Source organism: Pseudomonas sp. SR18 (assembly GCF_023701505.1).
Taxonomy (GTDB): Bacteria; Pseudomonadota; Gammaproteobacteria; order Pseudomonadales; family Pseudomonadaceae; genus Aquipseudomonas; species Aquipseudomonas cyclaminis.
In genome coordinates, this window is sequence record NZ_JAMQAU010000002.1 from 1 (window position 1) to 56,723 (window position 56,723).

51 protein-coding genes (1 of these 51 running past the window's edge) are annotated in these 56,723 nt (G+C 61.0%); 17 read left to right on the top strand and 34 right to left on the bottom strand.

The window, feature by feature from the left end:
- Positions 1–171: 171 nt before the first annotated feature.
- Positions 172–984, bottom strand: a complete 813-nt coding sequence (gene mutM / locus NDJ82_RS03825) for a bifunctional DNA-formamidopyrimidine glycosylase/DNA-(apurinic or apyrimidinic site) lyase (protein ID WP_099585865.1) — start codon at positions 982–984, stop codon at positions 172–174.
- Positions 985–1,005: 21 nt separating this feature from the next.
- On the bottom strand, positions 1,006–1,818 hold the full coding sequence (locus NDJ82_RS03830) for an HDOD domain-containing protein (RefSeq protein ID WP_250925091.1): 813 nt from the start codon (positions 1,816–1,818) through the stop codon (positions 1,006–1,008).
- A gap of 277 nt (positions 1,819–2,095) precedes the next feature.
- On the opposite strand from NDJ82_RS03830, the gene NDJ82_RS03835 reads away from it, so the two are divergent.
- A complete protein-coding gene (locus NDJ82_RS03835; RefSeq protein ID WP_053127951.1) occupies positions 2,096–3,292 on the top strand; it encodes a class I SAM-dependent rRNA methyltransferase in 1,197 nt (398 codons plus the stop codon).
- 240 nt (positions 3,293–3,532) lie between these two features.
- On the top strand, positions 3,533–4,696 hold the full coding sequence (locus NDJ82_RS03840) for an MFS transporter (protein ID WP_250924966.1): 1,164 nt from the start codon (positions 3,533–3,535) through the stop codon (positions 4,694–4,696).
- On the opposite strand, the gene NDJ82_RS03845 is transcribed toward NDJ82_RS03840, so the two are convergent.
- On the bottom strand, positions 4,693–6,426 hold the full coding sequence (locus NDJ82_RS03845) for a DUF4153 domain-containing protein (RefSeq protein ID WP_250924967.1): 1,734 nt from the start codon (positions 6,424–6,426) through the stop codon (positions 4,693–4,695). The genes NDJ82_RS03840 and NDJ82_RS03845 overlap by 4 nt on opposite strands.
- A gap of 296 nt (positions 6,427–6,722) precedes the next feature.
- On the opposite strand from NDJ82_RS03845, the gene ilvD reads away from it, so the two are divergent.
- The gene (gene ilvD / locus NDJ82_RS03850) at positions 6,723–8,564 is read left to right on the top strand and encodes a dihydroxy-acid dehydratase (protein WP_032884175.1); all 1,842 of its coding nucleotides are present in this window, start codon (positions 6,723–6,725) and stop codon (positions 8,562–8,564) included.
- 124 nt (positions 8,565–8,688) lie between these two features.
- Positions 8,689–10,125, top strand: coding sequence for a hypothetical protein (locus tag NDJ82_RS03855; RefSeq protein WP_158879164.1), 1,437 nt, complete (start codon positions 8,689–8,691; stop codon positions 10,123–10,125).
- Between the two features lie 154 nt (positions 10,126–10,279).
- On the opposite strand, the gene NDJ82_RS03860 is transcribed toward NDJ82_RS03855, so the two are convergent.
- The gene (locus tag NDJ82_RS03860) at positions 10,280–11,341 is read right to left on the bottom strand and encodes an HAD family hydrolase (RefSeq protein ID WP_099585873.1); all 1,062 of its coding nucleotides are present in this window, start codon (positions 11,339–11,341) and stop codon (positions 10,280–10,282) included.
- A 242-nt stretch (positions 11,342–11,583) separates the two neighbouring features.
- Between NDJ82_RS03860 and NDJ82_RS03865 the strand changes: the two genes are divergently transcribed.
- A complete protein-coding gene (locus NDJ82_RS03865; RefSeq protein WP_099585874.1) occupies positions 11,584–12,975 on the top strand; it encodes an L-cystine transporter in 1,392 nt (463 codons plus the stop codon).
- Positions 12,976–13,052: 77 nt separating this feature from the next.
- On the opposite strand, the gene NDJ82_RS03870 is transcribed toward NDJ82_RS03865, so the two are convergent.
- Positions 13,053–13,565 (bottom strand): dihydrofolate reductase, encoded by a 513-nt coding sequence (locus NDJ82_RS03870; protein ID WP_099585875.1) that lies wholly within the window; start codon positions 13,563–13,565, stop codon positions 13,053–13,055.
- 69 nt (positions 13,566–13,634) lie between these two features.
- Between NDJ82_RS03870 and NDJ82_RS03875 the strand changes: the two genes are divergently transcribed.
- Positions 13,635–15,005: a DUF2868 domain-containing protein gene (locus NDJ82_RS03875; RefSeq protein WP_250924968.1), complete on the top strand. Its 1,371-nt coding sequence runs from the start codon at positions 13,635–13,637 to the stop codon at positions 15,003–15,005.
- Positions 14,998–16,365, top strand: coding sequence for a DUF3482 domain-containing protein (locus tag NDJ82_RS03880; protein ID WP_112192688.1), 1,368 nt, complete (start codon positions 14,998–15,000; stop codon positions 16,363–16,365). Before NDJ82_RS03875 ends, NDJ82_RS03880 begins: the two co-directional genes overlap by 8 nt.
- Here the strand turns inward: NDJ82_RS03880 and NDJ82_RS03885 are convergent.
- From NDJ82_RS03885 to NDJ82_RS03915, 7 genes are all read right to left on the bottom strand, one after another.
- Positions 16,344–16,916: a phosphonate degradation HD-domain oxygenase gene (locus NDJ82_RS03885; protein ID WP_191958863.1), complete on the bottom strand. Its 573-nt coding sequence runs from the start codon at positions 16,914–16,916 to the stop codon at positions 16,344–16,346. The genes NDJ82_RS03880 and NDJ82_RS03885 overlap by 22 nt on opposite strands.
- Positions 16,916–18,040 (bottom strand): TIGR03364 family FAD-dependent oxidoreductase, encoded by a 1,125-nt coding sequence (locus NDJ82_RS03890; RefSeq protein ID WP_250924969.1) that lies wholly within the window; start codon positions 18,038–18,040, stop codon positions 16,916–16,918. The genes NDJ82_RS03885 and NDJ82_RS03890 overlap by 1 nt, the downstream gene beginning before the upstream one ends.
- Positions 18,041–18,163: 123 nt before the next feature.
- A complete protein-coding gene (locus NDJ82_RS03895; protein WP_099585879.1) occupies positions 18,164–19,186 on the bottom strand; it encodes a putative 2-aminoethylphosphonate ABC transporter substrate-binding protein in 1,023 nt (340 codons plus the stop codon).
- Between the two features lie 19 nt (positions 19,187–19,205).
- Positions 19,206–20,912 (bottom strand): putative 2-aminoethylphosphonate ABC transporter permease subunit, encoded by a 1,707-nt coding sequence (locus tag NDJ82_RS03900; RefSeq protein ID WP_158879170.1) that lies wholly within the window; start codon positions 20,910–20,912, stop codon positions 19,206–19,208.
- A 1-nt stretch (position 20,913) separates the two neighbouring features.
- On the bottom strand, positions 20,914–21,978 hold the full coding sequence (locus NDJ82_RS03905; protein ID WP_099585881.1) for a putative 2-aminoethylphosphonate ABC transporter ATP-binding protein: 1,065 nt from the start codon (positions 21,976–21,978) through the stop codon (positions 20,914–20,916).
- Positions 21,979–22,216: 238 nt separating this feature from the next.
- Entirely contained in the window at positions 22,217–23,080 is an 864-nt protein-coding gene (locus NDJ82_RS03910; RefSeq protein ID WP_032884193.1) for a LysR family transcriptional regulator, read from the bottom strand.
- 16 nt (positions 23,081–23,096) lie between these two features.
- Positions 23,097–25,343: a heavy metal translocating P-type ATPase gene (locus NDJ82_RS03915; RefSeq protein ID WP_250924970.1), complete on the bottom strand. Its 2,247-nt coding sequence runs from the start codon at positions 25,341–25,343 to the stop codon at positions 23,097–23,099.
- A gap of 85 nt (positions 25,344–25,428) precedes the next feature.
- On the opposite strand from NDJ82_RS03915, the gene cadR reads away from it, so the two are divergent.
- Positions 25,429–25,869 (top strand): Cd(II)/Pb(II)-responsive transcriptional regulator, encoded by a 441-nt coding sequence (cadR, locus tag NDJ82_RS03920; RefSeq protein ID WP_099585884.1) that lies wholly within the window; start codon positions 25,429–25,431, stop codon positions 25,867–25,869.
- A gap of 142 nt (positions 25,870–26,011) precedes the next feature.
- Here cadR and NDJ82_RS03925 read toward each other — a convergent pair whose 3' ends face one another.
- The 3 genes from NDJ82_RS03925 to NDJ82_RS03935 form a co-directional block, all read right to left on the bottom strand.
- A complete protein-coding gene (locus NDJ82_RS03925; protein WP_015886389.1) occupies positions 26,012–26,845 on the bottom strand; it encodes a thymidylate synthase in 834 nt (277 codons plus the stop codon).
- Between the two features lie 55 nt (positions 26,846–26,900).
- Entirely contained in the window at positions 26,901–27,713 is an 813-nt protein-coding gene (gene lgt, locus NDJ82_RS03930; protein WP_099585886.1) for a prolipoprotein diacylglyceryl transferase, read from the bottom strand.
- Positions 27,714–27,778: 65 nt separating this feature from the next.
- Complete coding sequence (locus tag NDJ82_RS03935; RefSeq protein WP_032884198.1) at positions 27,779–28,561, bottom strand: sulfite exporter TauE/SafE family protein; 783 nt, start codon at positions 28,559–28,561, stop codon at positions 27,779–27,781.
- Positions 28,562–28,683: 122 nt separating this feature from the next.
- Here NDJ82_RS03935 and NDJ82_RS03940 point away from each other — a divergent pair, with 122 nt between their 5' ends.
- Entirely contained in the window at positions 28,684–29,430 is a 747-nt protein-coding gene (locus NDJ82_RS03940; protein ID WP_250924971.1) for an NRDE family protein, read from the top strand.
- A gap of 99 nt (positions 29,431–29,529) precedes the next feature.
- On the opposite strand, the gene ptsP is transcribed toward NDJ82_RS03940, so the two are convergent.
- Positions 29,530–31,809 carry a phosphoenolpyruvate--protein phosphotransferase gene (ptsP, locus tag NDJ82_RS03945; RefSeq protein WP_032884201.1) on the bottom strand — a complete coding sequence of 760 codons (2,280 nt, stop codon included), beginning with the start codon at positions 31,807–31,809 and terminating at the stop codon, positions 29,530–29,532.
- A 22-nt stretch (positions 31,810–31,831) separates the two neighbouring features.
- On the bottom strand, positions 31,832–32,311 hold the full coding sequence (locus NDJ82_RS03950; RefSeq protein ID WP_049713461.1) for an RNA pyrophosphohydrolase: 480 nt from the start codon (positions 32,309–32,311) through the stop codon (positions 31,832–31,834).
- 143 nt (positions 32,312–32,454) lie between these two features.
- Between NDJ82_RS03950 and NDJ82_RS03955 the strand changes: the two genes are divergently transcribed.
- Positions 32,455–33,111, top strand: a complete 657-nt coding sequence (locus NDJ82_RS03955; protein ID WP_099585888.1) for a histidinol-phosphatase — start codon at positions 32,455–32,457, stop codon at positions 33,109–33,111.
- 91 nt (positions 33,112–33,202) lie between these two features.
- On the opposite strand, the gene NDJ82_RS03960 is transcribed toward NDJ82_RS03955, so the two are convergent.
- Positions 33,203–33,616 carry a DUF2269 family protein gene (locus NDJ82_RS03960; RefSeq protein ID WP_099585889.1) on the bottom strand — a complete coding sequence of 138 codons (414 nt, stop codon included), beginning with the start codon at positions 33,614–33,616 and terminating at the stop codon, positions 33,203–33,205.
- A gap of 42 nt (positions 33,617–33,658) precedes the next feature.
- A complete protein-coding gene (ilvA, locus tag NDJ82_RS03965; RefSeq protein WP_099585890.1) occupies positions 33,659–35,173 on the bottom strand; it encodes a threonine ammonia-lyase, biosynthetic in 1,515 nt (504 codons plus the stop codon).
- 136 nt (positions 35,174–35,309) lie between these two features.
- On the opposite strand from ilvA, the gene rpiA reads away from it, so the two are divergent.
- Entirely contained in the window at positions 35,310–35,981 is a 672-nt protein-coding gene (rpiA, locus tag NDJ82_RS03970; protein WP_158879175.1) for a ribose-5-phosphate isomerase RpiA, read from the top strand.
- Between the two features lie 27 nt (positions 35,982–36,008).
- Here the strand turns inward: rpiA and NDJ82_RS03975 are convergent, their stop codons facing one another.
- From NDJ82_RS03975 to NDJ82_RS03990, 4 genes are all read right to left on the bottom strand, one after another.
- Positions 36,009–36,923, bottom strand: a complete 915-nt coding sequence (locus NDJ82_RS03975; protein WP_250924972.1) for an SdiA-regulated domain-containing protein — start codon at positions 36,921–36,923, stop codon at positions 36,009–36,011.
- Between the two features lie 120 nt (positions 36,924–37,043).
- Positions 37,044–37,970, bottom strand: a complete 927-nt coding sequence (locus NDJ82_RS03980; protein WP_250924973.1) for an SdiA-regulated domain-containing protein — start codon at positions 37,968–37,970, stop codon at positions 37,044–37,046.
- A 155-nt stretch (positions 37,971–38,125) separates the two neighbouring features.
- Positions 38,126–38,791: a fumarylacetoacetate hydrolase family protein gene (locus tag NDJ82_RS03985; protein ID WP_158879177.1), complete on the bottom strand. Its 666-nt coding sequence runs from the start codon at positions 38,789–38,791 to the stop codon at positions 38,126–38,128.
- A gap of 11 nt (positions 38,792–38,802) precedes the next feature.
- Positions 38,803–40,197 (bottom strand): D-2-hydroxyglutarate dehydrogenase, encoded by a 1,395-nt coding sequence (locus tag NDJ82_RS03990; protein ID WP_250924974.1) that lies wholly within the window; start codon positions 40,195–40,197, stop codon positions 38,803–38,805.
- A 205-nt stretch (positions 40,198–40,402) separates the two neighbouring features.
- Here NDJ82_RS03990 and serA point away from each other — a divergent pair, with 205 nt between their 5' ends.
- Positions 40,403–41,632: a phosphoglycerate dehydrogenase gene (gene serA / locus NDJ82_RS03995; protein ID WP_003176761.1), complete on the top strand. Its 1,230-nt coding sequence runs from the start codon at positions 40,403–40,405 to the stop codon at positions 41,630–41,632.
- A 67-nt stretch (positions 41,633–41,699) separates the two neighbouring features.
- Here serA and NDJ82_RS04000 read toward each other — a convergent pair whose 3' ends face one another.
- Positions 41,700–42,140, bottom strand: a complete 441-nt coding sequence (locus NDJ82_RS04000) for a DUF4399 domain-containing protein (RefSeq protein WP_250924975.1) — start codon at positions 42,138–42,140, stop codon at positions 41,700–41,702.
- A gap of 134 nt (positions 42,141–42,274) precedes the next feature.
- Between NDJ82_RS04000 and NDJ82_RS04005 the strand changes: the two genes are divergently transcribed.
- Positions 42,275–42,799, top strand: coding sequence for a transporter substrate-binding domain-containing protein (locus tag NDJ82_RS04005; RefSeq protein ID WP_112192697.1), 525 nt, complete (start codon positions 42,275–42,277; stop codon positions 42,797–42,799).
- On the opposite strand, the gene NDJ82_RS04010 is transcribed toward NDJ82_RS04005, so the two are convergent.
- Both NDJ82_RS04010 and NDJ82_RS04015 read right to left on the bottom strand, forming a co-directional pair.
- Entirely contained in the window at positions 42,750–43,232 is a 483-nt protein-coding gene (locus tag NDJ82_RS04010) for a 2-thiouracil desulfurase family protein (protein WP_250924976.1), read from the bottom strand. The two genes, NDJ82_RS04005 and NDJ82_RS04010, sit on opposite strands and share 50 nt — an antisense overlap.
- Positions 43,233–43,234: 2 nt before the next feature.
- Positions 43,235–43,867: a 2OG-Fe(II) oxygenase gene (locus NDJ82_RS04015; protein ID WP_099585899.1), complete on the bottom strand. Its 633-nt coding sequence runs from the start codon at positions 43,865–43,867 to the stop codon at positions 43,235–43,237.
- A 131-nt stretch (positions 43,868–43,998) separates the two neighbouring features.
- Here NDJ82_RS04015 and NDJ82_RS04020 point away from each other — a divergent pair, with 131 nt between their 5' ends.
- A complete protein-coding gene (locus NDJ82_RS04020; protein WP_099585900.1) occupies positions 43,999–44,751 on the top strand; it encodes a DUF2059 domain-containing protein in 753 nt (250 codons plus the stop codon).
- Positions 44,752–44,794: 43 nt separating this feature from the next.
- On the opposite strand, the gene bipL is transcribed toward NDJ82_RS04020, so the two are convergent.
- A complete protein-coding gene (bipL, locus tag NDJ82_RS04025; protein WP_099585901.1) occupies positions 44,795–45,736 on the bottom strand; it encodes a phospholipase BipL in 942 nt (313 codons plus the stop codon).
- Between the two features lie 104 nt (positions 45,737–45,840).
- On the opposite strand from bipL, the gene NDJ82_RS04030 reads away from it, so the two are divergent.
- On the top strand, positions 45,841–46,416 hold the full coding sequence (locus tag NDJ82_RS04030) for a DUF6436 domain-containing protein (protein ID WP_158879181.1): 576 nt from the start codon (positions 45,841–45,843) through the stop codon (positions 46,414–46,416).
- A gap of 27 nt (positions 46,417–46,443) precedes the next feature.
- On the top strand, positions 46,444–48,798 hold the full coding sequence (locus NDJ82_RS04035; protein ID WP_250924977.1) for a penicillin acylase family protein: 2,355 nt from the start codon (positions 46,444–46,446) through the stop codon (positions 48,796–48,798).
- 15 nt (positions 48,799–48,813) lie between these two features.
- Here the strand turns inward: NDJ82_RS04035 and NDJ82_RS04040 are convergent, their stop codons facing one another.
- Positions 48,814–49,824 carry a GlxA family transcriptional regulator gene (locus tag NDJ82_RS04040; protein WP_250924978.1) on the bottom strand — a complete coding sequence of 337 codons (1,011 nt, stop codon included), beginning with the start codon at positions 49,822–49,824 and terminating at the stop codon, positions 48,814–48,816.
- Between the two features lie 240 nt (positions 49,825–50,064).
- On the opposite strand from NDJ82_RS04040, the gene NDJ82_RS04045 reads away from it, so the two are divergent.
- On the top strand, positions 50,065–50,703 hold the full coding sequence (locus tag NDJ82_RS04045) for an HD domain-containing protein (protein WP_099585905.1): 639 nt from the start codon (positions 50,065–50,067) through the stop codon (positions 50,701–50,703).
- Positions 50,704–50,824: 121 nt separating this feature from the next.
- On the opposite strand, the gene NDJ82_RS04050 is transcribed toward NDJ82_RS04045, so the two are convergent.
- From NDJ82_RS04050 to NDJ82_RS04075, 6 genes are all read right to left on the bottom strand, one after another.
- Positions 50,825–51,709: an ABC transporter permease subunit gene (locus NDJ82_RS04050; RefSeq protein ID WP_250924979.1), complete on the bottom strand. Its 885-nt coding sequence runs from the start codon at positions 51,707–51,709 to the stop codon at positions 50,825–50,827.
- Positions 51,706–52,626, bottom strand: coding sequence for an ABC transporter permease subunit (locus NDJ82_RS04055; RefSeq protein WP_099585907.1), 921 nt, complete (start codon positions 52,624–52,626; stop codon positions 51,706–51,708). The genes NDJ82_RS04050 and NDJ82_RS04055 overlap by 4 nt, the downstream gene beginning before the upstream one ends.
- Complete coding sequence (locus tag NDJ82_RS04060) at positions 52,623–53,765, bottom strand: ABC transporter ATP-binding protein (protein WP_003195240.1); 1,143 nt, start codon at positions 53,763–53,765, stop codon at positions 52,623–52,625. The genes NDJ82_RS04055 and NDJ82_RS04060 overlap by 4 nt, the downstream gene beginning before the upstream one ends.
- Positions 53,766–53,832: 67 nt before the next feature.
- A complete protein-coding gene (locus tag NDJ82_RS04065) occupies positions 53,833–54,927 on the bottom strand; it encodes a polyamine ABC transporter substrate-binding protein (protein ID WP_099585908.1) in 1,095 nt (364 codons plus the stop codon).
- A 148-nt stretch (positions 54,928–55,075) separates the two neighbouring features.
- Complete coding sequence (locus tag NDJ82_RS04070) at positions 55,076–56,170, bottom strand: polyamine ABC transporter substrate-binding protein (protein WP_099586239.1); 1,095 nt, start codon at positions 56,168–56,170, stop codon at positions 55,076–55,078.
- An 83-nt stretch (positions 56,171–56,253) separates the two neighbouring features.
- Positions 56,254–56,723 carry the end of an aspartate aminotransferase family protein gene (locus NDJ82_RS04075; RefSeq protein WP_099585909.1) on the bottom strand. 895 nt of this gene lie beyond the right edge of the window, so the window shows 470 of its 1,365 coding nt (coding positions 896–1,365); its start codon lies off the right edge, out of view — the gene reads right to left on this strand; it ends in the stop codon at positions 56,254–56,256.

Here is a 56,723-nt window from a genome sequence, read left to right on the forward strand (position 1 = left end):
ATTGGAAGAACGCAATGAATCAATTTGCGATTCTGTACGGAGATCGATTTATCAGGCCGACCTGGTAAAGATGGCCTGCCTGACGGCAGGCCGTAACCGGCCCGAACACAAAAAATCTGACACTCTCTCGGGGGCTTGCCCCCGATGGCTATATCAGCCTTCACACATCCATTAGCTCTGACACTTGGGGCAAAACACACTCGCCCGCTGCCCCAGCACCACATTGCGCAGCTCAGTCCCGCACACTTTGCACGCCTCGCCACCCCGGCCGTAGACGAACAACTCCTGCTGGAAATACCCCGGCTGCCCGTCGCCACCGATAAAGTCGCGCAACGTGGTGCCACCCCGTTCGATGGCGGCCGCCAGCACGCGCTTGATCTCAATCGCCAGCTTCAAATACCGCGCCCGCGAAATCCCCCCCGCCTCACGACGCGGATCAATCCCCGCGGCAAACAGCGCTTCTGTCGCGTAGATATTGCCCACGCCCACCACGACCGCGTTGTCCATGATGAACGGCTTGATCGCCATCGACCGCTTGCGGGACAGCTGGAACAGGCGCTCGCCGTCAAACAGGTCGGTCAACGGCTCCGGCCCCAGGCGGATCAACAGCTCATGGTTGTGCGGATCCTGGCTCCAGAGCATCGCGCCAAAGCGCCGTGGGTCGGTGTAACGCAGGGCCATGCCCGACTCCAGCTCGATATCCACATGCTCATGCTTGGCTGCCGGCATACCGACTTCCACCAGGCGCAAATTGCCCGACATGCCCAAGTGACTGATCAAAGTGCCCACCTCGGCATTGATCAACAGGTATTTGGCACGCCGCTCCACCAGTACGATGCGCTGCCCGGACAGGCGCACATCCAGATCTTCCGGGATCGGCCAGCGCAGGCGCCGCTCACGTACGACGACGCGGCTGACGCGCTGGCCTTCCAGGTGCGGCGCAATCCCGCGGCGGGTGGTTTCGACTTCGGGTAACTCGGGCATGCGTACCTCTTGAAGGAAGGGTCAGTGTGCGCCCAGTTCGCGGATCGACAACTTCATGCTCTCAAAGTCGTAATCCGACAGGCCCACGTAGTCCAGCACCAGAGAGCCGACGGTTTCCCACTCGTGATCGACCGCCTGGTTGCCCAACACTCGATAGGACGAGCAGATGTGCTCGGCCATCTTCAGGATCGCCAACAGGTTTTTCAGCTGGGGATTGCGCGAGGACTCGTCGCTGAAAACCGCCAGGGCGTTGTGGTGGTTGGCGATGGCGTCCGTCACATGCTCCGGCAGGCGCCAGGACTTGGCCGTGTAGTAACCGACCACGGCGTGGTTGGTGTTGAAGGCATTGTTTTCAGTGTCGACCACGCGGCAGTCCTGGCCGGCATTGGCGTAAGCCTCTTCCAGCACCGCCATGTAGTCGGGGAAACGCTTGAGCATCAACGGCACACCACAATCGTGGAACAACCCCAGGGCGTAGGCCTCGTCCACAGCCTGGGAGCCCGTGCGCTTGGCCAGCGTAAGGCAGGTCATGGCCACATCCTGGGCGGTGTCCCAGAAGCGGTTGAGGGTGACGATGGTGTCGTCGCTCATCTCGCCCTTGATCGACAAGGCATTGATCAGGTTGATGATCGAACGGCTACCTAGCAGGTTCACCGCACGCTGGATCGAGGCGATCTTGTTGCTCAGCCCGTAATACGACGAGTTGACGATCTTGAGCAACGCGCCGGACAAGCCGGGATCCTGGGAGATCAACCGCGCGATCACTTCCAGATCCGGGTCGGGCATGTACTGCTCCATCTGCAAATCCACCATGATTTGCGGCTGAGGCGGCACGCTGATGCCCTGCAGGGCCTGTTGGATCTGTTCGGCTGAAAGCTCTTGGGACATAAGTACACACTCTGGGCTAGGCGAGGATTCTACCCCCTAAGCAGACATGGCCGACACCCACAACCCAAACTGAAACCCGACCAAATGTGGGAGGGGTTTGCCCCCCGACAGCATCAGCGCCGTACGTCAGATACACCGCGCCGCCTGCATCGCAGGCAAGCCAGCTCCCACATGAATCGGTGCGCAAGAGGTATACTCCCGCTCTTTTTTCCGGAGCGACGTCATGTCCCTGCCAAGCCTGCGTCTCAAAGCCAACGCCGATCGTCGTTTGCGCAACGGCCACCTGTGGGTCTACAGCAACGAAATCGATGTGGCTGCCACACCTCTTCACGGCTTCCAGGCAGGCGACCAGGCAATCCTGGAAGCGGCCGGCGGCAAGACCCTGGGCATCGTGGCCATGAGCCCGAACAACCTGATCTGCGCCCGTCTGCTGTCGCGCGACATCAAGTTGCCGCTGGACAAGTCGCTGCTGGTGCACCGCATCAACGTTGCCCTGTCCCTGCGTGATCGCCTGTTCGACAAGCCCTTCTACCGCCTGGTCTACGGCGATTCCGACCTGCTGCCGGGCCTGGTGGTCGACCGTTTCGGCGACATCCTGGTGGTACAGATCGCCTCGGCGACCATGGAAGCCCACAAGGAAGACGTGATCGCTGCACTGACCCAAGTGCTCAAGCCGAGCGGCATCCTGTTCAAGAACGACTCCGCCGCACGCGACGCCGAAGGCCTCAACCGCTACGTCGAAACCGTGTTCGGCCTGGTGCCGGAGTGGGTGGCGCTGGAAGAGAACGGCGTGAAATTCGAAGCCCCGGTGATCCAGGGCCAGAAAACCGGCTGGTTCTACGACCACCGCATGAACCGCGCGCGCCTGGCACCGTATGCCAAAGGCAAACGCGTACTCGACCTGTACAGCTACATCGGCGGCTGGGGCGTGCAAGCCGCGGCCTTCGGCGCGAGTGAAGTGTTCTGCGTCGATGCCTCCGCATTCGCTCTCGACGGCGTGGAGCGCAACGCTGCGCTGAACGGCGTTGCCGAGAAAATGACCTGCATCGAAGGCGACGTGTTTGAAGCGTTGAAAGAGCTGAAAGCCAGTGAAGAGCGCTTCGACGTGATCGTCGCCGACCCACCGGCCTTCATCAAACGCAAAAAAGACATGAAAAACGGCGAAGGCGCCTACCGCCGCCTCAACGAGCAAGCCATGCGCCTGCTCAGCAAGGACGGCATCCTGGTCAGCGCGTCGTGCTCCATGCACCTGCCGGAAGACGACCTGCAAAACATCCTGCTGACCAGCGCCCGTCACCTGGATCGCAATATCCAGATGCTCGAACGCGGCGGCCAGGGTCCGGATCATCCGGTGCACCCGGCGATTGTCGAGACGCGGTATATCAAGAGCATCACGTGCCGGTTGTTGCCAAACAGCTAAAGCCAAGCACAGATAAAAATGTGGGAGGGGGCTTGCCCCCGATAGCGGTGGATCAGTCAGCAAATCTATTGCCTGACACTCTGCTATCGGGGGCAAGCCCCCTCCCACATTTAGACCGGAGCCTATTTCTTACAGCTGCAAGCCACGTTAAACCAGGAAGCCTCCCACAGTCGTTTTGATTGAATTCCACTTTTCGCAGACTAGTATCGGTTTCTGGTTTTACTCCGGAAAACAACAACAATGTCTGGAACCACCCTCTCCCGCTTTATCCTGATCACCTGCATCTCCCTGATCAGCTTCTTCCCGATCAATATCCTGCTGCCCTCTTTCCCAGCCCTGGCGACAAGGTTCGACACGCCTAGCGCAGACATCGCACTGTCCATCAGCCTGTTCACCCTGGTGTTTTCGATCTCCCAACTGGTCGCGGGTCCGCTGTCGGATAAATGGGGGCGCAAGGAAGTCCTGCTCGGCTGCATCACCTTGTCGATCCTCGGTGCAATAGGTTGCGCACTGGCCCCGGATTACCTGAGCTTCCTGCTGTTTCGCGGCGTGCAGGCCATGGGTTGCGGGTTCTTCGTATTAGGCCACGCGCTGGTGGAAGATCTGTTCGACGAGCAGGACCGTGCCCGCATACGCCTCTATTACATGACCTTGAGCGGCTCATTCGTTGCACTGTCGCCGCTGATCGGCTCCTGGCTGCAAACCACCTTCGACTGGCAGGGCAGCTTCTATGGCTTTGCCCTGATGGCGTTGGGCATGTTGATTCACGCGCTCTGCGTCCTGCCGTCCAAGTCTGCCAGCCCGCATCACGCGCCCGTATCGATCATCAGCACGCTGAAAGCCGTGGCCCGCAACCGCGATTTCCTGCGGTATTGGTGGATAGCCGCACTGGTATTCGCCTGTTATTTCGCGCTGATCAGCGTGACGCCGCTGATTTTCATGGATACGCTGAAACTCTCCGAATACCACTACGCGCTGGTGCTGATGGTGTACGGCGTGGCGTATCTGCTGGGCGGCGTTGCCGCATCGTTTTTGCAGAAACGCATTTCGCTGTCTCGACAAATCAACATCGGCCTCGGACTGCTGCTCGTTGCGGGTGTGCTGCTGACTCTGATCGTCAGCTACCGGGCCATCAACACACTGAGCCTGTTGATCCCGATGCTGATCAGCGCCCTGGCCGTCACCCTGGTCCGCCCCGCCGCCATTTCTGCGGCGATGCTGCTGTTCTCCAGTCGCGCGGGCACAGCGGCGTCGGCGGGCAACAGCATCATGTTCCTCACCGCCGCCGTGAGCAGCGCGGCGCTGGCCCAGACGGGCGATCACCTGCTGTTGACCATCGCCCTCAGCTTCATTGTCCTCAGCCTGTGGGGGTGGGTGACCAACCGCCGAACCGGGCGCGCCTAAGGCTGCCGAATCACCGGACTGAGCAACATGTCGCTGGACTGCAATTGCAGATAGCGCGGCTTGACCAAGGAAACCTTGCCTTCGCGGATGTCGTGGATCAGCGTTTCAGTGTCGACGTAACCGTCCGGCAGTTGCGTCCACAGCAGCGGGCCGCGGTCGTCCCATTCGCCCTGCTCGTCCAGTACGAAAATACGCGGCGGCTCGAAGTCATGACGATAGCTGGTGCGGGGTATCGCCAGCACTTCAGGCTGGCCATCCCTGTCGAGATCGACCGCCCACAGCACACAACCAGGCGCGCAAGGCGCATCGGTGTCCAGGCTGAGTTCGGCAAACTGTTCGCTGCCTTTGGGCGCCGGGCCGATCCATTCCAGTTCGGGTTTGGGCCGCTCGGCCCGTTCCTTGGCATAACGTTCAGTGAAACTCAGTGCCGTGTCGTCCATTCGTTCACGCAAGGCGCGGCGCGAATCCGGGTCCAGAATGCGCTCCTGATCCAGGTCGACCTGCAACTTCGCATACGCCTCCTCGCCCGCCTTCTCCAAGCCAAACCGCAGGTAGTGCGCATCGAACGCTTCAGCCTTGGTGCGCCCGTCAAGCAAACGCCGGACCTGATCGTTGACGCTCAGGCGCACCGGATCGAGGATCGGCGTGTTGATCAACACCACCAGCCCACAGAACAGCAACGCCAGGGCCGGGTTGGTAATACGCAAGTTGCCCAGCCAGACCGGCGAGCGCAAGGCCACCGCCCATACTGCCGCAAGGCCATACAGGCCACACAGCAGCGCCGCCGCCAGGGCGACGAAGCGTTGCGGCGACAGGGCGTACTGCTCGACCCGCAGCCAACTTGAGTAAAACGCCAACGCGGCCAGGATCGGCAGGCATAGCAGGCTCAACTCGATAAAGTACGTCAGCCACTTAGGATACGGCCGGGCTTGGACGCCCTCCTGGAACACGCCGTTGAGCAAGAACAGCTGCACGCCGGCCAGCACCAACAAGATCGGTGTGGAATAGCCCGTGGCCCAGATCCGCTCCAGACCGGTGAACGGCAAGGTCAGGGTAAACAGCACACTGATCAGTGCGATCAACGGCAACAACAACCCACACGCGCTGAACAGCATGCCGCGCATCTGGCCGATGATTTTCTCGCTGCGCCCGCCCAAGTACATGCCCAAGGCGAATACCAGCGGCAGGCTGATACACAGGAATAACTGGCTCCAGAAGTGGTGCTCGAAGAACTCGATACCCAGCATCAGGAACAGTCGGCCCCATAGCTTGAGCAGCAACATGAACACACCCACCAGAATCAGGGCGTACAGCACGATAAACACACTGTTCCAGGCTTGTTGGAACAGATCTTCATAGCGCCAGCGCTGCCCTTTTACAGCGGGCCAGGCAAACAGAAACGTCGCACAGACGTAACTCAACACCACCACGCTGATGAACCAGGAGTTGATCATCCAACGGTTATTGCCGACATGGTCCAGGCCATAGCACACCCAGAACGTCATGCCGCCCATCAACAGGGTGAACGCCAGCGTAGGCAACAAGGAGCGCCACTGTCGGGCTTTTTCCCCCAACAGCTGCAAGGTGGTGCCACCCACCAACACCACGGTGTAGGTGACAAAAAACAGCGTCTCGCTCAAGCGATAGAGCTGGTCGGAGAAATAGAAGACGATTCCCTGGATCAGGCCGATCAGCAGGTAGAACCCAAGAAAACGATGGATACCGGGCATTCCAATTCCTTTGGAGTGGGGTGAGGGCAAAGGGCCGCTAGTCTAAACAAAGACTTCGGCCCTGAATATTGCCCCGTTCCCTCCAGCCGCCAGCGGTGTAGAATCGGCCCTATTCATCGCCAGTCATCCCCCGGCGGGTTTATGAGCTCAAGGCCAAGGCGCACGGCGATCCCGTCACGTTTGCGGCAACTTCCGGACACCAGTGCCATTTTTTCGGGTGTTCCAGACGTCAACAGAAGCTCACTCCCCAGTAGTACCTGATTAGTAGTTACCTGATTAGCCGCCCGGAGTGCTCCATGCCAGATTACCGCTCGAAAACATCCACCCACGGCCGCAACATGGCCGGCGCGCGCGCACTGTGGCGTGCCACGGGGATGAAAGATGACGACTTCAAGAAGCCGATCATCGCGATTGCCAACTCGTTCACCCAGTTCGTACCGGGCCACGTCCACCTCAAGGACCTGGGCCAACTGGTCGCCCGCGAGATCGAACGCGCTGGCGGCGTGGCCAAGGAATTCAACACCATCGCCGTGGACGACGGCATCGCCATGGGCCATGACGGCATGCTGTATTCGCTGCCGAGCCGCGAGATCATCGCCGACTCCGTGGAATACATGGTCAACGCCCACTGCGCCGACGCCATCGTCTGCATCTCCAACTGCGACAAGATCACCCCCGGCATGCTGATGGCCTCCTTGCGCCTGAACATCCCGGTGATCTTCGTCTCCGGCGGCCCGATGGAAGCCGGCAAGACCAAACTCGCCTCCCACGGCCTCGACCTGGTCGACGCCATGGTCATCGCCGCCGACTCCAGCGCTTCTGACGAGAAGGTCGCGGAATACGAGCGCAGCGCTTGCCCGACGTGCGGCTCGTGCTCCGGCATGTTCACCGCCAACTCGATGAACTGCCTGGTGGAAGCCCTGGGCCTGGCCTTGCCGGGCAACGGATCGACACTGGCGACCCACAGCGACCGCGAGCAGCTGTTCCTGCAGGCCGGCCGCACTATCGTCGAGCTGTGCAAGCGTTATTACACCGAGAACGATGACTCGGTACTGCCGCGCAACATCGCCAACTTCAAGGCGTTCGAAAACGCCATGACCCTGGATATCGCCATGGGCGGTTCCACCAACACCATCCTGCACTTGCTGGCCGCCGCCCAGGAAGCCGAGATCGACTTCGACCTGCGCGACATCGACCGTCTGTCCCGTCACGTGCCGCAACTGTGCAAAGTCGCGCCGAACATCCAGAAGTACCACATGGAAGACGTGCACCGCGCTGGCGGGATCTTCTCGATCCTGGGCTCCCTGGCCCGTGGCGGCCTGCTGCACACCGACCTGCCGACGGTGCACAGCAAGTCCCTGGCCGAAGGCATCGCCAAATGGGACATCACCCAGACTGACGACGAAGCCGTGCACACCTTCTTCAAGGCCGGCCCGGCGGGCATCCCGACCCAGACTGCGTTCAGCCAGTCGACCCGTTGGGACACCCTCGACGACGACCGTGAAAACGGCTGCATCCGCAGTGTCGAGCACGCCTACTCGCAAGAAGGCGGCCTGGCCGTGCTGTACGGCAACATCGCCCTCGACGGCTGCGTGGTCAAAACCGCCGGTGTGGATGAATCCATCCACGTCTTCGAAGGTCGCGCCAAGATCTACGAAAGCCAGGACAGCTCGGTACGCGGCATCCTCGCCGACGAAGTGAAAGAAGGCGACATCGTGATCATCCGCTACGAAGGCCCGAAAGGCGGCCCGGGCATGCAGGAGATGCTGTACCCGACGTCGTACCTCAAGTCCAAAGGCCTGGGCAAAGCCTGCGCCCTGCTGACCGATGGCCGCTTCTCCGGCGGCACCTCGGGCCTGTCCATCGGCCATGCTTCGCCGGAAGCTGCTGCGGGCGGCGCGATTGGCCTGGTGCAGGATGGCGACAAGGTGCTGATCGACATTCCGAACCGCTCGATCAACCTGTTGATCAGCGACGAAGAACTGGCGGCACGCCGGGTCGAGCAGGACAAGAAAGGTTGGAAGCCGGTTGAGAAGCGTCCACGTAAAGTGACGACCGCCTTGAAGGCTTATGCCCTGCTGGCCACCAGCGCCGATAAAGGTGCTGTGCGTAACAAGGCGATGCTTGACGGTCTGTAAGCCACGCCCATAAAAATGCCCCGCCAAGTGCGGGGCATTTTTTTGCCTGTCCGTTCAACCGGTTTTTGCCTTTTACCCTCGGAGCGATAAAGTGTGCGCCAGAATTCTCATGGATGGTTCCCGCATGGACGCACGTTTGACCTTTCTATACCCGACCGCAGGGTGTGCTTCGTTACTGACCCTCATCCTGACCGGTTGCAGTACCCCACCGACCTCTCAAGCACCTCAAGTGCATCCAGCCTTGGCACTGTTTAATGAGGCACTGACGCTACCGGCGATGGACCACTCCATCGTGCGCGAAGGTGATCGGATCACCTACATGGTCGAGCTGAAACAAAACCCGGCAATTGTTCGGTTCGACGCATCGTGCACCCGAGGTCCAGGAAGAATGTCCTACCCGACTCGGACCAGTTTCAGACCATTTGCCAATTTGGATGGGACGGGCTCCGATTTACCTGCCCCGCAAGCTCAGCAATTGCAGCACAGCGCGCAACTGCAAAACGTCTGCAAGGCACGGCCCGCACCCGATTGGCGAGCGTTGACGGCAGCGGTTGATCAGGATTGGTTGCTTCTGGACCGCAATAGCCTGGAACAAAACGGTGGACTCTTGTACGTATGGGCCGCGCACCGTTATCAGCACTACCAGATCATCAAGAACTCGTTGTTGGTGGCGCAAAACCAAGAGCGACTGGCCCTTGATTGCACAAAGCAAACGATCATACGCCTGAGCCAATTCAATCTCGACGACGCTCGACAGGTCGCCAACGGCAGTGTCCAGGTCCAACTCGATCCAACGCCGCTGAAGCAGGCTTCTGCCGACCACCAAGAGGTATTCAAGGCTGCTTGCCAATCACCCGCAGCGCTGGGCCGGCTACCTGAGGCCAAGCCACGCCAGCCACTGGCGCCGGTCATCAGCACACCGGTTGCCAATCCGGCCGTGTTAGCGGCCATCCGAGCCCTGGAACTGCCGGTGCCTCCAAGCGTCCTGGGCCGATTGGACTACGACTATGAGGCCGTGCTCTTCAACGGCACACGCATCGGTGATCAGACAAAACAGACGCTCATCAGCACTGATGCCGCGTCCGCTCAGACCCTCGTCCAAACCGAGGATTCAGCACTTGGGTTTTCTCTAGACCTGACGTTCAGGGGCCTGTTTGAGTTGGCAAGCCACAAGATCGACCGCAAAACCGCTGAGAAAAAGACAGAATCACGTGCCTTGGTGGCGTTGAGCTTTCAAGGCGACTGGCGCAACTTGCCCCTCGACAGCCACGTCAGTTACACACGAACCTGGTCAAAATCAGTCAAACCAGATGCTAGCCCTTCGCTCGAAACCAGCGAGCCAAGGACGGTGACCTGCCGCGTTGTCCGTGAGCAACCCGCAAGCAGCTTGAATCCAGCCTTACACGGTTCGGCCAGAATGCTGGAGTGCATCACAATGAAAATGCCCAAACAGGACTGGACCTTTAAATCATGGTACCTCGCCGACTATGGGCTGTTCGCTCAGGTGCAGGAGAACACAATGCTTGGCGTGTGGAACTGGGATCTGAAATCGGCGCAATGATTGCGAGGGTTGGTTCGCAATTAATATCTATATTTAGGCTGGGCTTTGTGGTGCTCTCAAGGCCGCCATCGGGGGCAAGCCCCCTCCCACATTTCGGTTTGTGAACACTTTCAAATGTGGGAGCTGGCTTGCCTGCGATAAGGGCAACTCGGTCTTATTGAATCTCCTCCGGCTTGACGATCACCCAGTTCTTGTCCGCCGTCACCGGCAACCCTTCCTTGGCCTGCGCCGCCGCGTGCTTGGCCATCATGCCGTTGAGTTGGGTCATGTATTTGTCCTTGCGGTTGATCCACAGGTGCACGCCGCCCTTGGCCACATCCACATCGTGGAACAGCATGTAGCCGTCGCTGGTCGGTGTGTCGCCGCCGACGATCACCGGTTTTTTCCATTCGTCGATGTAGGTGAGGATCGCCGCGTGTTTGCCGGCCATCCAGGTTGCCGGGGTCCACAGGTACGGCGTGAGTTCCAGGCCAAGGTTGGCTTTCTCGTCATACTTGCCGGCGGTGATCTGTTTGCGCGCCGTGGTCAGCTCGCCGGTCTTGCGGTCCTTGAGCAGCGTGCTCACGCCGATAACGTTTTCGGGTTTGACGTTGTAGCCGTACTTCGGATCCGCCGCGACCATGCGCACCAGTTCCTCGGAAGCGGCGGTCATCACGTACACCTCGATGCCGTTTTCCATCAGCTTGTTGTACAGCTCGGTCTGGCCGGTAAAGACTTTCGGCGGCTGCACCTCGGATTTCTTCACCACATCGCCTTCGAAATAGCTGACCGGCACGGGCTTGCCGGACGCCATCAGCTCATCCACCTGGACCTTGAGTTCCTTGAGGGTGAAGCCGGAAAACACCTGGGCAACCCACGGGTAGCAGACCATGTCGTCCACTTCGCACAGGCGATAGTAGTAACTGAACAGACTTTCCTTATGGTCGGCGGTGTCTTTGAATGGCATAAGCTTGAGCGAAGGATCGAGGCTGTCGCGGGTGATCAGGCCCTTGTTTTCCATGTAGGGCAGCAAGGACTCTTCAAGGTCGTAGCGGTAGCTGGTGTTGTCCATGTCGAACACCGCGTAGTTACCCTTGTTGGCGTTGGCGGCGATCATGTCGTTCAGTTGCTTGGCGGCAGGCGCGGGCCAGTGTTTCAACTCGGTGGCGGCAAACGCCTGGCTGGCGAGTCCCAGGCACAGTGCGGCGGATACCAGTAGTTTCGGCGCGAGCTTCATCGGCGTTGTCTCCCTGAGTGAAAGACATCGACGCTAACAAATCCACGTGACAGTTCCCATGTTGAGCACGACTGCGCACGTCCTGATCCCGCCAGCGGCATACACCTGAGCGTCAACGGCTTATTCCAAAAACGACAGCTGCCATTCCATATCGGTATTAAATCAATAAATATCAAGCTGTTAGGCTTTCCGGTTCGCAATCGCAGGCTCTCGCGATTGGATGCCTTCTCAACGGAGCTTCAATGAATCTGCCCCTGATTCTCAACTTACTGGTGTTCGTGGCCCTGCTGTTGGGCCTGGCACAAACCCGCCGCACGAACTGGAGCCTCGCCAAGAAGGTCCTGTTCGCTCTGGTACTGGGCGTGGCGTTCGGTGTGGCGCTGCACAGCATTTACGGTGCCGGCAACCCGGTGCTCAAGGCCTCCATCGGCTGGTTCGACCTGGTCGGCAACGGCTACGTGCAATTGCTGCAAATGATCGTGATCCCGCTGGTATTTGCCTCGATCCTCAGCGCTGTGGCGCGTCTGCATAACGCGGCGTCCCTGGGCAAGATCAGCTTCCTGACCATCGGCACGCTGCTGTTCACCACCGCGATTGCGGCGCTGATCGGTATCGGCCTGACCAACCTGTTCGGCCTCACCGCCGATGGCCTGGTGGCCGGCACCCAGGAAATGGCGCGCCTGCAAGTGATCCAGAGTGATTACGCGGGCAAGGTCGCCGACCTGAACATCCCGCAACTGCTGCTCTCGTTCGTGCCGTCGAACCCGTTCGCCGATCTGGCCCGGGCCAAGCCGACGTCGATCATCAGCGTGGTGATTTTCGCTGCATTCCTGGGGGTCGCCGCGCTGCAACTGCTCAAGGATGACGTGGAAAAAGGCCAGAAAGTGCTCAACGCCATCGACACCCTGCAAGCCTGGGTGATGCGCCTGGTGCGCCTGGTGATGAAGCTGACGCCGTACGGCGTATTGGCGCTGATGACCAAGGTGGTCGCCGGTTCCAACCTGCAAGACATCATCAAGCTCGGCAGTTTTGTGCTGGTGTCGTACCTGGCCCTGGGCTTGATGTTCGTGGTGCATGGCCTGCTGCTGTCGCTGGCCGGGATCAACCCGCTGCGGTTTTTCCGCAAGGTCTGGCCGGTGCTGACCTTCGCCTTCACCAGCCGCTCCAGCGCAGCAGCCATCCCGTTGAGCATTGAGGCGCAGACCCGCCGCCTGGGCATCCCGCAATCTATCGCGGGGTTCGCCGCCTCGTTTGGCGCGACCATCGGCCAGAACGGTTGTGCCGGTCTTTATCCTGCGATGTTGGCGGTAATGGTAGCGCCGACCGTGGGCATCAACCCGCTGGACCCGTTGTGGATTGCGACCCTGGTGGCGATTGTGACCCTGAGTTCGGCCGGTGTGGCGGGCGTGGGCGGCGGAGCGACCTTTGCCGCGCTGATCGTGCTGCCGGCCATGGGCTTGCCGGTATCACTGGTGGCGCTGCTGATTTCCGTAGAGCCGTTGATCGACATGGGCCGTACGGCGCTGAACGTGAACGGCTCGATGACGGCGGGCGCGATTACGAGCCAGATCATGGGGCAGACGGATAAAGCGCTGTTGGATGCCGATGAGCATGGGGAATTGGCGCAGGCCTGATAGACCGCTATCGGGGGCAAGCCCCTCCCACATTTGGAATGCATTTCAATGTGGGAGGGGGCTTGCCCCCGATGCTTTCAGGCCCTCTCCCAGACCTCAAAGTTGTAAGCCGGCTTATCCCCTTCAGCCGGATTCTCCAGATTTGAAACCAGCTTCCACTGGCTCATATCAAACGCCGGAAACCACGCATCGCCCTCAGGGCTCAGCGCCACCCGCGTCAGATACAGGCGATCCGCCTGCTCCAGCCCCTGCGCATACAACTGCGCACCGCCGATCAGCATCAGCTCATCCACGCCCTGCTCCAGCGCCCAGGCTTCAGCCCGCGCTACGGCGGCATCGAGTGACGGAAAAACTTCCGCACCTTCCAGCGCCAGGTCGGTCTGACGGCTAACCACCAGGTTCAAGCGCCCCGGCAACGGTCGTCCCAGGGAATCCCAGGTCTTGCGCCCCATGATGATCGGCTTGCCCAGGGTGGTGGCCTTGAAATATTTGAAATCCCCCGGCAAATGCCAGGGCATGCTGTTGTCGACGCCGATCACACGGTTTTCACCGAGGGCTGCGATCAGGCTTAAAGGGAGAGTTTTTTTCATGGCGACGAGAATACCAGAGCTCCGAGCCAGGGGTTATGCTCCAGGCTCACAAACACAACAGGACTACGCGTGACTCCACTGCACACACTTTGGCTGACAGAAACCGTGCGCCTGCGCGAAGAACACGCAGGCCCGCTGGAAGACCTGGAAGCCAACCGCCTGGCCCGCACGGCCGGGGGCGACCTGCCGACACGTATCCAGCAGCGCGCCTTGCACCTGGCCGAACGCGATGGGCTAGCGGCGGCCCTCACCCGCTGGCTGCAAGGTGCGCGTCTGGCGCTGGTGCTGCTGGCAATCGTCGCGATCATCAGCGGCGCAGGGCTGGCGTTTGCTGCAATGGGCAACGGCCTGACCCCGGTGAATGTGTTCTGGGCCTTGGGCAGCCTGCTTGGCTTGAACCTGATCCTGCTGATCAGTTGGGCGTTAGGCCTGTTGTTTGCCGGTGAGCACAGTGCCAGCCTCGGGCGACTATGGTTGTGGCTCAGCGAAAAATTCGCCCGTGATGCCAAAGCCGCCCAACTGGCACCAGCACTGTTACTGCTACTGCAACGGCAGAAACTCAATCGCTGGGCCGTAGGCGTGCTGGTCAACAGTCTATGGTTGCTGGCGTTGCTCAGCGCCATGGTGATTCTGCTTACCCTACTCGCTACCCGCCGCTACGGCTTCGTGTGGGAAACCACTATTCTCGGTGCCGACACCTTTGTCGCCGTCACCCAGGCAATCGGCACCTTGCCTGCTCTGTTGGGCTTCAATGTGCCGACCGTCGAGATGATCCGCGCCAGCGGCGACTCCGCCCTGAATATCGAAAGCGCCCGCCAAGCCTGGGCCGCCTGGCTGGTCGGCGTGCTGCTGGTCTATGGCCTGCTGCCCCGCCTGATCCTCGCATTGCTGTGCCTGTGGCGCTGGAAACGCGGGCGCACCGCCCTGCGCCTGGACCTCAACCTGCCAGGCTACAGCCAACTGCGCGAACGCCTGATGCCCAGCAGCGAACGCCTCGGCGTCAACGACGCCGCGCCCGAGCAGTTGCACCACGTCACCGGTTGCGTCAGTGAACTGGAAAGCGACGGCGCCCTGCTGGTGGCCATCGAGCTGGACGACCAGCACCCCTGGCCGCCCAAGCTGCCGGCCCAGGTGAAAAACGCCGGCATCCTCGATAGCCGTGAGTCGCGCAACAAGCTGCTGGAACAGCTCACCCGCTTCCCGCCCGCACGCCTGGCCATCGCCTGCGACCCGCGCCGTTCGCCGGATCGCGGCAGCCTGGCGTTGATCGCCGAACTCGCGCGCAGCGCCACCGCCACCCGCGTCTGGTTGCTGCAAGCACCGCCGGGCCAGGCGCTGGATGCCGAACGCCTGGGCGATTGGCACACCGCGTTGCAACAGCTGGAGCTGCCCTTCGCCGACTGCGCGCCGCTGAACTGGCTGGAGACCGGTCATGACTAAACCGCTGAAACTCGCCGTGGTCGGCCACACCAATGTCGGCAAGACCTCGTTGCTGCGCACCCTCACGCGTGATGTTGGCTTCGGTGAAGTCTCCCATCGCCCCAGCACGACACGGCATGTGGAAGGCGCACGCCTGTCGGTGGACGGCGAAGCCTTGCTGGAGCTGTACGACACACCCGGCCTGGAAGACGCCATCGCGCTGCTCGATTACCTGGAACGCCTGGATCGCCCCGGCGAACGCCTCGATGGGCCGGCCCGCCTGACGCGCTTCCTGGAAGGCAGCGAAGCGCGCCAGCGTTTCGAACAGGAAGCCAAGGTGCTGCGCCAACTGCTGGCCTCCGATGCCGGCCTGTATGTGATCGACGCCCGCGAGCCGGTGCTGGCCAAGTACCGCGACGAGCTACAAGTGCTGGCCAGTTGCGGCAAGCCGTTGCTGCCCGTGCTCAATTTCGTCAGCAGCAGCGAGCACCGCGAGCCAGACTGGCGCGAAGCCCTGGCCCGCCTTGGCCTGCATGCGCTGGTGCGTTTTGACAGTGTCGCGCCGCCGGAAGACGGCGAGCGTCGTCTGTATGAAAGCCTGGCCCTGCTGCTGGAAAACGCACGGCCGCAATTGGAACGGCTGATCCTGGATCAGCAAGCCCAACGCCAGGCCCGCCAGCAAAGCGCTGCTCGCTTGATCGCCGAATTGTTGATCGACTGCGCCGCGTGCCGACGCAGCGTGGTCACCGAAGATGAGCAGCAAGCCATCGGCGAGTTGCGCAAGGCCGTGCGCCAGCGCGAACAAAAATGCGTGGAAGCCCTGCTCAAACTGTTTGGTTTCCGCCCACAAGATGCAGCCGCCAGCGACTTGCCGTTGCTCGACGGGCGCTGGGGCGATGACCTGTTCAACCCGGAAACCCTCAAGCAACTCGGCGTGCGCGTCGGTGGCGGGATCGCTGCCGGTGCGGCGGCGGGTGCCGGGGTGGATCTGCTGGTCGGCGGGCTGACACTGGGCGCCGCCGCCCTGGCCGGCGCCATCGCCGGCGGCGCGCTGCAAACCGCGCGCAGCTATGGCAGTCGCCTGCTGGGCAAGATCAAGGGCCATCGCGAGTTGACCGTCGACGACAGCGTGCTGCGCCTGCTGGCCCTGCGCCAACGCCAGCTACTCAAGGCGCTGGACCTGCGCGGCCATGCGGCGATGCACAGCATCAAGGTCGACACGCCCCAGGACAAAACCTGGCGCGAAGGCAAGTTGCCGGACGCGCTGCACAAAGCCCGCGCCCACCCGCAATGGTCGTCGCTCAACCCCAACGCCAGGCTGAGCCAGGCCGAGCGCCAGGAGCAGGTCGAAGCCTTGGCTCAGCGGTTGGACGAATCTTGATCAACCAGTAGCTGCAGGGCCTTGGCTTTGAGCACCTCAAGGTCCAGCAGCGCTACATGCATCTCCTTGGCCTGCTCGTCCCAGTGGCGCATGCGCACACTCACTGCGCACAACGGGTCTTGCTCAAAGGCTTGGGCTTCCTCGGCGGTCATCACGCCACCCTGGTAGGCCAAGGTACGACGGCTGGCTTCGCTCAGGCGCGCGTAGTAGTCCGGCTGGCTGAAGGTCAGGTAGCGCTTGGCCTGCACGTGATACTCCACCAACGTGGCCATGCGCTCGCTGAACCCCGCCCGACGCAAATAATCCGCCCCCAGCCGTTCATGGCTGACCACGCCATAACCCCCCATGTTTTCCTCGCCCTGGCCGCAGAGATGCCCGATGTCGTGGAAAAACGCCGCCAGCACCACTTCATCATCAAAGCCTTCGGCCATGGCGAGTTGAGCGGCCTGGGACATGTGCTCGATCTGCGACACCGGCTCGCCGATGTAATCCGCCGCGCCGTGCCGCTCATACAAGCCGAAGACCTCGGCGATCAGTTGTTCCCGGCCCATCACGCCGGCCCCCATAACGTGCGGATATTGCGCTCGGCCATTGCCGGCCCCACGCTCATGCCCACACCGGTGTGCATCAACGCTGCACTCACGCCTGGTGCCACGCGCAGGAATGAAAACGGCCCCGGCCCCCGCGAGCCGTACACACCCTGCCAACGCTCCACCACTTGGAGCTTGCAACCGAGGGTCTGCTCGGCCAATTCGAGCATCCAGTCATCGACCTGTTCGGCGTTGAACGGTGACGCATCGCTGCCGTAGTCGTGGGAATCACCGATGATCAGTTCGCCATGAGGCGTCGGGCTGATCAGCAGGTGAATACCGTGCTCATGCAGGTAAGGAGCTTCGCGCAGGATTTGTGCCCGGACTGGCGCGGCTTCTGGCAAGTCGGCGAAAGCGCCGTAATGCACGCAGCTCAAACCGGTGAGCAAGGCGTGTTGCAGGTTCAGATTCACCGCGGGCCGCGCACGGAGCATTTGCAGGCGGCAGATGCTCGGGTTGAGTTCGGCGATCGATTCGGCCAGCAGGGTTTGGTAATCGTGGCCGGAGCAGACGATGATCTGCTCGCCGCGAAAGCTCCCCGCCGTGCTGTGCAGGTGGCCTGGCTCTACATCGCGCACCAGGGTTGAAAAGTGAAACTCCACTTTCAATTCTTGAGCCAGGTAGTTGATCAGCGCCGGGATCGCCTCGCGGGAATACAGCTGCTGATCGTCCTTGCCATGCAGCGCGGCGCGGTGATGGCGAAACTGGCCGCCATACAGGTCCTTCATCGCCGCGCCTTGCAACAGTTCGACGTTGTAGCCGTGCTCTTGTGCACGCCCCTCACAGAAGGCTTCCAACAAGTGTTCTTCGGCTTCGGTGCGGGCAAACAGGTACGAGCCATTGCGCTTGAGTTGCAGGCCGGCAACTTGTGCCCAGTGGCCCCAGATCTCGCGGCTTTCCCGCGCCAGGTCGAGCATCGGGCCCGGTGGTTGGCCGGTGACCAGCGCCTGGCCGAAGTTGCGCACCGAAGCGCCCAATGGCGTGGCGCTGCGCTCGAACACCTTGACCTTGAGGCCGCGCTTGGCGGCCGCATAGGCGTGGGACAGGCCGAGGATGCCGGCGCCGATGATCAATAGTTGTGTCATGAAGTGATGTCCTGTTTTCAAGGCCGCCATCGGGGGCAAGTCGAATCGTCGCACCGCCCCTCCCACATTTGATCTGGTGGGAGGGGGCTTGCCCCCGATGAGGCCATCAGCCCTAACGAAACCTTACTGAGCAGCAACCTTCTCCGACTTCCCGTCATACCGCTTGCGCCATTCCGTCAGGATGCTGTCGCGGTTCTTCGATGCCCAGCCAAAGTCATTCTTGATCAGACGCTGCTCATAGTCCGCCGGCAATTCGGTCTGCGGCTTGGCGATACCCGGCTGGGCGAGCACGGCGAAGTTGTCCTTGTACAACTCCATCGCCGCAGGGCTGGCGGAGAAATCGGCGAGTTTTTTCGCCGCATCGGCGTGGGCGCTGCCCTTGATCACGGCCGTGGCTTCGATGTCCCAGCCCAGGCCTTCTTTGGGCAGGATGATGTCCAGCGGCGCGCCCTGGCGCTTGAGCTGCACCGCCGGGTATTCAAACGAAATACCAATCGGGAATTCCCCCGAAGCGGCCAGCTTGCACGGCTTGGAACCGGAGTGAACGTACTGGCCGATGTTCTGGTGCAGGTCGTCCATGTACTGCCAGCCCTGCTTCTCGCCGAAGGTCTGCAGCCACGCGCTGACGTCCAGAAAGCCCGTGCCGGAAGAAGCCGGGTTGGGCATGACGATCTTGCCCTTGTACTCGGGCTTGGTCAGGTCTTGCCAGCTCACTGGCTTGCTCAGGCCTTGTTTCTCGGCTTCGACGGTGTTGAAGCAAATCGTCGCGGCCCACACGTCCATGCCGACCCAGGCCGGTGGGTTGGCGGCGTCGCGGTAGTTTTTGCCGATCTTGTCCAGGTCTTTCGGTGCGTAATTGTCGAGCATGCCCTGCTGATCGAGGATCGCCAGGCTGGAGGCCGCCAGGCCCCACACCACGTCGGCTTGCGGGCGGTCTTTCTCGGCCAGCAGCTTGGCGGTGATGATGCCGGTGGAGTCACGGACCCACTTGATCTCAACATCAGGGTTGGCTTGCTCGAAGGCCTTTTTGTAGGTCTTCAACTGCTCGGCTTCGAGGGCCGTGTACACGGTCAGCTCGGTCTTGGCGAAGGCATTCAGGCTGAATGCAGTGAGTACGGCAGCGACCAGCGCCAGGGGCTTGAACATGGAACACCTCCTTCAGGGATTATTGGCCGGGCGCGGTCTGGCGCCAGGCTTGGGAGCGGCGCAACGCGCCACGTGAGGCCCACGCCAGCAGCAGCGAGACGCTGGCCGAGGTGAACAGGATCAGGGTCGACATGGCCGCCGCGCCGCCCACGTTGCCGGCGTCGTCCATGTTCAGCACGGCGACGGCGGCGAGAATGGTGTCGGGGCTGTAGAGGAAGATCGCGGCGGACACGGTGGTCATCGCCGAGACAAACAGGTAGCGCACGATGTCCAGCAACGCCGGCAGGCAGATCGGCACCGTGACGCGCAGGTAATGGCGGTACAGCGGCGCCTTGAGCGACAGCGCAGCGGCTTCAAACTCAGCGTCCAACTGGCGCAGTGCGGTGGTGGCAGTCATCTGTGCAGTGGTCAGATAGTGCGCAATGGTGCACACCACCAGCAGGGTCATGGAGCCGTAGAACACATGCAGCGGGTTGCCGTTGAGGTTGAAGAAAAACACGTAGCCCAGGCCCAGCACCAAGCCCGGCACGGCCATCGGCACAAAGCTGAGCAGGCGCAGCGCCAGGTTCAAACCCTTCTGGCCTTTGGTTTTTTCCATCAGGTAGGCGCCGGTGAAGATCAGCACGCTGCCGATCAGTGCCGTGCACAGGGCCATGGCCAGGCTGTTGCGATAGGCCAGCCAGCCGCCACCCGCCGTGTCTTCAAACTGATAGTGATTGAGCGACAGCGACAGGTTGTACGGCCAGAATTTCACCAGCGAGGAATACACCGCCATGCCGAACACCAGCAGCAATACGGCGCAGATCAATAGGACGATGGCCAGGTAGCAGCCATCCCTCAGCCGCGATGGCGCCGGCCGGAACACCTGGGCGCGACCGCTCATGGAATCGCCATGACGCCGGCGCAACCAGGCATCCACGCCAAAGCTGAACAGCGCTGGCAACAACAGCACCATACCGATCAAGGCGCCGCGACCAAATTGTTGCTGGCCGACCACCGCTTTGTAGGCTTCCAGCGCCAGCACCTGATAATCACCGCCAACCACCACGGGCACGCCGAAGTCGGTGATGGTCAGGGTGAACACCAGACAGAACGCGGCGAACACCGCCTGGCGCGTAGCGGGCCAGGTGATGCTGCGAAATGCCCGGGCCGGGCTGGCGCCCATGCTGGAGGCCGCGTCGAACAGCCGCGCATCGGCCAAGGAGAGCGCCGACAGCAGAATCATCAGCGCATGTGGGAAGGTGTAGATCACCTCCCCCAGAACAATCCCCCAGAACCCGTAGATATTCTCCGAGAGCAGCCCGCGCAACATGCCCTGGTTGCCGAACAGGTAAACCAACGCAATCCCCGGCAGCATCGAAGGCGCCATCAGCGGCAGCAGCGACAGGCCACGCCAGATCGCTTTGCCCGGAATCAACGTGCGTTGCAGGGCGTAGGCAAACAGATAGGCCAGCGGTACGACAATCGCCGCAACGCTGAGAGAGACTTTCAGGCTATTGCCCAGCAGCCAATGGAAGTTGGCGCTGGTGAGCAATTCCCGCGCAGCCACCAGCCCGCCACCTTGCCCGGCCTCGCTGCTGAAGCCACGCCAGAAGATCGCCAGCAATGGCATCAACACCGCTACGCCGAGTAAAAGCAGCCATAGCAGTTTGCCGCCGAGCACGAAGAAGCGGTCGCCGATTTCGGCACGGGATATCTGACGCGGCAGGGTCATAACAGCGGCCATCTCAGGCAAACACCTGCAGGCTGCGTGGTGGCAAGGCCACCCAGATATCCTGGGCGCCCAGGCGCGGCATGGCTTCGGGGGCCAGTTCGGCCAGCAGCGGATGGCCAGGCAGTTGCTCCAGTTCAAAGCTCATGCGGCAGCGGTTGCCGAGGAAGGTGATCTCGCGGACCTTGGCCGGGAACAGGTTTTCCTCGTGCACTGGCGGATTGACGCTGATGGCTTCCGGGCGACAGAACAGGCGACCGGACCTGGCCGCGCCGGCATCGTCGGCCAGGCGCATGTTCATCCCGCCGACCTGGGCATGGCTCACGCTGTTACGGCTGAAGGGCAGCCAATTGCCCTGGCCGACAAACTCCGCCACGAACGGCGTGGCCGGGCGGTCGTAAATCTCCTGGGGCGTGGCGTATTGCTCGACCTTGCCGTTGTTCATCACGGCAATGCGGTCGGCCATCAACATGGCTTCGTCCTGGTTGTGGGTGACCATCAATGTGGTAATGCCCAGGCGTCGTTGCAGTTGGCGCAACTCGGTGCACAGGTGCTCGCGTACGCGGGCGTCGAGGGCGGACATGGGTTCGTCCAGCAGCAGCAACGAAGGCGCCGGCGCCAAGGCACGGGCCAGGGCCACGCGCTGCTGTTGGCCGCCGGAGAGCTGGCCGGGGTATTTCTTCTCGCTGCCCACCAGACCGACCAGTTCGAGCATCTGCCCAACACGCTGGCGCACTTCATCACGGCCGCTGCCGGTGAGGCCGTAGCCGATGTTCGCTTCGATGGTCAGGTTGGGAAACAGCGCGTAGGACTGGAACAAAATGCCGTAGTCCCGTGCCTGGGGCGGCAGCAGGGAAACGTCACGATCACCCAGGTAAAGTTCACCACTGTCCTGACGCTCCAGGCCGGCGATGCAACGCAGCAGGGTGGTCTTGCCGCAGCCGGACGGACCCAGCAGGCACACCAGCTCACCAGCGGCGACGTCCAAGGACACGTGGTCCAACGCGGTAAAGGCGCCGAAGCGTTTCTGGATACCGCGCACCTTCATGGGCGCGCCGGGTTGGGTCAGGGCTGTGTGCATGGTGGCACCTCATCGAACGGATGAAGGCCATGCTAGGAGGGCAATGCGTCGCTCGTGTGGCAGGAAGGCAAAACGTGGCGATAGTGGTATTGGTGGATTTGGGTAGGGGTCATATAGGTGTGGTGTCTGGACTACTGCTATTGGGGGGCAAGCCCCCTCCCACATTTTGATGTGTGAATACGTTCAAGTGTGGGAGGAGGCTTGCCCCCGATGAGGCCCTGAAAGCCACCAAAAAATCTCAGATCGGCGACATTTCCTGCGCCAACCCCAGAAACGCCGCCGGCAGCCGCGCGCCTTTGCGCTCCTTGAGGCAGTACAAATACTCCGGAATCTGCGGCGCATTTTCGATGGTCAGTACCCGCAGTTGCGGGTCATGGGGCACTTCCTGGCGGGCGATGATGCTGATGCCGATATTGCGCAGCACTGCCTCCCGGATGGACTCGCGGCTGCCGATTTCCAACAGTGGGCCGTAACTTACGCCGGCGCCTTGGAGCATTTCTTCCGTCAGCCTGCGTGTAGTGGAGCCCGCTTCTCGCATCAACAAGGTGTGCCCGGCCAGGGCGGTCAGTGGCACATGATCAAGCTTGGCCAAGGGATGATTGCGATGCACCGCCAGCACCAGGGGGTCGGTGCCGAGCACGCGGCGGATCAAGCGCGGGTCTTCCAGCAACTGGGAGGAAGCGGCCACGTCGACACGGTACTCATCCAATGCTTCAAGCACCTGCTGGGAGTTGCCGATGTCCACTGACACTTCCACATGGGGCAAGCGTTCGCGAAAGGCTTTGACCAGATCGAGGATGTAATACGGCGCCGTCGCAGCTATGCGCAAGGCGCCCTGGAGTTGGCCGCTGTTGCGCAGGAAGAACTCGATGTCCGCTTCCTGTTGCAACAGCGCCTTGACCATCGGCAGCAACCGCGCGCCATCGTCGCTGACCGTGAGGCGGCGGCCACCGCGATAGAACAGCTCCACGCCATACTGGCTTTCCAGGTTGCGGATCTGGGTGGTCACGGTGGGCTGGCTCAGGCCGAGTTTTTTCGCCGCCTGGGTAATGCTGCCCAGGCGGGCGACCATAAAAAACGCCTTCAGCTCAGCACTCAGCACACCGCCCTCTCATCGTTTATTTGCGCAGCAGGCGCAGGCCATTGAACACCACCAGCAGGCTCACGCCCATATCCGCGAACACCGCCATCCACATGGTGGCCATGCCCAGGAAGGTGACTGCGAGGAAGATCGCCTTGATCACCAGCGCCAGGGCGATGTTCTGCTTGAGGATACTCGACGTTTGCCGCGACAAACGAATGAATGCCGGGATCTTGCGCAAATCATCGTCCATCAGCGCCACGTCGGCGGTCTCGATGGCGGTGTCGGTGCCGGCAGCGGCCATGGCGAAACCGATCTCGGCGCGAGCCAGCGCCGGAGCGTCGTTGATGCCGTCACCGACCATGCCCACCCGACGACCTTGACCATAAAGCGCTTCGATGGCCTGCAATTTGTCGGTGGGCAGCAGATCGCCCTGGGCCTGGTCGATGCCCACCTGGGCCGCAATCGCCTGAGCGGTGTGGGTGTTGTCGCCGGTGAGCATCAGGGTCTTGATGCCCAGTTCGTGCAGTTGCTGGATGGCTTCGCGGCTGCTGTCCTTGACCGTATCGGCTACGGCGAACAGTGCCAGGGGGCCGGATTTGTCGAGCAGCAGCACCACGGACTTGCCCTGCTTCTCCAGGGCGAAGAGTTTCTCTTCCAGCTCGGGGGAACACAGGCCGAGGTCTTCCACCAGGCGATGGTTGCCCAAGTGGTAGGTCTCACCGTTGATGTCGCCGCGCACACCACGACCGGCCAGGGCTGCGAAGTTATCCACAACATGCGTCGGCAGCTTTTTATCCACAGCCGCATTGGCGATTGCCAGGGACACCGGGTGGTCGGAACGCCCGGCCAAACTGGCAGCCAGGGCCGGTGCGCTGTCCGCAACGTTGGGGAACAACGCCAGGTAATCGGTTTGCACCGGTTTGCCGTGGGTGATCGTGCCGGTCTTGTCCAGCGCCAGGTAGTCGAGTTTGTAACCGCCCTCCAGGTACACGCCGCCCTTGATCAGTATGCCTTTGCGCGCCGCCGCTGCCAGGCCGCTGACGATGGTCACCGGGGTGGAGATCACCAATGCGCAGGGGCAGGCGACCACCAGCAGCACCAGGGCGCGGTAGATCCAGTCGAACCACAGGCCGGCCATGAACAGCGGCGGAATAATCGCCACGCCCAAGGCAAACAGAAAGACGGCCGGGGTGTAGATCTTCGAAAAACTATCAACGAAACGCTGGGTCGGCGCCCGTGAACCTTGCGCCTGCTCGACGGCGTGGATGATGCGCGCCAGCGTGGAGTTATTGGCCGCTGCCGTGACGCTGTATTCCAGGGAGCCCGCCTGGTTGATGGTGCCGGCGAAGACTTTATCGCCCACGGTTTTTTCAATCGGCAGGCTTTCCCCGGTGATCGGTGCCTGGTCGATGGTGGATTGGCCAGCGGTGACTTCACCGTCCAGGCCAATGCGCTCGCCGGGCTTAACCCGCACGATGGCGCCCAATTCGATGCTTTTGACTTCCTGTTCAACCCAGCTTCCATCCGCCTGCTGCACCGTGGCCTGTTCCGGGGCCATCTGCATCAAGCCGCTGATGGCATTGCGCGCACGGTCCAGGGACTTGGCTTCAATCAACTCGGCCACGGTGAACAGGAACATCACCATGGCGGCTTCCGGCCACTGGCCGATCAGAATCGCGCCGGTCACAGCGATGCTCATCAAGGCGTTGATGTTCAGGTTGAGGTTTTTCAGGGCGATCCAGCCCTTTTTATAGGTAGTGAGGCCACCGCTGAAGATCGACACCAGCGCCACGATGGCTATCACCCAGGTCGGGGCCGCATTCGTGAAGTGCAGCACTTCGGCGCCCAACGCGCCGACGCCGGACAAGGCCAGCGGCCACCAGTGTTTCCTGGCAGGCGGCTCGGCGGCGGGGGTGCCCTCCTCGATCGGATCGGCCTGCATGCCCAGGGACTTGATGGCATCAATGATCGGCACAGTGCTCGGCAGGTCGTGGGTGACGCCAAGGATGCGGTTGATCAGGTTGAATTCCAGTTGCTGCACACCGGCGAGCTTGCCCAGTTTGTTCTGGATCAGCGTTTGCTCGGTGGGACAGTCCATGGCTTCGATGCGGAAGGTGCTCAGGCGCGAGCCCGCAGTGGGCGCTTCACTCAACGTGACCACGGCAGGTGCTGCCTTGCTTGCACAGCAGGAGCCAGCATGGTTGTGCACTGGCGTCAGTTTCTGGGGACCATGGTCATGATCATGGTCGTGTTTATGCGGGGTGTGGATGGAATCGCTCATTCTGTCGCGTCCGTAAAGGTGCCTGTTGCCAAGTAAAGACCCTGTAGCCACTATAGGGTCAAGCACCCATTTGGAGATTGCTGCGATGAAGATCGGCGAATTGGCCAAACTGACCGACTGTCAGGTGGAAACCATCCGGTATTACGAGAAAGAAGGCCTGCTGCCGCCCCCGGCGCGCACCGACGCCAACTACCGGGTGTACACCCAGGCGCACACCGAGCGGCTGATCTTTATCCGCAATTGCCGCAGCCTCGACATGACCCTCGAAGAAATTCGCAGCCTGCTGGGTCTACGGGACAGTCCTCAGGACCAGTGTGAAAGTGTGAATGCGTTGATCGACGAGCATATCCACCATGTGAAAGCGCGGATCGATGGGTTGTTGGCGTTGCAGGTGCAGTTGCTGGACTTGCGCCAGCGCTGCGGCGGCGGGCCGGAGTGTGGGATTTTGCAGCGGCTGGAGGTCAGCGGGAGTGTTGCGGCCAGCGAGGCTGAGCACTCACATGTGGGCAGAAGCCACGGCCATTAACTCAAGCAAACACAGTTCAAATGTGGGAGGGGGCTTGCCCCCGATGACAGAGTTTCAGCCAACCAATATTTAGCTGATCCACCGCTATCGGGTGCAAGCCCCCTCCCACACAAAAGCCCACATCTGAAGACGAAGGTGGGCTCTAGATAGCCACGTCGGCCTTGATGCTTGGGTCGGCGTCGTAACCCACAATCTCGAAGTCTTCGAACTTGTAGTCGTAGATCGACGCAGGCTTACGCTTGATCACCAACTCCGGCAGCTTCTTCGGCGTACGCGCCAGCTGAGTGCGGATTTGTTCCATATGGTTGCTATAGGCATGGGTATCGCCAGTGGTGACGATGATCTCATGAGGGATCAAGTCGCACTGTTGGGCCAGCATGTGGGTCAGCAGCGCCAGCGCAGCAGTGTTGTACGGCAGGCCGAGGAATACGTCGGAGCTGCGGATGTACAACTGCATCGACAGATGGCCGTCATGCACGAATGCCTGGTACAGCAGGTGGCACGGTGGCAGGGCTTGTTTGCCGTTACGCGCGTTTTCCTGGGGGCTCTTGGTTTCGTCGGGCAGGTACTCGACGTTCCAGCCGTGGAACAGGATGCGGCGGCTGTTGGGGTTGGTCTTGAGCGTGTGGACCATGTAGTCGATCTGGTTGATCGTGCCACCGTCCTTGGTTGGCCAGGCGGTCCATTGCTCGCCGTAGACCGGGCCCAGGTCGCCGTCTTCGGTGGCCCATTCGTCCCAGATCTTCACGCCGTTTTCGTTGAGCCACTTGATGTTGGTGTTGCCGCTCAACATCCAGATCAGCTCATTGGCGATGCTTTTGAAGTGAAGCTTCTTGGTGGTCAGCAGCGGGAAGCCGTCGGCCAAGTTATGCCGATACTGACGGGCGAACACAGCCTTGGTGCCGGTGCCGGTGCGATCGCCCTTGGTCAGGCCATTGGTCACGACGTCGTTCAGTAGTTCGAGATATTGCTTCATGTAAGTACCCGTATCGTTGAAGCCGGGGCCCGCGCGCAGGCCCCGGCATTCGAATTTAAAGCGCAGCGTTCTTCAGCGGCTGCGGGCGATTGTACGCCCACCACAGCAGGCCGAGGCCGACCAGGATCATTGGAACACTGAGCACCTGGCCCATGGTCAACCAGCCCCATGCCAGGTAGCCCAACTGCGCATCCGGCACGCGCACGAATTCGACGATGAAACGGAAGATCCCGTAAAACAGCGCGAACATGCCGGAAACGGCCATGGTTGGGCGGGGTTTACGCGAGAAAATGTACAAAATGAGGAACAGTGCCACGCCTTCCAGCGCGAACTGGTACAGCTGCGACGGGTGACGCGGCAGTTGCGCAGGATCGCTGAACGGCGGGAACACCATGGCCCACGGCACGTCGGTCGGCTTGCCCCACAGCTCAGCGTTGATGAAGTTACCGATGCGCCCGGCGCCCAGGCCGATCGGCACCAGCGGCGCGACGAAGTCCATCAGTTGGAAGAATGACTTGCCATTGCGCCGGCCAAACCACCAGGCGGCGATCATCACGCCGATAAACCCACCGTGGAACGCCATGCCGCCCTTCCACACTTCGAAAATCAGTGTCGGGTTGGCGAGGTAGGCGGACAGATCGTAGAACAACACATACCCAAGACGCCCGCCCACGATGACCCCCATCGACAGCCAGAAGACCATATCGGAGAGTTTTTCCTTGGTCCAGGTCGGGTCGAAACGGTTCAGGCGCCGGGAGGCCAGCAGCCAGGCGCCGCCGATGCCGATCAGGTACATCAACCCGTACCAGTGGATTTTCAGCGGACCGATGGCCAGGGCCACCGGGTCGATCTGCGGGTAAGGCAGCATTGCGACTCCTCGTTAAATCATGCGTTATGGCGACCGGACCATGCCCGGACGCGATTAAGTCTGCGTTACAGTAAAAAATTCAAACCCACGCAAAATAGCAGGCCGGCGAACAACCGCTTGAGCAAGCGCGGCGACAACCGATGCGCCAGGCGTGCGCCGAAGCGGGCAAACACCATGCTGGTCAGGGCAATGCCCAGCAGCGCCGGCAAATACACGAACCCTAGACTATGCGCGGGCAGCAGCGGGTCATGCCAGCCCAGAATCATGAAACTTAATGCACTGGCCAAGGCAATCGGCAGTCCACAGGCCGAAGATGTGGCCACCGCCTGCTGCATCGGCACGCTGCGCCAGGTCAGGAACGGCACGGTCAGCGAGCCGCCACCAATCCCGAATATCGCCGACGCCCAGCCAATCACCGTACCTGCCAGCGTCAGGCCGACTTTACCGGGCACCGTCCGGCTGGCCTTGGGCTTGACCTCCAGGGCCAGTTGTACGGCGATGATCAGCGCGAACACGCCAATGATCTTCTGCAAATGCGGGCCGGAAATCGCCTCGGCAGTCAGTGCGCCAAAACCAGCTCCGATGAGGATGCCAACGGTCATCCACACAAAGATCGGCCAACGCACCGCGCCACGTCGGTGGTGCTCACGCACAGCATTGACCGAGGTAAAGATGATCGTTGCCAGGGACGTGCCCACGGCCAGGTGCGTCAACACCTGCGGGTCGAAGCCCTGCAAGGTGAAGCTGAACACCAGCACCGGCACGATAATGATCCCGCCGCCCACGCCAAACAGCCCGGCGAGCACGCCCGCGCAGGCGCCCAGCAGCAAATACAGCAGAAATTCCATGGGAGCCCCCGAAACAAGTCCGGCATGTTAACGGATGGAAGGCATGCGGCCCAACTGGATACGATGGAACACCGCTGCTGGTGTGGGTACAGTGGCAAAAAAACACAAAAGGGAATCGCCTGATGTGCCTGATTGTTTTCGCCTGGCGGCCGGGCCACGCCCAACCGCTGATCGTCGCGGCCAACCGTGACGAGTTCTACGCCCGCCCCAGCCTGCCGCTGGCTCAGTGGCCGGATGTGCCCGAAGTCTATGCCGGTCGCGATCAGGAAGCGGGCGGTACCTGGCTTGGAGTGAACGCCGATGGGCGATTTGCGGCCCTGACCAATATCCGGGATCCCCACCAGCCGCCGGCACGTAAGTCACGCGGGGAGCTGGTGGCGCGGTTTCTCAGTGGTTCGCTGCCCATTGATCAGTATTTGGCCGACGTTAATGGCCGTTCGATTGAATATGCCGGGTTTAACCTGCTGGTGGGCACACGGGATGAGCTGTGGCATTACAACGCCAACCAGACCAAGCCCACACGATTGGAGGCTGGCGTGTACGGCTTATCCAACGCCGGCCTGGATACGCCGTGGCCAAAGTTGCTCAAAGCCAAGAAGGCGTTGAGCGCGGTATTGGATGATCCACAGCCGGAAACCTTGTTGGGGATTTTGAGTGATCCTCAAACGGCGCCGTTTGCAGACCTGCCAGATACCGGAGTGGGCTTGGCGACGGAAAGTCTTTTATCCAGCGTGTTTATTGCCAGCCCAATTTATGGGACGCGGGCGAGTACGGCGCTGATTGTAAATGCCAACGGGACGCGGCAGATGGTGGAGCGTAGTTTTGGGCCGCATGGTGGCCGACTTGGCGAGGTCGAACTGAGGATTTAGCGGTGCTTGAGCGAGCGCTATCGCGGGCAAGCCCGGCTCCCACAGTTGAAATGCATTCCAATGTGGGAGCTGGCTTGCCTGCGAAAAAGGCGACTCGGTCTAGAGGGTTTTAGCGGAGGCCGGGTTGATCATCCGCGTCAGCCCCAGGTTCTTCAGCGCCAACTGCAGCGAGCTGTGGATAACTTGCGGGTTGTCGATAGTCATCAACTCGGCCAGCAGATCCTTGGCCATGCTCAGCTCAACCTGGCGCAACATCCACTTGACCTTCGGCAAGTTGGTGGCGTTCATCGACAGGCTGTCAAAGCCCATCGCCATCAACAGCACGGCCGCCGCCGGGTCACCGGCCATTTCACCGCAGATGCTCACCGGCTTGCCTTCGGCATGGGCGTCGCGCACCACGTGTTGCAGCGCTTGCAGCACCGCCGGGTGCAGGTAGTCGTAGAGGTCGGCCACCCGTGGGTTGTTGCGGTCCACGGCCAGCAGGTATTGGGTCAGGTCGTTGGAACCCACCGACAGGAAGTCCACCTGCCGCGCCAGCTCTTTGGCCTGGTACACCGCTGCCGGGATTTCGATCATCACGCCAATCGGCGGCATCGGTACGTCGGCGCCCTCGTCGCGCACTTCGCCCCAGGCACGGTGGATCAGGTGCAACGCCTCTTCCAGCTCATGGGTACCGGAGATCATCGGCAACAGGATGCGCAGGTTGTTCAGGCCTTCGCTGGCCTTGAGCATGGCGCGGGTCTGTACCAGGAAAATTTCCGGATGGTCGAGGGTCACGCGAATGCCGCGCCAGCCGAGGAAGGGGTTGTCTTCCTTGATCGGGAAATACGACAGTGACTTGTCGCCGCCGATGTCCAGGCTGCGCATGGTCACCGGCAACGGGTGAAAGGCTTGCAGTTGCTCGCGGTAGATCGCCAGCTGCTCCTTCTCACTCGGGAAACGCTGGTTGATCATGAACGGCACTTCGGTGCGGTACAGCCCTACGCCTTCGGCGCCTCGCTGTTGCGCACGGGCCACGTCGGCCAGCAGGCCGGTATTGACCAGCAGCGGTACGCGGTGACCATCGGTGGTCACGCACGGCAGCTCGCGCAATGAATCCAGGCCCAGGGCCAGTTGTTTCTCTTCTTCCACCACTTCGGCGTATTGCTTGCGCAGCACGTCGCTGGGGTTGGTGAAGACTTCACCGCGATGGCCATCGACGATCATGTCGATGCCGTCGACCTTGGAATACGGCAGGTCCACCAGGCCCATCACTGTCGGGATGCCCATGGCCCGAGCCAGGATCGCGACGTGGGAGTTACCCGAACCGAGTACCGAGACCAGGCCCACCAGTTTGCCTTCCGGCACTTCGCCGAGCATGGTGGCGGTCAGTTCTTCACTGATCAGGATGGTGTTGTCGGGGTAGACCAGGTTGGTGGTGCGGTCTTCCTGCAGGTAAGCCAGCAGACGGCGACCGAGGTCGCGCACGTCCGAGGCGCGCTCGCGCAGGTAGGCGTCGTCCATCAATTCGAAACGGTTGACGTGATCGGTGACCACCTGACGCAGGGCGCCCTGGGCCCATTGGCCGGTCTTGATCACGGTTTTGACTTCGTTCCCGAGGGACGCGTCGTCGAGCATCATCTGGTACACGTCAAACAACGCACGCTCTTCGGGGCGCAGTTGAGTGGCCAGCTTGGTCGACAGGTTGCGCATGTCGGCGCGCACGCCTTCCAGGGCGGTCTTGAACAGTTTGATTTCGGCGTCGATGTCGTTGACGGTCTTGTCCGGCACTACATCGAGGTCGGCCGGTGGCAGCATGACCACCGCCGTACCGACGGCCGCGCCCGGCGAACCCGGCACGCCGACGAACTTGGCTTCCTGGATGCCCTTGCCCTGACGGCCCAGGCCGCGAATCGAGCCCGTGGCCTCGGCGTGGGCAATAACCCCGGCGAGCTGCGCGCTCATGGTCACGAGGAAGGCTTCTTCACCTTCGTCGAACTGGCGGCGTTCTTTCTGCTGGATGACCAACACGCCGACAACGCGGCGGTGGTGAATGATCGGTGCGCCGAGGAATGACGCGTAGCGCTCTTCGCCGGTTTCGGCAAAGTAACGATAACGCGGGTGATCGGCCGCGTTTTCAAGGTTCAGGGGTTCTTCACGCGTCCCCACCAGGCCCACCAGACCTTCATTGGGCGCCATGCTGACCTTGCCGATGGAGCGCTTGTTCAAGCCCTCCGTGGCCATCAGCACAAAACGGTTGGTCTCTGGGTCCAGCAGGTAAACCGAGCAGACCTGGCTGCCCATGGCTTCCTTGACGCGCAACACAATAATCCCCAACGCCGCCTTGAGATCCTTGGCGGAGTTAACTTCCTGGACGATCTTGCGCAGCGTATTGAGCATGGCTCGGGGTCGAACTCCGTCGTCAGTCGCGCGCTAAAAGGCGCGGGGCAAGCTCTTTGAGAGCGCGACGATAAACCTCGCGCTTGAATGTCACCACCTGGCCCAGCGGGTACCAATAGCTGACCCAACGCCAGCCATCGAACTCCGGCTTACCGGTCAAATCCATCCGCACCCGCTGCTCGTCGGAGATCAGGCGCAGGAGAAACCATTTCTGCTTCTGGCCGATACACAGCGGTTGGCTGTGAGTACGCACCAGGCGCTGCGGCAGACGATAGCGCAACCAGCCGCGGGTACAGGCCAGAATTTGCACATCTTCGCGCTCAAGGCCGACTTCTTCATTCAACTCACGGTACAAGGCGTCTTCAGGGGTTTCGTCGGGGTTGATTCCGCCTTGAGGAAACTGCCAGGCATCTTGGTTGATTCGGCGAGCCCATAGCACCTGTCCGGCATCATTCGTAAGAATAATCCCGACATTAGGACGGAAACCATCGGGGTCGATCACGGCAACAACCTCGCAAACGCATGTCGCCGCATTGTTCCACAAAGGTTGTTCCAGCGGCAACGAGGCTTCTTACCTTATGTGCACTCTTGTGAAAAGACCGTATTCTGGACGCCTTTTTACAGACTTTTCAGCGAGTAACTGCAATGCGCCTGGCTTTATTCGACTTGGACAACACCCTTCTTGGCGGTGACAGCGACCACGCCTGGGGCGATTACCTGTGCGAACGCGGGATTCTTGACCGGGTAGCCTACAAAGCCCGTAACGATGAGTTCTATCAGGATTATCTGGCCGGCAAGCTGGATAACGCCGCCTACCTGAACTTTTGCCTGGAAATCCTCGGCCGCACCGAGATGGCCCAGTTGGATGAGTGGCACAACGACTATATGCGCGACTGCATCGAGCCGATCATGCTGCCACTGGCCGTGGAACTGCTGGCCAAGCACCGTGCCGCCGGTGACAAGCTGGTGATCATCACCGCCACCAACCGCTTCGTCACCGCGCCCATTGCTGCACGCCTGGGCGTCGAGACGCTGATTGCGACCGAGTGCGAGATGGAAAACGGCCGCTACACCGGGCGCAGCACCGATGTGCCGTGCTTTCGTGAAGGCAAGGTGACGCGCTTGAATCGTTGGCTGGAAGAGACGGGGTATAGCCTGCAAGACAGCTATTTCTATAGCGACTCGATGAATGACCTGCCGCTGCTGGAGCAGGTTACCCACCCGGTAGCGGTGGATCCGGACCCGAACTTGCGCGCCGAAGCCGAGAAGCGCGGGTGGCCGGTGATTACGCTGCGCAGCTGATGGCCCTATCGGGGGCAAGCCCCCTCCCACACTTGATTTGTGAACACAGTCAAATGTGGGAGGGGGCTTGCCCCCGATAAGGTCTCAAGCCTTAAACCGGCTTGGCACCCATCAACCCCGCAATCGCCACAAACCCCACCAGGCTGACCACCGCCAGCACCAGGGTGAAGTTCAGACTACCTCCCTCCCCCTTACGCAGGCGATTAAGCCGCGCCACCAGCCAGAACCACGCCAGCGCCGCCACGGTATAGAGAATGCTGGAGCCCAGAATCCAAGTCTGCCCCAACGGCCAGCCAGTCAGGTGCACCAGCCACCAGCCCGTAAACGGCATGCTCACCACGCAAATGCCCATCAGCAACCACACGAACGCCCACGGGCGCTGCACGGTCACCGCCGCGCCGGCGCTGCGTTTACGCCACGCCAGCAGCGCCAGGCCGAGGCCGCTGAGCAACAACACCACGGTGGCTGCAATGTGGATAACTTTCAGGGTGATCAGGGTTTCCATGTTTCGTATTCCTTAGAGGCCGCCCCCAATCAGCGTAGTCGCTCAACCGAGGAACAGTTTATAGGCCGGGTTATCGCTTTCATCCCAGTACGGGTAGCCAATGGCTTCGAGGGCCGCCGGTACCAGGTGACGCTCGCTCGCCGGCACTTGCAGGCCGGCGACCACACGGCCGTCCGCCGCGCCGTGGTTGCGATAGTGGAACATCGAGATGTTCCAGCGCCCGCCTAATTTGTTAAGAAAGTTGAACAGCGCCCCCGGACGCTCCGGGAATTCGAAACGGAACACCACTTCATTGCTGACGTGGGCCGCATGCCCGCCGACCATATGGCGGATATGCAGCTTGGCCAGTTCGTTCTCGGTCAAGTCCAGCACCGGGAAGCCCTGCTCGGTGAGGCTGGCGATCAGCGCACTGCGCGGGTCGGTTTCCGGGTGCGTTTGCACGCCAACGAAGATGTGCGCCTCGCTGCCGGAGTGGTAGCGGTAGTTGAATTCGGTGATCTGGCGCTTGCCCACGGCCTCGCAGAACGCCTTGAAGCTGCCTGGTTGCTCGGGAATGGTCACGGCGATGATGGCCTCGCGGCCTTCACCCAGTTCGGCGCGCTCGGCCACGTGGCGCAGGCGGTCGAAGTTGACGTTGGCCCCGGAGTCGATGGCGACAAAGGTCTGGCCGCTGACACCACGGGTCTCGACGTACTTCTTGATGCCCGCCACGCCCAACGCGCCTGCCGGCTCGGTGATGGAACGGGTGTCGTCGTAGATATCCTTGATCGCCGCACAGATTTCATCGGTGCTCACGGTAATCACTTCGTCGACATAGTCTTTGCAGATATCAAAGGTGTGCTGGCCGATCTGTGCCACCGCAACGCCGTCGGCAAAGATCCCGACCGTCGGCAACACCACGCGCTCACCCGCCGCCATGGCGGCTTGCAGGCAGTTGGAGTCATCCGGCTCGACGCCGATGATCTTGATTTCCGGTCGCAGGTATTTCACATACGCCGCGATGCCTGCGATCAGGCCACCACCGCCCACCGGGACGAAAATCGCATCCAGCGGGCCTGGATGCTGGCGCAGAATTTCCATCGCCACGGTGCCCTGCCCGGCAATGGTGTGCGGATCATCGTAGGGGTGAATGTAGACGTAGCCTTTTTCGTCGACCAGTTTCAGCGAGTAGGCCAGCGCTTCCGGGAAGGAGTCGCCGTGCAGCACCACTTTGCCGCCGCGAGAGCGCACGCCTTCGACTTTGATTTCAGGGGTGGTCTTGGGCATCACAATCGTGGCCTTGACCCCCAGCACCTTGGCCGCCAGGGCCAGGCCTTGCGCATGGTTGCCCGCCGACGCCGTCACCACGCCTCGCGCACGCTCTTCGGCGCTCAGTTGCGTCAGCTTGTTATAAGCGCCGCGAATCTTGAACGAGAACACCGGCTGCAAATCCTCGCGCTTGAGCCAGACCTTGTTACCCAGGCGCTCTGAGAGCTGGCGGGCGGTCTGCAGCGGGGTTTCTACGGCAACGTCGTAAACGCGCGAGGTGAGGATCTTTTTGACGTACTGTTCAAGCATCGGCGGGAATCACTGAGCAGGTTGGGCAGGGCCAAGGAGTCTAACCCAGCGTTTGGGCGGGCGACCACACGAATCCCGAGGTTTTGTTGGGTTATACTCGCGCCCCTCTTTACTCCCCGCCCGTTCCGGAGCCCGCATGACCCAGGATCAACTCAAACAGGCAGTGGCCCAGGCCGCCGTCGATTTAATCCTTCCTAAACTCGACGACAAAAGCATCGTCGGTGTCGGCACCGGCTCCACTGCCAACTGCTTTATCGACGCACTGGCCCAGCACAAAGGCGCGTTCGACGGCGCCGTGGCCAGCTCCGAAGCCACCGCCGCACGCCTGAAGGGCCATGGCATTCCAGTGTACGAGCTCAACACCGTGAGCGACCTGGAGTTCTACGTCGACGGCGCCGATGAGAGCGACGAGCACCTGAACCTGATCAAGGGCGGCGGCGCAGCCCTGACCCGCGAGAAGATCGTCGCGGCCGTGGCCAAGACCTTCATCTGCATCGCCGACGCCAGCAAGCTGGTGCCGGTCCTCGGCGCGTTCCCGCTGCCAGTGGAAGTGATCCCGATGGCCCGCAGCCACGTAGCCCGCGAGCTGGTGAAACTGGGCGGCGACCCGGTGTACCGCGAAGGCGTGTTGACCGACAACGGCAACATCATCCTCGACGTGTTCAATATGCAGATCACCAACCCGGTGGAGCTGGAAACCCAGATCAATGCGATTGTCGGCGTGGTCACCAACGGTTTGTTCGCGGCGCGTCCGGCGGATGTGCTGCTGCTCGGCACCTCTGAAGGCGTCAAAACCCTCAGGGCCTGAGAACACTACATTGGTTTGGCGGTGTTTTCAGGGACTGGGTTTCTTGAACACGTAGAACAGGTTCGGCTCGCTGACCAGATACAACGTACCTTCGTCATCCATGGCGATCCCTTCGGCCTGAGGCACACGCTTTTTCAGGCCGTGACGGCCGTTGAGCAGAGAAAGACTGCTCAACGGGCGACCGTCGATATCCAGCTCCAATACCAAAAACGACTCATCCGACAGTGCCAGCAGGTGGCCGCTGCGCTCGTCGTATTGCAGGCTCGACAGGTCACGCACAAACAGCCCGGCGTCGCGCTTGGGGTTGTTGATCACGTGCACCGAGTAGGTTTTTTCCGGCTTGAAATGGGGAAAACCGTGGACCTCGTAGATCAGCATCGGGTCGCGCTCCTTGGCCACGAACAGGCGCTTGCCCACCGAGTCATAGGCCAAGCCCTCAAAACCCTTGTTGCTACCTACGTGCAAGCCCAGGGTCATCTGCTCCGCATCGGCGGCATCGAGGAACTGGGTCTCGTCGTCCACATGCACCTTGATCAACCGCTGCTGGCGTTCGTCGGTGATGACATAGATGTTGTCGCTGATAAATTCCACGGCTTCGGCATCGCCGAACCCCACCAAAGGGATGCGCCGCAGGATCTTGCCGTCCAAAGACAACTCGATCAGTTCGGCATTTTGATTGGTGACGGTAAACAGGCTTTTGCGCACCGGATCATAGGTGAGGGCCGAGACATCGTCGTCCAGACCCTCAATGACCCGGGCCTCCAGCGTTACCCGGTATTCGGCCAGGCCAATGGAGCGCTCATCGGCGGGTTGGCGCCACACCTGCCAGTTGAACCAGGCGCGCTCGAACAGGCGAAAGTGCTGCCCAGCGACTCCGGCGCAGATCAGGGCGATCAGCGCCAGGAGAAACAGAATGGGTTTGGGGCTGGCAAGTCGGCGCATTGGGCGGGCTCAAAATCAAAAGTGGCGAATGAATATCACGCCTGTCTGAATTTAAACTTAAACGCGCCCGGATGTCTGGCGAATGCCGCAGATAGAGAAATATCCGACGTAACTGGCCGTCTATTTCTGCCTTTCGAAACGATAGAACAGGTTCGGCTCACTGACCATGTACAGCGTGCCATCCTCATCCATGGTCACCCCTTCCGCCCGGGGAATGGTTTTGCCCAGGCCATTGAAGCCGCCCAGCAAGGTCATGAAGCTGACCTGTTCGCCCTTCTCGTCCAACTCCAGCAACAGGTGGGAATCGGCCGAAAGCACCAGGAGGTGGCCGGTGCGCGGGTCGACAGCCAACGCCGAAAGGTTGCGCATATCCAGTTCTTTGCTGGCGAGTTTTTGCTTGTCGCCAACCAGGGTCTGGCTGCCGTCGCTTTTCCAGGTGAACAACGCCGGCGGGCGCTCCTCGCCCAGTACAAGCTGCTGGCCTAGCTTGTCCCAGGTGATCGCCTCAAAGGCTTTGTTCTGGTCTTTGGAGGGGCCCAGGTCATAACTCAGGAAATCAGCTTTGTTCAGTTGCTGGGTAGAGGCATCGACCTTGACGATGGTCAGGCTGTGGTCGCGCTCATCGACCACCGCCAGCAGGCCATTTTCCATGACCGTAACACCTTCCGGGTTGCTCCAGCCGTTAAGCGGCATCTTGCGCAGCACATCGCCTTGCAGGCTCAACTCAACGAGGAAAGGGTTTTTTCCCATGACGGAAAACAGGGTTTTGGTCTGCGGGTTGTAGGAAACGTCCGAGGCCTCGTCCTTCTCCATGCCTGGCAAGACTTTCGCGTCGATGACGGCGTGGTAGTCCGGCAACCACACACTTTCATTGCGCTCAGCCGATGTTTCAAAGCGCTCCGACACCCACAGCATGCCGCGATCGTCCCAATGCATGGCCCAGGCAACGCCATAAACGATGACGCCTGCCAAAAACAGCCAGGAATACCAGCGCAGGGCAAAACGAGAACGCGGCTTGGGTGTGGCGGAAGGCAGGGACACGGCCATGGGGCGCTTTTTCCGGAAAGTCAGCGTTAGGGGATAGCACAAGGCCAAGGATTATCCGGATAGTGTGTGAAAAAAATGCAAAAACCCAGATTAAGTGGACCCACACAAATCAATATGGGAGGGGCTTGCCCCCTCCCACAGGTTTGACCAGGTGTTTATCGAACGCTGCTTTCGAAGCGGTTCACGCCGGTCAGTTCCAACACAAGTTCATCACCCACATTCAACGGGCCTACACCCGCCGGAGTGCCAGTGAGGATCACATCACCGGCCTGCAGCGAGAAGCAGCCGGCCATGTGCTGGATCATCGGGATGATCGGGTTGAGCATCTGCGCGCTATTGCCGTCCTGGCGCACTTCGCCGTTGATGGCCAGGCGAATGCCGATATCGGTCACATCCGCAAAGGTACTGCTCACCACAAAGGGGGCAATCACTGCCGCGCCGTCGAAGGATTTGGCGATTTCCCACGGCAGGCCCTTGGCTTTCAGCTCGGCCTGCTTGTCACGCAGGGTCAAATCCAGGGCCGGGGCGAAGCCGGAGATGGCATCCAGCACTTCTTCACGGCTTGGCTTGTTCGACAGTGGCTTGCCGATCAATACCGCGATTTCCGCTTCATAGTGCACCGAGCCACGCTCGGCAGGGATGGCAAAACCGCCTTCCAGCGGCACTACGCAGCTGCCGGGCTTGATGAACAGCAACGGCTCGGTCGGCACCGGGTTGTCCAGTTCCTTGGCATGTTCGGCGTAGTTACGCCCAATGCACACCACTTTACCCACCGGGAAGTGGATGTTGGTGCCGTCGACATACTTGTGCTGGTAGCTCATGGAACGACTCCTTAAACAGCGAAGATCTTGCCAGGGTTCATGATCCCGTTAGGGTCGAATACCGCTTTCACGGCCTTCATGTATTCGATTTCAACCGGCGAGCGGCTGTAGGTCAGGTAATCGCGCTTGGTCATGCCCACGCCGTGTTCGGCGGAGATCGACCCGTTGTACTTCTCGACGGTTTCGAACACCCACTTGTTCACCGTGGCGCACTTGGCGAAGAACTCGTCCTTGCTCAGGTTTTCCGGCTTGAGGATGTTCAGGTGCAGGTTGCCGTCGCCGATATGGCCGAACCAGACAATTTCGAAATCGGGGTAGTGTTCGCCGACGATCGCGTCAATTTCCTTCAAGAACGCCGGCACCTTGGAGACAGTGACCGAGATGTCGTTCTTGTACGGCGTCCAGTGGGAAATGGTCTCGGAGATGTACTCGCGCAGTTTCCACAGGTTGTGCAGTTGGGTTTCGCTCTGGCTCATCACGCCGTCCAGCACCCAGCCCTGCTCGACGCAGTGCTCGAAGGTTTCCAGGGCGTGGTTGGCGACTTCTTCGGTGGTGGCTTCGAATTCCAGCAGCGCGTAGAACGGGCACTCGGTTTCGAACGGCGCCGGCACGTCGCCACGGCCCATGACCTTGGCCAGGGCTTTGTCGGAGAAAAATTCGAACGCGGTCAGGTCCAGCTTGCTCTGGAACGCGTGCAGCACCGGCATGATCGAGTCGAAATCAGTAGTGCCGAGCACCATGGCGGTGAGGTTCTTCGGCGCCCGGTCCAGGCGCATGGTGGCTTCGACTACAAAGCCCAGGGTGCCTTCCGCGCCAATAAACAGCTGGCGCATGTCGTAGCCGGTGGCGTTCTTGATCAGGTCGCGGTTCAGTTCCAGCACGTCGCCCTTGCCGGTGACGACTTTCATGCCGGCCACCCAGTTACGGGTCATGCCGTAGCGAATCACCTTGATCCCGCCGGCATTGGTGCCGATATTGCCGCCAATCTGGCTCGAACCGGACGAGGCGAAGTCTACCGGGTAGTAGAGGCCTTTTTCTTCGGCGACGTTCTGCAATTGCTTGGTGACCACGCCCGGCTGGCACACGGCAGTGCGGTCGGTGAGGTTCACGTCGAGAATCTGGTTCATATAGTCGAACGACACAACCACTTCGCCATTGGCCGCCACGGCCGCTGCCGACAGGCCGGTACGACCACCGGACGGCACCAGCGCCACCTTGTGTTCATTGGCCCAGCGCACAATGGCCTGAACCTGCTCGATGGTCTTGGGGAAGACGATGGCGGTGGGCGCAGGTGCGAAGTGCTTGGTCCAATCCTTGCCGTAAGCCTCCAGGGAGTCGGCGTCGGTCAGCACTTTGCCGGGCTCAACCAGGGTCTTTAGCTCATCAATCAGGGCAGGATGGGTCATCGACAGAACTCTCGAACAATTCATGGTCATCCTGAGAACGCTTCACGTCGCAGGAATGGGTGTTTAGCGGGGCACGTATGCTAGCATACCGCCCCCGCAGGACAGAGCCCAAGGGCGTTTCTGCGGTGACGGCTTTCCTGCCGTCCGGGTCAGCTTAAGTGATCCGACTCCCTGCCATTTTTCTCCGGGATACAGGTTTACGCAGATGAGCAAGACTTCTCTCGATAAGAGCAAGATCAAGTTCCTTCTTCTGGAAGGCGTCCACCCATCGGCTGTCGACGTTCTGAAAGCCGCCGGGTACACCAGCATTGAGTACATCACCAGTTCTCTGCCGGAAGCCCAGCTCAAGGAAAAGATCGCCGACGCGCACTTCATCGGCATTCGCTCCCGCACTCAGCTGACCGAGGAGATCTTCGATCACGCCAAGAAACTCGTGGCAGTTGGCTGTTTCTGCATCGGCACCAACCAGGTCGACCTCAACGCAGCCCGCGAGCGCGGCATCGCCGTGTTCAACGCACCGTACTCCAACACCCGTTCCGTTGCGGAGCTGGTGCTGGCCGAGGCCATCCTGCTGCTGCGCGGTATCCCTGAGAAGAACGCTTCCTGCCACCGTGGCGGCTGGATCAAAAGTGCGGCCAACTCCTTCGAAATCCGGGGCAAGAAGCTGGGTATCGTCGGTTACGGCTCGATCGGCACTCAGCTGTCGGTACTGGCTGAAGGCCTTGGCATGCAGGTGTTCTTCTACGACACGCTGACCAAGCTGCCATTGGGCAACGCGACCCAGGTGTCGAGCCTGACCGAGCTGCTGGGCATGTCCGATATCGTGACCCTGCACGTTCCGGAAACCGCTGAGACCCAGTGGATGATCGGCGAGAAGGAAATCCGCGCCATCAAGAAAGGCGGCATCCTGATCAACGCTGCACGCGGCACCGTGGTCGAGCTGGACGCCCTGGCCGACGCGATCAAGGACAAGCACCTGATCGGCGCCGCCATCGACGTGTTCCCGGTGGAGCCACGCTCCAACGACGATATCTTCGAAAGCCCGCTGCGTGGCCTGGACAACGTGATCCTGACCCCGCACATCGGCGGTTCCACCGCTGAAGCCCAGGCCAACATCGGCCTGGAAGTCTCGGAAAAACTGGTCAAGTACAGCGACAACGGTACTTCCGTATCGTCCGTGAACTTCCCGGAAGTGGCCCTGCCGGCTCACCCTGGCAAGCACCGTCTGCTGCACATCCACCAGAACATCCCTGGCGTGATGATGGAGATCAACAAGGTCTTCGCGGAAAACGGCATCAACATCTCCGGTCAGTTCCTGCAGACCAACGAGAAAGTCGGCTACGTGGTCATCGACGTCGACGCCGAGTACTCGGACCTGGCGCAAGAGAAGCTGCAGCACATCAACGGCACCATCCGTAGCCGCGTGTTGTTCTAACGTTTTAAACGCTGCACAAAAAATGGGAGACCCGCAGGGGTCTCCCATTTTTTTGTCTGAACAAATCTTACTTGACGTTAACCGTGATGACTTTCGAGGCTACAGTCGGATTGAACTGCATGTGCAGCTTGTCGCCGGCCACCAGTTGCAAGGTGTGTTTGCCTGGGGCGAGGGTCAGTTCGGTCTCGGTCTGAGCCTTGCCGTAGTGGATCACGGTGTCGGTGGCCGGAATCGGTACGCTGGCGTCCGGCAGTTCTTTCTGGTCGATCAGCAGGTGGTGGTGGCCGGTGCCTGGATCCTGGCTGGTGGCCGGGGCCAGCTTCAGGCCTTCCATGCCGAATTTGACGGTGAACGTTTTATCGACGGTGGCACCGTCTTTCGGCGAGACGATAAATACCTTGGCGCCTTCAGGTGGTGCGCTACGCGGGATGCCGTCGGCGGCATTGGCCAGCATCGAAGCACCCAGCAGCAGGGAGGCCAGGGTTGCACGGGACAAAAGGGCTTTCATTCGCTTCTCCAGTTTTTCTGTGAAATCTGTAGGGTTATGACAACTTCGCGACAAATTGCTGTCCAAGGCACTCACCACCATAGCAAAGCGATGCTGAACGGCGCCTCGCACATTCGAATTCTTTAGGAGTGACCATGCGCTTTTCGCCTGGCCTGTTACTTTTGCTTCCCCTTCTGAGCCCTTTGGCGCATGCCGAACTGATCGACGACGTGAATGATCGCGGCGAACTGCGCATCGCCCTTGAAGCCGACACTCCACCCTATAACTTCAAGGAAGGCGACAAACTCACCGGCTTCGAAGTCGAGCTGGGAGAACTGCTGGCGAAGGAAATGGACGTGCGCTCCTCGTTCATCACCACCGATGACGCCGACCTGCTGCCGGGGGTCGCCACCGGCAAGTACGACGTGGCCATCAACCATATCGCTATGACTGCCGAGCTTAAGGATCAGTTCGATTTCAGCGAGGCTTATAGCGAGAAGCCTGAGCTGGCAATCCCGTTCCAGAAGGGCAACCCGGCATTCAAGACGAGTTTGGACGGCGCATTGAAGCGGGTGAAGGACGACGGCCGGTTGAAGGCGCTGTCGCAGAAGTGGTTGGAGGGCGATGCCCCTACAGTAGCGCCAACGCCTGCGCCGCCTCAGGCAACTCCAACTCACTGAACACCTGTACGCCGTGGCGCTTGAGCAGCGCCGCCGTGACGCCCTCGCCAGTCACCTTCACGCCCGTGAAGGTGCCGTCATAGGTCAGCAGGTTGCCGCAGGACGGGCTATTGGCCTTGAGGATGGCGATGCGGATGCCGTGGCGCTGCACCAACGCCAGGGCCTGACGGGCGCCATCGAGAAAGGCGGCGCTGAAATCTCCACCTTCGGCCGTGAGCACTTTGGCGCGGCCTTCCCAGACATCAATGCCTTGCCCGCCGGGAATCTCGGCAGAGGGCCTGGGCGTCGGCAAACCGCCCGACACTTCCGGGCAGATAGCTACCACCCGGCCTTCGGCCTGCCACGCCGCCAGTTGGTCAAACGGCCCGCTGGCACCGCCGTCGTAACGTACCTTGTGGCCGAGCAGGCAGCGGCTGATCAGAATCTTTTGCATGGTTAAAACGGCTCGTTGCCCCGCCGGCGAAACCAGCCGGTGAGGGACAGGCGTTCACGCGTGGCGGGCATGACTTCGTGGGGCACTTCGCCCGACAGGAACACCACCAGGCAACCGCCGGTGGGCACCACATCGTATTCGACGCCGCCTTTGAGGTACATGCGCAACTGACCGCCATGCTCGGGCAGCCAGGCGTCGTTCAAGTAGATCACCGCCGAGACCATGCGCCGGTCGTCGTCGCGAAAACGGTCCAGGTGCTTGAGGTAAAACGCTCCTGGCGGGTACATCGCGAAGTGGCTTTCGAAATCTTCCAGGCCCAGGAACAAGCCCCGGTTCATCGCCAGGCGCACGCTGTCCATCACCGCCATGTAGCTGTCGCAGACGGCAGCATCGCCCTCCTCCAGCCACTGGATATGGTCGCCACGAATGCCCTCGCGAATTTCCTGAGACGGTCCGCGCCCCACCGCCGCCGGCGCCAGTTCACCCTCGGCCGCACGTTTACGGCACTCAGCCGCCAGTTCCAGGGTCAGAGCCTGGGGCAGGAAGCCGTTCTGCTGCGACCAACCTTTTTCGGCCAGGTCGTCGACAATGCGTTGCAGCAGGGGGTGATCGAGGGGTATTTGCATGGCGCGCATAGTATCCATACGTCTTCAAATCCGACAGCGCCGTCGAGCGTCTCACCACACTTTAGTCAGGTGACTGATAGGACTTCTCGACAAATCCTACGCCCGACACGGACAATAGTGGCCGACTGACAGGAGTCCATATGCGTCGTTTGTTTTTTTCCTTGCTGATGTTCTGCGTTTTGCCCGCTTGGGCAGACGGCCATGACCAGTTGTACAAGGTCGCCGGCTGGGCCGAACAACGTGCGCATTTCAATGACGCCCTCAGTGCTGCCCAGCAGCGCTACCGCAACAGCCTGCCGCCAGCGGTTTACCAGGCGTTGGTGGACAACAGCAATAAACGCTTTGCCGCACAGCCCATGGACCAACGCGCCGAGGCGCAGTTGCGCAAGAACCTGGCAGACCCCAAGCCTGCCCTGGCGTTTTTCCAATCACCGCTGGGCCGCAAGATTGTCGCCGCCGAACTGCTCGCCACCCGCCGCGATCAACTGGCGAAAAATGCCCAGGGCCTGCCTAAAATCGAAGCCGACGCCACGCGCAGCCTGATCATCGGCCACCTGGCCCAGGCGCTCCCCGCCCGCGAGGCTGGTGCAGAAGTCAGCTTGGCGATTGCCGGTGTCGCGGCTGACAGCTTGAGCCAGATGATCCCTGGCCTGCTGGGTGGGGGTCAGGCCCAAGGCATGTTGAATGGCCAGCGTGAGCGGTTGATGCAGCAGATTGGGAATGATCTGAACAATACGCTGCTGTATGTCTATCGGGATTTGTCTGACCCGGAGCTGGAAGAATTCGCGACGTTTGCGGAGTCGCCGCAGGGTAAGGCGTATTACCAGGCGGCGCTGGCAGCGATCCGCGCCGGGCTGGCGGTGGGCCAGAGCACCTCAAGCCTGGCACCTTAACCAATGTGGGAGGGAGCAAGCCCCCTCCCACATTGGGATTGTGTTATTTCAAATGGTCTGTCAAATACCGGAAGTACTCTTCACGAATCTCCGGAATCTCATTCGCCAAGTGATGCCGGCCACGGGGCAGCATCAACACCTCAGGCGCATCAAACTTGCCCCGCAGCACCTGCAAGTTGTGCTGCCAGTCCACCGTCATATCTTCCTCACCCTGCACAATCACCGGCCTCCGCGAGCTGTGCGGTGCGGCTTCGATACGCTTGATCCAGCGTGACAGTGCGCCCACCCAGGCGGTGGGCAGTTGGCGCGGCTGCAGCGGGTCAGCCTCCAGGAACGGCTTGAATTGCGGGTCGTTGGTGTTCTCGCTGAATCGCCGGGCGATGCCTTTGACGAACGGACGCAGCAGGTAATAGCTGAGCTGCGACCACCCCCACGCCCGCGGCCGTACCAACGGCGACAACAGGAAGGTCTTGCCCTGGGCCGGGCTGTCGGCACCGTGGTGAAGCAGGTGATCCACCACTACCGCGCCGCCGGTACTTTGCCCGAACAGGTGCCAGGGTTGCGGCAGTTGCAGCGCTTGGGCCTGGGCGAACAGTGCCTGCACCACGTCTTGGTACACCGCGAAATCATCAATGCTGGCGCGCACCCCGCTGGACAGGCCGTGTCCCGGCAGGTCGCAGGCGATCACCACGAAGCCCTGGTCCAGCGCCCAGTCCACCACGTGGCGATACAGGCCCATATGGTCGTAGAAGCCGTGGAACATAAACATCGTTGCCACCGGTTGTGGCGGCGACCACACCTGCCCCACCACCTCGAACCCGCGCACTTCAAAGCGTCCCAGACGGCTCACAGCCGGCACTTTGCGCGCGGCCAGGTCCAACCCATAAAAACGCTGGTACACCCGCGCTTCGGCGCTGAGCGGTTGCGCATCCACCAGGGGTCGCAAGCTATCGCGCAGATGATCGGGGTCAAAGGTAACGGGCATAAGAGGTTCCAGACTAAACGTACAGCGCAGATGAATATCGAGCTGCGATATTCATCTGTCAGGGCAGGCATGGCAAGCTACGCGACCTTCGAGGATTGATCTGAATGCGACAACCCTACCGCACCACCCTGTTTGCCAGCCTGATCCTGATCATCTGCGCGGGCGTGCTGTGGGCCGCGTATGACTGGTTCCAGGGCCGCTACCTGCGCGCCTTCAGCGAACACACCGCGGTGTTTTCCGGCGATGCACTGCGCCTGCCTGCCGAACTGAGTGGCCCAGGTCCGATCCGCCTGGTGCACTTCTGGGACCCGGCCTGCCCGTGCAACGTTGGCAACCAGCAGCACCTGGGCGAGTTGATCGAGCACTACGCGCCCCAGGGCGTCGAGTTCTACGCCCTGCAAAAACCCGGCAGCCACGGCCGGTTGCCCGACAACCTGCGCAACATGAAAATCCTCACCGCCCTGCCCGGCGCCGACCAGGTACCGGCCAGCCCAGCCGTAGGCATCTGGGATCGCACAGGAAAGCTCGCGTATTTCGGGCCGTACAGTGAAGGCCTGACGTGCAACGCCAGCAACAGTTTTATCGAACCGATCCTGAAGGCACTTCAAGCAGGCCGTGAAGTGAGTGCCACCCACACCCTGGCAGTGGGCTGCTATTGTTCGTGGCCTGAAGATCGTTAGTCACTCCACTCCCGGTAAGGAAAGTCCATGAAGCGCGTCTTGCGGGTTCTCGCGGTTCTGATAGTGCTGATCGCCCTCGGCGGCGGCTGGTATGTGTACAGCAAGCAGCCCACCCGCCAGGGCACGGTCACGCTGACCGACCTGCAAGGCACGGTCACGGTGCGCTACGACGACCGTGGCGTGCCGCATATCCGTGCCGAGAACGAGACCGACCTGTATCGCGCCCTCGGCTATGTGCACGCCCAGGACCGGTTGTTCCAGATGGAGATCATGCGGCGTCTGTCCCGTGGCGAACTGGCCGAGGTGCTGGGCCCCAAGCTGCTGGAGACCGACAAACTGTTTCGCAGCCTGCGCATCCGTGAGCGAGCCTTGAGCTACGTGGAACAGATGGATCACGAGTCTGCCTCGTGGAAGGCCCTGCAAGCCTATCTGGACGGGATCAATCAGTATCAGGACAGCCACGCCAGCCCGATGGAGTTCGACGTGCTGGGGATCCCCAAGCGCCGGTTCACCGCCGAAGACACCATCAGCGTCGCCGGGTATATGGCCTACAGCTTTGCCGCCGCATTTCGTACCGAACCCTTGCTGACCTACGTCCGCGACCAATTGGGCGGCGAGTACCTGAAAGTCTTCGACCTCGACTGGCAACCCAAAGGCGCGCTCAACCTGGCCGCCAGCGATTGGCAAACCCTCGGCGCCATCGCGTCCTTGAGCGAGCAGGCCCTGGCCGACAACGGCCTGCCGCAGTTCGAAGGCAGCAACGCCTGGGCCATCAGCGGCAGCCGCACCAAGAGCGGCAAGCCGTTGCTGGCAGGTGACCCGCATATCCGCTTCTCGGTGCCATCGGTGTGGTATGAGGCGCACCTGTCCGCGCCTGGCTTTGAGCTGTATGGCTATCACAACGCGCTGGTGCCGGTGGCGTTCCTGGGGCACAACCTGGATTTTGGCTGGAGCCTGACCATGTTCCAGAACGACGACGTCGACCTGGTCGCCGAGAAGATCAACCCGGACAATCCCAACCAGGTCTGGTACCACGGCCAATGGGTCGACATGACCAGCAGCGAACAACAGATCGCGGTGAAAGGCCAGGCGCCGGTCACCCTCACCCTGCGCCAGTCGCCCCACGGGCCGATTATCAATGACGTGCTTGGCGAGAGCGCCGGCAAGACGCCCATCGCCCTGTGGTGGGCCTTCCTCGATACCCAGAACCCGATCCTCGACGGCTTTTACCAGCTCAACCGCGCCGACACCCTGGCCAAGGCCCGCGCGGCGGCGGCCAAGGTGTCGGCACCGGGGCTGAATATCGTGTGGGCCAATGCCAAGGGCGATATCGGCTGGTGGGCAGCGGCGCAGTTGCCGATCCGTCCGGCTGGCGTCAACCCTGGGTTCATCCTCGACGGCAGCACCGCCCAGGCAGACAAGCTGGGCTTCTATCCGTTCAGCGCCAACCCCCAGGAAGAAAACCCGGCTCGCGGTTATGTGGTGTCGGCCAATGCCCAGCCGGCATCGCCCACCGGCATGGAGATCCCCGGCTATTACAACCTGGCCGACCGTGGCCAACAGTTGAACGCGCAGTTGAGCGACAAGAGCGTGAAGTGGGATGTGAACAACAGCCAGGCCCTGCAATTGGGCACCACCACTGCCTTTGGCCCGCGCTTGCTGGCGCCGCTGTTGCCGGTGCTGCGTGAGGTGGTCAAGGACCCGGCACAGTTGAAGCTGGTGGAACAACTGGCCAGTTGGAAAGGTGACTACCCGCTCGACTCCACCAGCGCCACGCTGTTCAACCAACTTCTCTACAACCTCGCCGACGCGACCTTTCGCCCAAAACTCGGCGACGCCATGTTCAAGACCCTGCTCACCACACGGGTCGTCGACGCCGCCTTGCCACGCCTGGCCGCAGACCCGGCCTCGCCTTGGTGGGACGGCAAGCGCGCCGACACCGTCAAGCTCGCGTGGGATAACAGCCTCGTGCACCTGAAAGCCACCTTCGGCGATGACCCAACGCAATGGCAGTGGGGCAAGGCGCATACCCTGACCCACGGCCATCCGCTGGGCTCGCAGAAACCGCTGGACCTGATCGTCAACGTCGGCCCCTTCCCGGCGCCCGGCAGCCACGAAGTGCCGAACAACCAGTCGGCTGCCATCGGCCCGGCGCCGTGGCCGGTGACCTACGGCCCCTCGACCCGCCGCCTGATCGACTTTGCCGATGTGGCCCACGCCTTGACGATCAACCCGGTCGGGCAAAGCGGCGTGCCGTTTGACCGCCACTACAGCGACCAGGCGCAGACATATATCGAAGGCGGCTACGAGCAGGCGCACTTCAGTGATGAAGAAGTCACCGCCAACACCCGTGGCACCCTGAAACTGCTGCCCGCCCGATAGCAGCCGCAAACACGATCAAAACCGTGGGAGGGGGCTTGTCGAGTCGTCGCACCGCCCCGATAGCGATGGCGCCGCAAAGTTGAGCCTGAACTGTTGCGGCGTCACCCCCAACCGGCGGTTGAACACACTGCGCATGTGCTGGGCATCGCGAAAACCGCATTGGTAAGCCACGGTTTTCAGCGGTGCGTGAGTACTTTCAAGCAGCACCCGCGCCGCATCCACCCGCGCCCGCTCGACAAACTCCGCCGGCGTAACCTGCGCTTCACGGGCAAACACCCGAGAGAAATTGCGCGCGCTCATATGCGCGGCCTTGGCCAGGTCGGCGATGGTCAGATCCCCGGTCAAATTCGCCAATACATACAGCTGCACCAACGCTACGGCCGAGGTGGTTTCGGCATGGGGCGTAAGAAACGGGCTGAACTGCGACTGCCCGCCTGAGCGCTGGGTGAACACCACCAGGCGCTTGGCCACGCTCAAGGCCACCTGAGGGCCGTGGTCCTGAGACAGCAGGTACAACGACAAGTCGATGCCCGCCGTGACCCCGGCGGAGGTGTAGAGATTGCCGTCCTGTACGTAAAGGCGGTCGGCTTCGACCTGGGCCGAGGGGCACAGGCGCGCCAGGTCAGCGGCGTCGCCCCAATGGGTGGTGACGGTTTTGCCGTCCAGCAGACCGGCACGGGCCAGCATGAAAGCGCCGTTGCAGATTGAGCCGAAGCGCTGCGCACGGGCGGTAGCGCCGCGTAGCCACTCACTGAACGGCGGCCCGAAATCCTCGAACGGCAACTGCGGGCCGCCGGCAACCAGCAGCAGGTCGTAGGCTTGCAGGGCTTCGCTGTAATGCTTATGGGCCTGAAGTGACAAGCCATTGGAGGCTGCCATCGTGCCGTGGCCGACACCGATCACTTCCAGTTGGTAATGGTCGTCGGGCGCGAGGAAACGGTTGGCCTCGCAGAACACGTCCATGGGGCCGGTCACGTCCAGGGACTGGACGCCGGGGAAGATCAGGATGGCGACGGTTTTGTGCATGGGCAAACCTTTAATCTCGGGCTGACGCAAAACGCTGTGGGGCTGGCTTGCCTGCGATGCAGACGACTCGGTCCATCAGGTATACCGAGGTGATGCGATCGCAGGCAAGCCAGCTCCCACATTTGATCGCGTACACCCTTGGCACGATGTCGCGCCAGATTGGCCGGGATCGCACCCTCGTCACCCTGGCCGCTTCGTGGGCGCGCGACCAGACTGGATGCTTTCCAGAGGAGAGCCACCATGACCACTTCCATCGCCGGCATCAAGATCCCCGACAGCGCACTGGCCAAGGCCACTACCGAGTATATCCGCGACATCGAATCCGACCTGCTCTACCACCACTCGCGCCGGGTGTTTCTGTTCGGCGCGTTGAGCGGTGAGCGCAAGCAGTTGACCTACAACCCTGAGCTACTTTACGTCGGCGCGATGTTCCACGACCTCGGGCTGGTGGAAGGTCATCGCAGCGATAACGAGCGTTTCGAAGTGGACGGTGCCAATGCGGCCGCCGCCTTTCTAAAGCCTTATGGGCTGAGCGATGACGATATCGAACAGGTGTGGCTGTCCATTGCCCTGCACACCACGCCAGGTGTGCCGCAACATCTGCGCCCTACCGTGGCGCTGGTGACGGCCGGTGTGGAGATGGACGTGCTGGGCATGGATTACGCCGCGTTTACCAGCGTGCAGCGCGAAGCCGTGGTGCATGCGCATCCACGGGGTGAAGGGTTCAAGGAGTGCATCATCTGCGCCTTTGCCGACGGCTTGCGCCATCGCCCGCAGACCACGTTTGGCAACGTGAAGACCGATGTGCTGGTGGATCAGGAGCCGGGGTTCAAGCCGATGAATTTTGTGGAGGTGATTCGCACGTCGCCTTGGGCTTGAAATGCAATCAACTGTGGGAGGGGGCTTGCCCCCGATTGCTGACTGCCAGTCACTGCATCTGTTGACTGATACACCGCTATCGGGGGCAAGCCCCCTCCCACATTTTGTATTACACCAGGCTTTAGACCGGTGCAGGCGCCCGGCGCTTGTCCGGCTGTTTCCAGCCATCTTCTGCCGCTTCTTCGATGGCTTGCTGAATGGCTTTCTTGCGGTGTTCTTCGGCGCGACGGCTGAAGAACCACACCAGGAAGGTCACCAGCGACACCGCCAGTAAGATCAGGCTGGCCACGGCGTTGATCTCGGGTTTAACCCCAAGACGCACGGCCGAGAACACTTCCATCGGCAAGGTCGTCGAGCCCGGGCCCGACACGAAGCTGGCCAATACCAGGTCATCCAGCGACAGCGCAAACGACATCATGCCGCCCGCCGCCAGCGACGGCGCGATCATCGGGATGGTGATCAGGAAGAACACCTTCCACGGCCGCGCGCCGAGGTCCATGGCTGCCTCTTCGATCGAAAGGTCCAGCTCACGCAAGCGCGCCGACACCACCACCGCCACATACGCCGCACAGAACGTGGTGTGGGCGATCCAGATGGTGACGATGCCACGCTCCTGGGGCCAACCGATCATCTGCGCCATGGCCACGAACAGCAGCAACAGCGACAGACCCGTGATCACTTCCGGCATCACCAGAGGCGCCGTCACCAGGCCACCGAACAGCGTACGGCCCTTGAACTGGCTGATGCGCGTCAGCACAAACGCCGCCAACGTACCCAACGCCACTGCGGCAACCGCCGTGTAGCAGGCGATTTCCAGGGAGCGGGCCACCGACCCCATCAACTGGGTGTTGTCCAGCAGGCCCACGTACCACTTGATCGACCAACCGCCCCACACCGTCACCAGCTTGGATTCGTTGAACGAGTAGATCACCAGGATCAGCATTGGCAGGTAGATGAACAGCAACCCCGCCACCAGCATGAAGCTTGAGAAACTGACGCGCTTCATATCTTGCCCTCCAATTCTTTGGCTTGGCTGCGGTTAAACAGAATGATCGGCACGATCAGGATCGCCAGCATCACTACCGCCAGGGCAGACGCCACCGGCCAGTCACGGTTGTTGAAGAATTCTTGCCACAACACTTTACCGATCATCAGGGTTTCCGGGCCGCCCAGCAGTTCCGGAATCACGAACTCGCCCACCACCGGGATAAACACCAGCATGCAGCCCGCGATGATGCCGTTCTTTGACAGCGGCACGGTGATTTTCCAGAAGCTGTTGAAGGTGCTCGAACCCAGGTCCGACGCGGCCTCCAGCAGGCTCTGGTCATGCTTCACCAGGTTCGCGTACAGCGGCAGGATCATGAACGGCAGGTACGAATAGACCACGCCGATATACACCGCGATGTTGGTGTTGAGGATCTGCAGCGGTTCGTTGATCAGCCCCATGGACATCAGGAAGCCATTGAGCAGCCCGTTGTTGCTGAGGATGCCCATCCACGCATACACGCGGATCAGGATCGCAGTCCAGGTCGGCATCATGATCAGCAGCACCAGCACGGTCTGCATCTCTTTGCGCGCGGTGGCAATGGCGTAGGCCATCGGGTACCCGATCAGCAGGCACAGCAGCGTGCTGAAAAACGCCATCTTCAGCGAGCCCAGGTACGCGGCGATGTACAACTCGTCGCCCGCCAGCAAGCTGTAGTTGGCCAGGTTCAGCACCACTTGCAGCTTCTGCTCAACGTAGGTGTAGATCTCGGTGTACGGCGGGATCGCTACGTCGGCTTCGGCAAAACTGATTTTCAGCACGATAAAAAACGGCAGGGCGAAAAACAGGAACAGCCACAGGAACGGAATCCCGATGACCACCTGCTTGCCACTGGGGACGAGGCGGTTCAAGCGCCGCTTGAGCTTTTTTGTGTTCATGAGCGAAGTACCACGCCGCTGTCGTCTTCCCACCACACGTACACCTGATCACCCCAGGTCGGCCGCTGGCCACGGCGCTCGGCGTTGGCCACGAAGGACTGCACCAACTTGCCGCTCGGCAGCTCCACGTAGAACACCGAGTGGCCACCCAGGTAGGCGATGTCGTGCACCTTGCCGCTGGACCAGTTGTGCTCGCAGGTCGGCATTTCGGTGGTCACCAGCAGTTTTTCCGGGCGAATCGCGTAGGTCACCGACTTGTCTTCCACCGAGGTGGCGATGCCGTAGCCCACGTAGATGTCGCGGTCCAGGTCCGGGCACTTGAGCACCGCGTGGCCTTCGGCGTCGTCCACCACTTGGGTGTCGAAAATGTTGACGTTGCCGATGAACTCGCACACCAGACGGCTGGTAGGCGTTTCGTAGATGTCGATCGGGCTGCCGATCTGCGCGATCCAGCCCAGGTGCATGATCGCGATGCGTTCGGCCATGGTCATGGCCTCTTCCTGGTCGTGGGTCACCATCACGCAGGTCACGCCGACTCGCTCGATGATTTCGACCAGCTCAAGCTGCATCTGCGAACGCAATTTCTTGTCCAGCGCCCCCATGGGCTCATCGAGCAGCAGCAGTTTGGGGCGCTTGGCCAGGGAACGGGCCAGGGCCACACGCTGACGCTGGCCACCGGACAACTGGTGTGGCTTGCGCTTGGCGTACTGGCTCATCTGCACCAGCTTGAGCATCTCGGCCACGCGGGCGTCGACTTCGGCCTTGGGGATCTTGTCCTGTTGCAGGCCGAAAGCGATGTTCTGTGCCACCGTCATGTGTGGGAACAGGGCGTAGGACTGGAACATCATGTTGATCGGCCGCTCGTAGGGCGGCATGTCGGTGATGTCCACACCGTCGAGGTAGATGCGCCCTTCAGTCGGGCGCTCGAAACCTGCGAGCATGCGCAGCAAGGTGGACTTGCCCGAACCCGAACCGCCGAGCAGGGCGAAGATCTCGCCTTTCTTGATTTCCAGGGACACATCGTCCACGGCAATCGTCTCGTCGAACTTCTTCGTGACCCGGTCGATTTTGACCAGCACCTTCTTCGGTGTCTGGTCCCCTTCGAGGGCTTTCTTATAGGCGCCGGAGGCAACTGCCATTTACGAAACTCCCAGAAAAAAAGAGTGCAGAACGTCCAATACGGACGAACCTTGGATAGGTTGAGCCTTACTTGCCCGTCTTGACCTTGGTCCAACTACGGGTCATTAAACGTTGCACTTTCGGGGGTAGCTCGAAGTTGACGAATGTCCGATCGAGAACCGCCTGCGGTGGGTAAACCGCTTCGTCGGTGCGTATCGATTGCTTCATCAGTGTGTCCGCCCCTGGGTTAGGGTTGGCGTAACCGACGTAATCACTGACCTGGGCGATGACCTCAGGTTGCAGCAAATAGTTGATGTAGGCGTGGGCCTCTTTGACGTTGGCGGCGTCCTTGGGGATCGCCAGCACGTCAAACCACAGGTTGCCGCCTTCTTTCGGAATTGCGTAGGCGATGTTCACGCCTTTGCCAGCCTCAGCCGCACGGGCCTTGGCCTGGAACACATCACCGGAGAAACCGGCCGCCACGCAGATGTTGCCGTTGGCCAGGTCGGAGATGTATTTGGAGGAATGGAAGTAGGTCACGTAGGGCCGCACTTTGAGCAGCTTTTCTTCGGCCTTTTTGTAGTCGTCCGGGTTGGTGCTGTTGGGATCCAGGCCCATGTAGTTGAGCACCGCCGGCAGCATTTCATCTGCCGAATCCATGAAGGACACACCGCAAGTGGCCAGCTTCTTCATGTTTTCCGGCTCGAACAGCACGGCCCAGGAGTCGATCTTGTCGACGCCCAGCACTTCCTTCACTTTGTCGACGTTGTAACCGATGCCGTTGGTGCCCCACAGGTACGGCACGGCGTACTGATTGCCTGGGTCGTTCTTTTCCAGGCGCTTGAGCAACGCCGGATCAAGATTTGCGTAATTCGTCAGCAACGACTTGTCGAGTTTCTGGAACGCCCCGGCCTTGATCTGCTTGCCGAGGAAGTGGTTGGACGGCACGACCACGTCGTAGCCCGTACGCCCGGCCAGCAGCTTGCCTTCCAGGGTTTCGTTGGAATCAAACACGTCATACACGGGCTTGATGCCGGTGGCCTTTTCGAAGTTGGCCAGGGTGTCGGTACCGATGTAGTCCGACCAGTTATAAATATGCACCGTCGATGCGGCCTGCACGCTGACAGCCAGCGTGATACCTGCACCCACCAGCATGGCTTTGCGAAATAAAGAAATTGGCAAGTGGAGGTCCTCTTAAATAGTTGGGCCTGAAGTTGTTACCCGGCAACAAAACCGGCGCGCAACTTACCCTCGATAAACCGATCCGGCAAAACTTTTTGTCATTTAATGTGTGGGAGAGGGGCAAGCCCTCTCTCACAGGTGTTGAGGCTTACTTGCCGGACTTGATCTTGGTCCAGCTGCGCGTCATTTCACGCTGGGTTGCGGCTGGCAAGTCAGCAATGGCGTAGAGCTTGGCTTGCACATCGGCTGGCGGGTAGATGCCCGGGTCGCTGGTGATGTCCTTGTCGACCAATGCCGTGGCCTTCTCGTTACCGTTCGGGAAACGCACGCTGTCGGTGATCGAAGCCATGACTTCCGGCTTGAGCAGGTAGTTCATGAATTTGTAAGCGGCGTCGACGTTTTCGGCATCTTTAGGGATGGCGACCATGTCGAAGAAGCTGCCGGCGCCTTCTTTCGGAATGTCGTAGGCAACCTTGATCTTGCCACCGGCTTCAGCCGCGCGGGATTTTGCCTGCTGGATGTCACCCGAGTAACCCACGGCTACGCAGATGTTGCCGTTGGCGAGGTCCGAGATGTACTTGGAGGAGTGGAAGTAGCCAATCGATGGGCGGATCTTGAGGAACAGCGCTTCGGCTTGCTTGAGATCGTCTTTCTTCTGGCTGTCGGTCGGCAGGCCCAGGTAATGCAGTGCGATCGGCAGCATTTCGGTTGGCGAATCGAGGAAGCTCACGCCGCAGCTTTTGAGCTTGGCGATGTTCTCAGGCTTGAGCAGCACGTCCCACGAGTCGATCTTGTCCACGCCCAGTGCGGCCTTGACCTTCTCCGGGTTGTAGCCGATGCCGATCGAACCCCACATGTACGGGAAGGCGTGCTTGTTGTCCGGGTCGCTGACCGACACGGCTTTGAGCAGGGACTTGTTCAGGTTGCTGTAGTTGGACAGCTTGGACGTGTCCAGCTCTTGGTAGACACCGGCCTTGATCTGCTTGGCGAGGAAGTTGTTCGACGGCACGACGATGTCGTAACCGGACTTGCCCGCCAGCAACTTGGCTTCCAGGGTCTCGTTGCTGTCAAAAACGTCGTACACCACTTTGATGCCCGACTCTTTTTCGAAGTTGGCGATGGTGTCCGGTGCAATGTAGTCGGACCAGTTGTAGACGTGCAGCACTTTATCGTCTGCCTGGGCCGCGCCCGCCATTGCGCCCATCAGGGACAAGGCGAGGAGGGTCTTGCCAGCGTTCTTCAAACCTAATGCCTTCATTTGGTGATGCTCCAATTTTTTCTTTTGAGCCGCAGCCTGCGTTATCTGCCGCAGGCGGAGACTAGCACTTAGCCCTGCAATGCCGCCAAAGTCAGGTCCAGACACTTGCGCGCCTTGGTCACCAACTCGTCGATCTCGGCCTTGCTGATCACCAGCGGCGGCGAAATGATCATGGTGTCGCCCACGGCGCGCATGATCAGGCCGTTGTTGAAGCAGAAGTTGCGGCAAATCATGCCGACGCCCTTGCCTTCATAGCGCTTGCGAGTGGCCTTGTCCTGCACCAGTTCAATAGCGCCCAACAGACCCACACCGCGCACTTCGCCCACCAACGGGTGATCATTGAGCTCGCGCAGACGACGCTGCAAATAGGGTGCCGTTTCGCTGTTGACCTGCTCGATGATTTTTTCATCACGCAGGATGCGGATGTTTTCCAGGGCCACTGCGGCGGCCACCGGATGACCGGAATAGGTGAAACCGTGGTTGAAATCGCCGCCTTCGTTCAGCACCTCGACCACTTCGTCACGCACGATGAGGCCGC

What these genes read in the sequence shown, in the direction of transcription:
- mutM (WP_099585865.1), bottom strand. Translation starts at nt 984, where the DNA reads ATGCCCGAGTTACCCGAAGTCGAAACCACCCGCCGCGGGATTGCGCCG.
- NDJ82_RS03835 (WP_053127951.1), top strand. Translation starts at nt 2,096, where the DNA reads ATGTCCCTGCCAAGCCTGCGTCTCAAAGCCAACGCCGATCGTCGTTTG.
- NDJ82_RS03840 (WP_250924966.1), top strand. Translation starts at nt 3,533, where the DNA reads ATGTCTGGAACCACCCTCTCCCGCTTTATCCTGATCACCTGCATCTCC.
- NDJ82_RS03845 (WP_250924967.1), bottom strand. Translation starts at nt 6,426, where the DNA reads ATGCCCGGTATCCATCGTTTTCTTGGGTTCTACCTGCTGATCGGCCTG.
- ilvD (WP_032884175.1), top strand. Translation starts at nt 6,723, where the DNA reads ATGCCAGATTACCGCTCGAAAACATCCACCCACGGCCGCAACATGGCC.
- NDJ82_RS03855 (WP_158879164.1), top strand. Translation starts at nt 8,689, where the DNA reads ATGGACGCACGTTTGACCTTTCTATACCCGACCGCAGGGTGTGCTTCG.
- NDJ82_RS03860 (WP_099585873.1), bottom strand. Translation starts at nt 11,341, where the DNA reads ATGAAGCTCGCGCCGAAACTACTGGTATCCGCCGCACTGTGCCTGGGA.
- NDJ82_RS03865 (WP_099585874.1), top strand. Translation starts at nt 11,584, where the DNA reads ATGAATCTGCCCCTGATTCTCAACTTACTGGTGTTCGTGGCCCTGCTG.
- NDJ82_RS03870 (WP_099585875.1), bottom strand. Translation starts at nt 13,565, where the DNA reads ATGAAAAAAACTCTCCCTTTAAGCCTGATCGCAGCCCTCGGTGAAAAC.
- NDJ82_RS03880 (WP_112192688.1), top strand. Translation starts at nt 14,998, where the DNA reads ATGACTAAACCGCTGAAACTCGCCGTGGTCGGCCACACCAATGTCGGC.
- NDJ82_RS03885 (WP_191958863.1), bottom strand. Translation starts at nt 16,916, where the DNA reads ATGGGCCGGGAACAACTGATCGCCGAGGTCTTCGGCTTGTATGAGCGG.
- NDJ82_RS03890 (WP_250924969.1), bottom strand. Translation starts at nt 18,040, where the DNA reads ATGACACAACTATTGATCATCGGCGCCGGCATCCTCGGCCTGTCCCAC.
- NDJ82_RS03895 (WP_099585879.1), bottom strand. Translation starts at nt 19,186, where the DNA reads ATGTTCAAGCCCCTGGCGCTGGTCGCTGCCGTACTCACTGCATTCAGC.
- NDJ82_RS03900 (WP_158879170.1), bottom strand. Translation starts at nt 20,912, where the DNA reads ATGGCCGCTGTTATGACCCTGCCGCGTCAGATATCCCGTGCCGAAATC.
- NDJ82_RS03905 (WP_099585881.1), bottom strand. Translation starts at nt 21,978, where the DNA reads ATGCACACAGCCCTGACCCAACCCGGCGCGCCCATGAAGGTGCGCGGT.
- NDJ82_RS03915 (WP_250924970.1), bottom strand. Translation starts at nt 25,343, where the DNA reads ATGAGCGATTCCATCCACACCCCGCATAAACACGACCATGATCATGAC.
- cadR (WP_099585884.1), top strand. Translation starts at nt 25,429, where the DNA reads ATGAAGATCGGCGAATTGGCCAAACTGACCGACTGTCAGGTGGAAACC.
- NDJ82_RS03925 (WP_015886389.1), bottom strand. Translation starts at nt 26,845, where the DNA reads ATGAAGCAATATCTCGAACTACTGAACGACGTCGTGACCAATGGCCTG.
- lgt (WP_099585886.1), bottom strand. Translation starts at nt 27,713, where the DNA reads ATGCTGCCTTACCCGCAGATCGACCCGGTGGCCCTGGCCATCGGTCCG.
- NDJ82_RS03935 (WP_032884198.1), bottom strand. Translation starts at nt 28,561, where the DNA reads ATGGAATTTCTGCTGTATTTGCTGCTGGGCGCCTGCGCGGGCGTGCTC.
- NDJ82_RS03940 (WP_250924971.1), top strand. Translation starts at nt 28,684, where the DNA reads ATGTGCCTGATTGTTTTCGCCTGGCGGCCGGGCCACGCCCAACCGCTG.
- ptsP (WP_032884201.1), bottom strand. Translation starts at nt 31,809, where the DNA reads ATGCTCAATACGCTGCGCAAGATCGTCCAGGAAGTTAACTCCGCCAAG.
- NDJ82_RS03955 (WP_099585888.1), top strand. Translation starts at nt 32,455, where the DNA reads ATGCGCCTGGCTTTATTCGACTTGGACAACACCCTTCTTGGCGGTGAC.
- NDJ82_RS03960 (WP_099585889.1), bottom strand. Translation starts at nt 33,616, where the DNA reads ATGGAAACCCTGATCACCCTGAAAGTTATCCACATTGCAGCCACCGTG.
- ilvA (WP_099585890.1), bottom strand. Translation starts at nt 35,173, where the DNA reads ATGCTTGAACAGTACGTCAAAAAGATCCTCACCTCGCGCGTTTACGAC.
- rpiA (WP_158879175.1), top strand. Translation starts at nt 35,310, where the DNA reads ATGACCCAGGATCAACTCAAACAGGCAGTGGCCCAGGCCGCCGTCGAT.
- NDJ82_RS03975 (WP_250924972.1), bottom strand. Translation starts at nt 36,923, where the DNA reads ATGCGCCGACTTGCCAGCCCCAAACCCATTCTGTTTCTCCTGGCGCTG.
- NDJ82_RS03980 (WP_250924973.1), bottom strand. Translation starts at nt 37,970, where the DNA reads ATGGCCGTGTCCCTGCCTTCCGCCACACCCAAGCCGCGTTCTCGTTTT.
- NDJ82_RS03985 (WP_158879177.1), bottom strand. Translation starts at nt 38,791, where the DNA reads ATGAGCTACCAGCACAAGTATGTCGACGGCACCAACATCCACTTCCCG.
- NDJ82_RS03990 (WP_250924974.1), bottom strand. Translation starts at nt 40,197, where the DNA reads ATGACCCATCCTGCCCTGATTGATGAGCTAAAGACCCTGGTTGAGCCC.
- serA (WP_003176761.1), top strand. Translation starts at nt 40,403, where the DNA reads ATGAGCAAGACTTCTCTCGATAAGAGCAAGATCAAGTTCCTTCTTCTG.
- NDJ82_RS04000 (WP_250924975.1), bottom strand. Translation starts at nt 42,140, where the DNA reads ATGAAAGCCCTTTTGTCCCGTGCAACCCTGGCCTCCCTGCTGCTGGGT.
- NDJ82_RS04005 (WP_112192697.1), top strand. Translation starts at nt 42,275, where the DNA reads ATGCGCTTTTCGCCTGGCCTGTTACTTTTGCTTCCCCTTCTGAGCCCT.
- NDJ82_RS04010 (WP_250924976.1), bottom strand. Translation starts at nt 43,232, where the DNA reads ATGCAAAAGATTCTGATCAGCCGCTGCCTGCTCGGCCACAAGGTACGT.
- NDJ82_RS04015 (WP_099585899.1), bottom strand. Translation starts at nt 43,867, where the DNA reads ATGCGCGCCATGCAAATACCCCTCGATCACCCCCTGCTGCAACGCATT.
- NDJ82_RS04020 (WP_099585900.1), top strand. Translation starts at nt 43,999, where the DNA reads ATGCGTCGTTTGTTTTTTTCCTTGCTGATGTTCTGCGTTTTGCCCGCT.
- bipL (WP_099585901.1), bottom strand. Translation starts at nt 45,736, where the DNA reads ATGCCCGTTACCTTTGACCCCGATCATCTGCGCGATAGCTTGCGACCC.
- NDJ82_RS04030 (WP_158879181.1), top strand. Translation starts at nt 45,841, where the DNA reads ATGCGACAACCCTACCGCACCACCCTGTTTGCCAGCCTGATCCTGATC.
- NDJ82_RS04035 (WP_250924977.1), top strand. Translation starts at nt 46,444, where the DNA reads ATGAAGCGCGTCTTGCGGGTTCTCGCGGTTCTGATAGTGCTGATCGCC.
- NDJ82_RS04040 (WP_250924978.1), bottom strand. Translation starts at nt 49,824, where the DNA reads ATGCACAAAACCGTCGCCATCCTGATCTTCCCCGGCGTCCAGTCCCTG.
- NDJ82_RS04045 (WP_099585905.1), top strand. Translation starts at nt 50,065, where the DNA reads ATGACCACTTCCATCGCCGGCATCAAGATCCCCGACAGCGCACTGGCC.
- NDJ82_RS04050 (WP_250924979.1), bottom strand. Translation starts at nt 51,709, where the DNA reads ATGAAGCGCGTCAGTTTCTCAAGCTTCATGCTGGTGGCGGGGTTGCTG.
- NDJ82_RS04055 (WP_099585907.1), bottom strand. Translation starts at nt 52,626, where the DNA reads ATGAACACAAAAAAGCTCAAGCGGCGCTTGAACCGCCTCGTCCCCAGT.
- NDJ82_RS04060 (WP_003195240.1), bottom strand. Translation starts at nt 53,765, where the DNA reads ATGGCAGTTGCCTCCGGCGCCTATAAGAAAGCCCTCGAAGGGGACCAG.